General features: G+C 26.7%; 57 protein-coding genes and 2 pseudogenes. 43 read left to right on the top strand and 16 right to left on the bottom strand.

Annotated elements, in window-relative coordinates; all coding sequences use genetic code 11:
- The first annotated feature begins 225 nt into the window (after positions 1–225).
- The 8 genes from ACRCYC_RS09160 to ACRCYC_RS09125 all read left to right on the top strand — a co-directional run bounded on the left by ACRCYC_RS09160 (position 226) and on the right by ACRCYC_RS09125 (position 8,932).
- Positions 226–666 carry a GNAT family N-acetyltransferase gene (locus tag ACRCYC_RS09160; protein WP_438618815.1) on the top strand — a complete coding sequence of 147 codons (441 nt, stop codon included), beginning with the start codon at positions 226–228 and terminating at the stop codon, positions 664–666.
- 237 nt (positions 667–903) lie between these two features.
- Positions 904–2,133 (top strand): ChaN family lipoprotein, encoded by a 1,230-nt coding sequence (locus ACRCYC_RS09155; protein WP_438618814.1) that lies wholly within the window; start codon positions 904–906, stop codon positions 2,131–2,133.
- A 175-nt stretch (positions 2,134–2,308) separates the two neighbouring features.
- Positions 2,309–3,010, top strand: coding sequence for a response regulator transcription factor (locus tag ACRCYC_RS09150; RefSeq protein WP_438618812.1), 702 nt, complete (start codon positions 2,309–2,311; stop codon positions 3,008–3,010).
- On the top strand, positions 2,988–4,238 hold the full coding sequence (locus ACRCYC_RS09145) for a sensor histidine kinase (RefSeq protein WP_438618817.1): 1,251 nt from the start codon (positions 2,988–2,990) through the stop codon (positions 4,236–4,238). Before ACRCYC_RS09150 ends, ACRCYC_RS09145 begins: the two co-directional genes overlap by 23 nt.
- Positions 4,239–4,346: 108 nt before the next feature.
- Positions 4,347–5,024 (top strand): ABC transporter ATP-binding protein, encoded by a 678-nt coding sequence (locus tag ACRCYC_RS09140; RefSeq protein WP_438618811.1) that lies wholly within the window; start codon positions 4,347–4,349, stop codon positions 5,022–5,024.
- A complete protein-coding gene (locus ACRCYC_RS09135) occupies positions 5,025–7,637 on the top strand; it encodes an ABC transporter permease (RefSeq protein ID WP_438618810.1) in 2,613 nt (870 codons plus the stop codon).
- A 342-nt stretch (positions 7,638–7,979) separates the two neighbouring features.
- Positions 7,980–8,495 (top strand): ClbS/DfsB family four-helix bundle protein, encoded by a 516-nt coding sequence (locus tag ACRCYC_RS09130; RefSeq protein WP_438618809.1) that lies wholly within the window; start codon positions 7,980–7,982, stop codon positions 8,493–8,495.
- Positions 8,496–8,536: 41 nt separating this feature from the next.
- Positions 8,537–8,932, top strand: coding sequence for a hypothetical protein (locus ACRCYC_RS09125; protein WP_438618808.1), 396 nt, complete (start codon positions 8,537–8,539; stop codon positions 8,930–8,932).
- 79 nt (positions 8,933–9,011) lie between these two features.
- On the opposite strand, the gene ACRCYC_RS09120 is transcribed toward ACRCYC_RS09125, so the two are convergent.
- The gene (locus tag ACRCYC_RS09120; protein WP_438618807.1) at positions 9,012–9,902 is read right to left on the bottom strand and encodes a TraB/GumN family protein; all 891 of its coding nucleotides are present in this window, start codon (positions 9,900–9,902) and stop codon (positions 9,012–9,014) included.
- A 231-nt stretch (positions 9,903–10,133) separates the two neighbouring features.
- Here ACRCYC_RS09120 and ACRCYC_RS09115 point away from each other — a divergent pair, with 231 nt between their 5' ends.
- Positions 10,134–11,456 carry a S41 family peptidase gene (locus ACRCYC_RS09115; RefSeq protein ID WP_438618806.1) on the top strand — a complete coding sequence of 441 codons (1,323 nt, stop codon included), beginning with the start codon at positions 10,134–10,136 and terminating at the stop codon, positions 11,454–11,456.
- Between the two features lie 66 nt (positions 11,457–11,522).
- Here ACRCYC_RS09115 and ACRCYC_RS09110 read toward each other — a convergent pair whose 3' ends face one another.
- Both ACRCYC_RS09110 and ACRCYC_RS09105 read right to left on the bottom strand, forming a co-directional pair.
- The gene (locus tag ACRCYC_RS09110; RefSeq protein ID WP_438618805.1) at positions 11,523–11,921 is read right to left on the bottom strand and encodes a DUF2752 domain-containing protein; all 399 of its coding nucleotides are present in this window, start codon (positions 11,919–11,921) and stop codon (positions 11,523–11,525) included.
- Between the two features lie 96 nt (positions 11,922–12,017).
- The gene (locus ACRCYC_RS09105) at positions 12,018–12,365 is read right to left on the bottom strand and encodes a DUF4234 domain-containing protein (protein WP_438618804.1); all 348 of its coding nucleotides are present in this window, start codon (positions 12,363–12,365) and stop codon (positions 12,018–12,020) included.
- Positions 12,366–12,691: 326 nt separating this feature from the next.
- On the opposite strand from ACRCYC_RS09105, the gene ACRCYC_RS09100 reads away from it, so the two are divergent.
- From ACRCYC_RS09100 to ACRCYC_RS09075, 6 genes and pseudogenes are all read left to right on the top strand, one after another.
- A complete protein-coding gene (locus ACRCYC_RS09100) occupies positions 12,692–13,834 on the top strand; it encodes a site-2 protease family protein (RefSeq protein WP_438618803.1) in 1,143 nt (380 codons plus the stop codon).
- Between the two features lie 25 nt (positions 13,835–13,859).
- The gene (locus ACRCYC_RS09095) at positions 13,860–14,510 is read left to right on the top strand and encodes a lysostaphin resistance A-like protein (protein ID WP_438618802.1); all 651 of its coding nucleotides are present in this window, start codon (positions 13,860–13,862) and stop codon (positions 14,508–14,510) included.
- Between the two features lie 63 nt (positions 14,511–14,573).
- Positions 14,574–15,341, top strand: a complete 768-nt coding sequence (locus tag ACRCYC_RS09090) for a DUF3298 and DUF4163 domain-containing protein (RefSeq protein ID WP_438618801.1) — start codon at positions 14,574–14,576, stop codon at positions 15,339–15,341.
- Between the two features lie 285 nt (positions 15,342–15,626).
- A complete protein-coding gene (locus ACRCYC_RS09085; RefSeq protein WP_438618800.1) occupies positions 15,627–15,902 on the top strand; it encodes a hypothetical protein in 276 nt (91 codons plus the stop codon).
- Between the two features lie 76 nt (positions 15,903–15,978).
- Positions 15,979–16,119 (top strand): annotated as a pseudogene (locus tag ACRCYC_RS09080) (IS1595 family transposase); the annotation flags it as partial.
- A 16-nt stretch (positions 16,120–16,135) separates the two neighbouring features.
- Entirely contained in the window at positions 16,136–16,339 is a 204-nt protein-coding gene (locus tag ACRCYC_RS09075; protein ID WP_438618799.1) for a hypothetical protein, read from the top strand.
- 111 nt (positions 16,340–16,450) lie between these two features.
- Here the strand turns inward: ACRCYC_RS09075 and ACRCYC_RS09070 are convergent, their stop codons facing one another.
- Entirely contained in the window at positions 16,451–16,804 is a 354-nt protein-coding gene (locus ACRCYC_RS09070; RefSeq protein WP_438618798.1) for a hypothetical protein, read from the bottom strand.
- A 187-nt stretch (positions 16,805–16,991) separates the two neighbouring features.
- Here ACRCYC_RS09070 and ACRCYC_RS09065 point away from each other — a divergent pair, with 187 nt between their 5' ends.
- The 3 genes from ACRCYC_RS09065 to ACRCYC_RS09055 all read left to right on the top strand — a co-directional run bounded on the left by ACRCYC_RS09065 (position 16,992) and on the right by ACRCYC_RS09055 (position 18,611).
- On the top strand, positions 16,992–17,204 hold the full coding sequence (locus tag ACRCYC_RS09065; RefSeq protein ID WP_438618797.1) for a hypothetical protein: 213 nt from the start codon (positions 16,992–16,994) through the stop codon (positions 17,202–17,204).
- 51 nt (positions 17,205–17,255) lie between these two features.
- Entirely contained in the window at positions 17,256–17,576 is a 321-nt protein-coding gene (locus tag ACRCYC_RS09060) for a hypothetical protein (protein ID WP_438618796.1), read from the top strand.
- Between the two features lie 177 nt (positions 17,577–17,753).
- Positions 17,754–18,611, top strand: coding sequence for a GNAT family N-acetyltransferase (locus tag ACRCYC_RS09055; RefSeq protein WP_438618795.1), 858 nt, complete (start codon positions 17,754–17,756; stop codon positions 18,609–18,611).
- Between the two features lie 218 nt (positions 18,612–18,829).
- Here ACRCYC_RS09055 and ACRCYC_RS09050 read toward each other — a convergent pair whose 3' ends face one another.
- Complete coding sequence (locus ACRCYC_RS09050) at positions 18,830–19,150, bottom strand: hypothetical protein (protein WP_438618794.1); 321 nt, start codon at positions 19,148–19,150, stop codon at positions 18,830–18,832.
- Between the two features lie 75 nt (positions 19,151–19,225).
- Positions 19,226–19,396 (bottom strand): annotated as a pseudogene (locus tag ACRCYC_RS09045) (IS1595 family transposase); the annotation flags it as partial.
- Positions 19,397–19,532: 136 nt separating this feature from the next.
- Between ACRCYC_RS09045 and ACRCYC_RS09040 the strand changes: the two are divergent.
- Entirely contained in the window at positions 19,533–19,850 is a 318-nt protein-coding gene (locus tag ACRCYC_RS09040; protein ID WP_438618793.1) for a hypothetical protein, read from the top strand.
- A 150-nt stretch (positions 19,851–20,000) separates the two neighbouring features.
- Here ACRCYC_RS09040 and ACRCYC_RS09035 read toward each other — a convergent pair whose 3' ends face one another.
- A complete protein-coding gene (locus ACRCYC_RS09035; protein WP_438618792.1) occupies positions 20,001–20,585 on the bottom strand; it encodes a sugar O-acetyltransferase in 585 nt (194 codons plus the stop codon).
- Between the two features lie 374 nt (positions 20,586–20,959).
- Here ACRCYC_RS09035 and ACRCYC_RS09030 point away from each other — a divergent pair, with 374 nt between their 5' ends.
- From ACRCYC_RS09030 to ACRCYC_RS09020, 3 genes are all read left to right on the top strand, one after another.
- Positions 20,960–23,293 (top strand): UvrD-helicase domain-containing protein, encoded by a 2,334-nt coding sequence (locus ACRCYC_RS09030; protein WP_438618791.1) that lies wholly within the window; start codon positions 20,960–20,962, stop codon positions 23,291–23,293.
- 40 nt (positions 23,294–23,333) lie between these two features.
- Positions 23,334–23,720, top strand: coding sequence for a CGGC domain-containing protein (locus tag ACRCYC_RS09025; RefSeq protein WP_438618789.1), 387 nt, complete (start codon positions 23,334–23,336; stop codon positions 23,718–23,720).
- Positions 23,721–23,858: 138 nt separating this feature from the next.
- Positions 23,859–24,356, top strand: coding sequence for an HdeD family acid-resistance protein (locus ACRCYC_RS09020; RefSeq protein ID WP_438618787.1), 498 nt, complete (start codon positions 23,859–23,861; stop codon positions 24,354–24,356).
- Positions 24,357–24,538: 182 nt separating this feature from the next.
- On the opposite strand, the gene ACRCYC_RS09015 is transcribed toward ACRCYC_RS09020, so the two are convergent.
- On the bottom strand, positions 24,539–25,810 hold the full coding sequence (locus ACRCYC_RS09015; protein ID WP_438618786.1) for a sensor histidine kinase: 1,272 nt from the start codon (positions 25,808–25,810) through the stop codon (positions 24,539–24,541).
- A gap of 8 nt (positions 25,811–25,818) precedes the next feature.
- Positions 25,819–26,520, bottom strand: a complete 702-nt coding sequence (locus ACRCYC_RS09010) for a LytR/AlgR family response regulator transcription factor (RefSeq protein WP_438618785.1) — start codon at positions 26,518–26,520, stop codon at positions 25,819–25,821.
- A 137-nt stretch (positions 26,521–26,657) separates the two neighbouring features.
- Between ACRCYC_RS09010 and ACRCYC_RS09005 the strand changes: the two genes are divergently transcribed.
- The gene (locus ACRCYC_RS09005) at positions 26,658–27,413 is read left to right on the top strand and encodes an ABC transporter ATP-binding protein (protein WP_438618784.1); all 756 of its coding nucleotides are present in this window, start codon (positions 26,658–26,660) and stop codon (positions 27,411–27,413) included.
- Complete coding sequence (locus ACRCYC_RS09000; RefSeq protein WP_438618783.1) at positions 27,400–29,499, top strand: FtsX-like permease family protein; 2,100 nt, start codon at positions 27,400–27,402, stop codon at positions 29,497–29,499. Before ACRCYC_RS09005 ends, ACRCYC_RS09000 begins: the two co-directional genes overlap by 14 nt.
- 83 nt (positions 29,500–29,582) lie before the next feature.
- Here the strand turns inward: ACRCYC_RS09000 and ACRCYC_RS08995 are convergent, their stop codons facing one another.
- Positions 29,583–30,446, bottom strand: coding sequence for a YitT family protein (locus ACRCYC_RS08995; RefSeq protein WP_438618782.1), 864 nt, complete (start codon positions 30,444–30,446; stop codon positions 29,583–29,585).
- A 396-nt stretch (positions 30,447–30,842) separates the two neighbouring features.
- Between ACRCYC_RS08995 and ACRCYC_RS08990 the strand changes: the two genes are divergently transcribed.
- A complete protein-coding gene (locus tag ACRCYC_RS08990; protein WP_438618781.1) occupies positions 30,843–32,000 on the top strand; it encodes a hypothetical protein in 1,158 nt (385 codons plus the stop codon).
- Positions 32,001–32,127: 127 nt separating this feature from the next.
- On the opposite strand, the gene ACRCYC_RS08985 is transcribed toward ACRCYC_RS08990, so the two are convergent.
- Complete coding sequence (locus ACRCYC_RS08985) at positions 32,128–32,676, bottom strand: DUF6143 family protein (RefSeq protein ID WP_438618780.1); 549 nt, start codon at positions 32,674–32,676, stop codon at positions 32,128–32,130.
- A 155-nt stretch (positions 32,677–32,831) separates the two neighbouring features.
- A complete protein-coding gene (locus ACRCYC_RS08980) occupies positions 32,832–32,969 on the bottom strand; it encodes a hypothetical protein (RefSeq protein ID WP_438618779.1) in 138 nt (45 codons plus the stop codon).
- A gap of 222 nt (positions 32,970–33,191) precedes the next feature.
- Here ACRCYC_RS08980 and ACRCYC_RS08975 point away from each other — a divergent pair, with 222 nt between their 5' ends.
- The 3 genes from ACRCYC_RS08975 (at position 33,192) to ACRCYC_RS08965 (ending at position 35,371) form a co-directional block, all read left to right on the top strand.
- Positions 33,192–33,749, top strand: coding sequence for a helix-turn-helix domain-containing protein (locus ACRCYC_RS08975; RefSeq protein ID WP_438618778.1), 558 nt, complete (start codon positions 33,192–33,194; stop codon positions 33,747–33,749).
- Between the two features lie 207 nt (positions 33,750–33,956).
- Entirely contained in the window at positions 33,957–34,964 is a 1,008-nt protein-coding gene (locus ACRCYC_RS08970; protein WP_438618777.1) for an NERD domain-containing protein, read from the top strand.
- A gap of 140 nt (positions 34,965–35,104) precedes the next feature.
- Positions 35,105–35,371 carry a Mor transcription activator family protein gene (locus ACRCYC_RS08965; protein WP_438618776.1) on the top strand — a complete coding sequence of 89 codons (267 nt, stop codon included), beginning with the start codon at positions 35,105–35,107 and terminating at the stop codon, positions 35,369–35,371.
- A 33-nt stretch (positions 35,372–35,404) separates the two neighbouring features.
- On the opposite strand, the gene ACRCYC_RS08960 is transcribed toward ACRCYC_RS08965, so the two are convergent.
- Together ACRCYC_RS08960 and ACRCYC_RS08955 are read right to left on the bottom strand one after the other, a co-directional pair.
- Positions 35,405–35,863: an ImmA/IrrE family metallo-endopeptidase gene (locus ACRCYC_RS08960; RefSeq protein ID WP_438618775.1), complete on the bottom strand. Its 459-nt coding sequence runs from the start codon at positions 35,861–35,863 to the stop codon at positions 35,405–35,407.
- Positions 35,864–35,881: 18 nt separating this feature from the next.
- On the bottom strand, positions 35,882–36,283 hold the full coding sequence (locus ACRCYC_RS08955) for a helix-turn-helix domain-containing protein (RefSeq protein ID WP_438618774.1): 402 nt from the start codon (positions 36,281–36,283) through the stop codon (positions 35,882–35,884).
- Positions 36,284–36,431: 148 nt separating this feature from the next.
- Between ACRCYC_RS08955 and ACRCYC_RS08950 the strand changes: the two genes are divergently transcribed.
- From ACRCYC_RS08950 to ACRCYC_RS08880, 15 genes are all read left to right on the top strand, one after another.
- Positions 36,432–36,659, top strand: a complete 228-nt coding sequence (locus ACRCYC_RS08950) for a helix-turn-helix transcriptional regulator (RefSeq protein ID WP_438618773.1) — start codon at positions 36,432–36,434, stop codon at positions 36,657–36,659.
- A 17-nt stretch (positions 36,660–36,676) separates the two neighbouring features.
- Positions 36,677–37,489: a phage antirepressor KilAC domain-containing protein gene (locus ACRCYC_RS08945; RefSeq protein WP_438618772.1), complete on the top strand. Its 813-nt coding sequence runs from the start codon at positions 36,677–36,679 to the stop codon at positions 37,487–37,489.
- Between the two features lie 34 nt (positions 37,490–37,523).
- Complete coding sequence (locus tag ACRCYC_RS08940; RefSeq protein ID WP_438618771.1) at positions 37,524–38,504, top strand: YqaJ viral recombinase family protein; 981 nt, start codon at positions 37,524–37,526, stop codon at positions 38,502–38,504.
- 161 nt (positions 38,505–38,665) lie between these two features.
- A complete protein-coding gene (locus ACRCYC_RS08935) occupies positions 38,666–39,409 on the top strand; it encodes a recombinase RecT (RefSeq protein ID WP_438618770.1) in 744 nt (247 codons plus the stop codon).
- 134 nt (positions 39,410–39,543) lie between these two features.
- Positions 39,544–40,413, top strand: coding sequence for a DnaD domain protein (locus ACRCYC_RS08930; protein WP_438618769.1), 870 nt, complete (start codon positions 39,544–39,546; stop codon positions 40,411–40,413).
- Complete coding sequence (locus ACRCYC_RS08925; protein ID WP_438618768.1) at positions 40,391–41,077, top strand: ATP-binding protein; 687 nt, start codon at positions 40,391–40,393, stop codon at positions 41,075–41,077. Before ACRCYC_RS08930 ends, ACRCYC_RS08925 begins: the two co-directional genes overlap by 23 nt.
- Positions 41,078–41,621: 544 nt before the next feature.
- Entirely contained in the window at positions 41,622–42,263 is a 642-nt protein-coding gene (locus ACRCYC_RS08920) for a lysozyme inhibitor LprI family protein (RefSeq protein ID WP_438618767.1), read from the top strand.
- A 170-nt stretch (positions 42,264–42,433) separates the two neighbouring features.
- Positions 42,434–42,919 carry a hypothetical protein gene (locus tag ACRCYC_RS08915; protein WP_438618765.1) on the top strand — a complete coding sequence of 162 codons (486 nt, stop codon included), beginning with the start codon at positions 42,434–42,436 and terminating at the stop codon, positions 42,917–42,919.
- A 133-nt stretch (positions 42,920–43,052) separates the two neighbouring features.
- Positions 43,053–43,811, top strand: a complete 759-nt coding sequence (locus ACRCYC_RS08910) for a toll/interleukin-1 receptor domain-containing protein (RefSeq protein WP_438618764.1) — start codon at positions 43,053–43,055, stop codon at positions 43,809–43,811.
- A 140-nt stretch (positions 43,812–43,951) separates the two neighbouring features.
- Complete coding sequence (locus ACRCYC_RS08905) at positions 43,952–44,557, top strand: hypothetical protein (RefSeq protein WP_438618763.1); 606 nt, start codon at positions 43,952–43,954, stop codon at positions 44,555–44,557.
- 113 nt (positions 44,558–44,670) lie between these two features.
- Positions 44,671–45,465 (top strand): MerR family transcriptional regulator, encoded by a 795-nt coding sequence (locus ACRCYC_RS08900; protein WP_438618762.1) that lies wholly within the window; start codon positions 44,671–44,673, stop codon positions 45,463–45,465.
- A gap of 108 nt (positions 45,466–45,573) precedes the next feature.
- Positions 45,574–46,392: a lysostaphin resistance A-like protein gene (locus ACRCYC_RS08895; protein ID WP_438618761.1), complete on the top strand. Its 819-nt coding sequence runs from the start codon at positions 45,574–45,576 to the stop codon at positions 46,390–46,392.
- 253 nt (positions 46,393–46,645) lie between these two features.
- Positions 46,646–47,791, top strand: a complete 1,146-nt coding sequence (locus tag ACRCYC_RS08890; RefSeq protein ID WP_438618760.1) for a 5-bromo-4-chloroindolyl phosphate hydrolysis family protein — start codon at positions 46,646–46,648, stop codon at positions 47,789–47,791.
- 28 nt (positions 47,792–47,819) lie between these two features.
- Entirely contained in the window at positions 47,820–48,965 is a 1,146-nt protein-coding gene (locus tag ACRCYC_RS08885; RefSeq protein ID WP_438618759.1) for a toxic anion resistance protein, read from the top strand.
- A 69-nt stretch (positions 48,966–49,034) separates the two neighbouring features.
- Positions 49,035–49,736: an MBL fold metallo-hydrolase gene (locus ACRCYC_RS08880; RefSeq protein WP_438618758.1), complete on the top strand. Its 702-nt coding sequence runs from the start codon at positions 49,035–49,037 to the stop codon at positions 49,734–49,736.
- 87 nt (positions 49,737–49,823) lie between these two features.
- Here ACRCYC_RS08880 and ACRCYC_RS08875 read toward each other — a convergent pair whose 3' ends face one another.
- The gene (locus ACRCYC_RS08875) at positions 49,824–49,976 is read right to left on the bottom strand and encodes a YvrJ family protein (RefSeq protein WP_438618757.1); all 153 of its coding nucleotides are present in this window, start codon (positions 49,974–49,976) and stop codon (positions 49,824–49,826) included.
- Between the two features lie 160 nt (positions 49,977–50,136).
- Positions 50,137–50,262 carry a DUF2922 family protein gene (locus tag ACRCYC_RS08870; RefSeq protein WP_438618816.1) on the bottom strand — a complete coding sequence of 42 codons (126 nt, stop codon included), beginning with the start codon at positions 50,260–50,262 and terminating at the stop codon, positions 50,137–50,139.
- Positions 50,263–50,268: the final 6 nt, after the last annotated feature.

Below are 50,268 nucleotides of genomic sequence, written 5' to 3'. Positions count from 1 at the left end.
ATATCAAAATTAATTATATTAATTTTTTCTGTTTTACTAAGTATTTACAATGTACATTCTCTTAATAAAAATGAAAAAAGATAGATTATACTTAGGGAGAAGATAATACTTAAAAACCTTTTAATTGAATTTATTTAAGTGGATAAATGTAACAATATCTACTATGATATAATTAAATAGAGAATTAACATATATTGTGTTGTAAAATCTTAAGGGGGATTTGAGTTGGAGATTAAAATAATAAAATATGGAGATGAATTATGGAACTCAGTTATTGATTACGCAAGTAACTGTTCATGGCGTGCTGGGGCATCTCTTGCGAGAAAAATGAAAGAAAGAATATTTACTGACTGGGAAAGCGTAATTATAGCAACTGATGGGGAAAAAATTTGTGGGTATTGTACACTTACTAAAACCGATTGTATACCAGAATTAGCGTATACTCCATATATTGGATATATGTTTGTGGATGAAAAATATCGTGGGCATAGACTAAGTGAAAAATTAATAAATAAAGCATTGGAGTATGCAAAAACATTAGAGTTTGAAAAAGTGTATCTTGTAAGTGGGGAAAAAGGACTATATGAAAAATATGGGTTTGTAAAAATTGAGGAAGATAAATCTTATTGTAGAGATGATGAGCATATATTTGAACTTTGTATATAAACAAAATCTTTTCTATTGGTAATTAAAAATAATTAGTAAATTAGAGAGCATTGAAAATAATGCTCTCTTTTTAGTGTTTTAAAAATTAGTTTTAATATTTTTTTATTAGTTAAATTAGATTAATTTAGTAAATCATTATTAATACCTTTTTTTAATATAATTTTAAAGAAAGGTATTAATACAGCTAAAAGGAATTTAAATATAAAATAGCTGATACTATAAAAAGGAGGGAGAATAGTGTTGAAAAAATATAAACTATTAATAGCAATAATAATAATTTTAATAGCATCAATGCTAATTTTTGCAATTAAGCCGTATAAAAGTACAGATGAATATTTAAAAAGAAATTATTCAGATTTAAATTTGCAAGATGAAGAAGACTTTTCAGGATTAGAAATAATGGCTAAAGATATAAAAGGCAAAAAAATAATTCTTTCAGGTGAAATGCATGGTTTAGCTAAAAATCATATAGTAGCTTTAAAACTTTTAAAATATCTTCAAAAAGAAATTGGAGTCAGCTATTACTTAGAAGAGGTAGGATATGCTGATTCATATTTTTTAAACAAATATCTAGAAAGTGGCGATGAAGATATATTAAAAAACTATTTTAACATTTACAAAAATCAAAAATATTATACTGAAGAAAGATACAATTATTATATAGAGGTTTATAAATTTAACCAAACGTTACCCAAGGATAAACAAATAAAGGTGGTAGGTATTGATATTGAATCTAAGGCTACATATGATTACTTAATTGATATTTTAAAAGAGAAAGAAAATATTCCGAGTGAACTAAAGTCTTTAATAGATGAATTGAAGAGATTTAACTATAATTCAAGAACTAGTTATGAGAATATATTAGATAATTTAAACAAAGTTAATAGAGATATAGAGGGTAATGAAGAAAAATACAAAAATATATTTAATGAAGAGTTTAAAGGATTTAAACTTGCAATGAAAAATTTAACAGATTTTAATAAGTCATATACGGGTGATATAAATTATGATACCTCAAGGGATAGATATATATATGAAAATTTTAAAGTAACAGATTCAAGTCTTGAAAATGCAGTTTATTTTGGGCAATGGGGAAGTTTTCATGTATTACAAGATAGCTTTTATAGTAATGTTAACGCATGTGATATGGATTATTTTTCATCATTATTAAATAAAGATGAAAAATATAAAGGAAAGTTATTATCAATAAACTATGGTTATTATTTTGAAGAACCTAAATTCGGTCATTGGAATTCGCATATAGATGAGGATTTATTTAAAGATTATTTAAAGTCTAAGTCGCAAGCTACTATATTTAAATTAAATAATAGAAAATCACCATTTAACGAAAATACTATTAATCCATTTTCATCAAATATAGCTGATTATAAAGATAATCCTATTACAAACTATTTTCAATATTTAATTTTAATAAGAAATAGTGATAAATCAAAAATTGTAATGTAAATTACAATTTTTGATTTTATAAATTTATCTATTCTTTAGTTATTTATTTTTTACCTATATACTCGCTAAGCAAGTCAAACAAATGTGACTAATAAGTCATTTTATTTAAATGCCTATATTGATCGACCTAATGTATAATAATTATAGGAATATAATAGTAAAATTGGAGGAAACCATGATAAACATTCTTATGATAGAAGATGATAGCACAATAGCCTTTGGAGTAAAATACGCCCTAGAGCAAGAAGGTTTTAACATTGATATATGCAAAAACTTAGAAAGCGGTAGACAAAATATTAATAACAAAGAGTACAACATTATTTTATTAGACGTAATGCTACCAGATGGAAATGGATACGAATTTTGCAAAGAAATTAGACAAACAATAGACACACCAATAATATTTTTAACAGCTTGTGATGAAGAAGTAAACATAGTTACAGGACTAGACATTGGGGCAGACGACTATATAACAAAACCTTTTAGAGTTAGAGAACTTATATCTAGAATAAACGCAGTACTTAGAAGAAGAGGTAATGGAAATGAAAACAAAAAGGTAATAAAATTTGGAGATTTAAGCATGCACACACTAGAAGCTAGAGTATATAAAAATGGAGAAGAAATTTTCTTAACTTCTGTTGAATACAAGCTACTATTAATCTTAACACAAAACAAAAATATAGTTTTAAGCAGAGCGAAAATTCTAGAAAAATTATGGGACGTTACTTATGACTTTGTAAACGATAATACCCTTACAGTTTATATAAAAAGACTTAGAGAAAAAATAGAAGATGACTCAACAGACCCGAAATACATACTTACAGTAAGAGGGATTGGGTATAAGTGGGATGGAAGTGAAAAAAATGTTTCTATCTAATATTGATATAAAAAGTTTTATAAGAAACTACATAGGCTTGTTTATAATCACTATAATGGTATCAATAGGAATTAGCTTTATAAGTGTAAATATTATAAAGGACAAAGTAGTAGAAAATAATCAAGCTATAGTAGGGGCCATAGTTTCTAAAAATCCTAATGCAGAAAATGACATAGTAGATATAATAACTCAAGGAAACTCAAAGGATAATATAAGCTTGGGAAAAAAAGTATTAAGTAAATACAACTACGATGAAAATATAAGTCTTAAAAATGAACCAATTATAAAAGATAGTACAAAAGAACTATTTAGCATAAACGTATTATTTACAGCTATTATATTTATTTTGATTTTTATCTTGGTTATGTATTGTTTTAAAAAAATATATAGTGATATAAAAGATATGACAAATTATGTATACAACAGTTCAGAAGGCAGAAATTTTGAAATGAAAAATAAAAATCAAGAAGGACAAATAGGACTTCTTAAAACTGAACTTTTGAAAATGACTAACATACTTAAAGAAAAAGTAGAATTATTAAACGATGAAAAAGTATTTTTAAATAACACTATTTCTGATATATCACATCAACTAAAAACTCCTATGACTTCATTAATAATACTCAACGACTTAATGTATGGGGATATACCAAAAGAAACTAAGATAGAATTTTTAGATAAAATAAAGTCCCAACTAAATAGGATGGAGTGGCTAATAAAAAGTATGTTAAAACTTTCTAAAGTAGAAGCCAAGGTTATTGATTTCAAGTGTGAAAAAGTAAACATAAAAGAATTAGTAAGAAGAGCACTTCAACCAAGTTTAATTCCAATTGAACTTAAAAATATAGACCTTAGCATAATTGGTGATGATAGTATTACCTATGATGGGGATATAGATTGGTCTAGTGAAGCTTTAGTTAATATAATTAAAAATTGTGTGGAGCATACTCCTCAAGATGGAGCTTTAAAAATTAACTATGAAGAAAATCCCCTTTACTGCGAAATAATTATAAAAGATAGTGGAGAAGGAATAGATAAAAAAGATTTACCTCATATATTTAAAAGATTTTATAAAGGAAAAAGTAGCTCAAAAGAAGATAGTGTGGGAATTGGACTAGCTATGGCAAAGTCTATAATAGAAAGCCAAAATGGGGATGTGTATGTTAAAAGTGAAAAAGGAAAGGGAGCAGAGTTTCATATTATATTCCATAAAACCTATAGTGACTAATCTGTAATATTTAATTCACCAGAGCGTAATGAGCAGTCTATAAACTATAAAGTATAAGCTAGAAAAATGAAGCTAAACTTTTATAAAAAGGAATATATGGAGGGTAATATGGAAATTTTAAAAGTTGAAAATTTAACTAAAAGTTATGGTAAGGGAGAGGCAAAGGTAGATGCCTTGAAAAATATAAATTTATCGATAAACAAAGGTGAATTTGTTGCAATAGTAGGGCCAAGTGGTAGTGGGAAAAGTACTTTGCTACATCTGATAGGTGGAGTTGATAGACCAACTAGTGGAAAGGTATTTATAAATGATATAGATATATATAATTTAAAAGAAAAGGATTTATCTATATTTAGAAGAAGAAATGTAGGACTTATATACCAGTTTTATAATTTAATACCTGTGCTTAGTGCAAAGGAGAATATATTATTACCAGCAGAACTTGATAATAGAAAAATAGATAAAGAATATCTAGATGATTTGTTAAAAACTTTAGGATTAAAAGAAAGAGAAAATCATCTTCCAAATGAGTTAAGTGGGGGTCAACAACAAAGAACTTCTATAGGTAGAGCTCTTATAAATAGACCATCTATAGTTCTTGCAGATGAGCCAACAGGAAACTTAGATAGCAAAAATTCAAAGGAAGTATTAGAGTTACTGAAGTTATCGGTAAAGAAATATAATCAAACTTTAATAATGATAACTCATGATACGAATATTGCTCTTCAAGCTGATAGGGTTATAACTATTGAAGATGGAATGATTAAAGATGACGAGGTGATATAAATGAATTTATACACTTCTTTAACTTTAAGATATTTAAAAGAAAATAAGAAAAGAACAATAGTTACTATAATAGGTGTAATATTATCTACTGCATTAATTTGCGGAATAGGAAATATATTTGAAAGTTTTATGGATTATCAAATTAGAGAAACTATAGATAGAAAAGGAGCTTTCCATGCAACTTTTAATGATATAAAAAAAGAGGATGTAGATAAAATAACAAAGAGTGCGGGAATAGCTAAAAGTTCTATTAGTGACAATTTGGGTTATTCAAAGCTAAGTAATGAAAAAAGAAATTTAGTTCAAGTTAAAGCTTTTGATAAAAATGGTTTTGAAGGCTATCAAATAAAGTTAAAAGAAGGTAAATTTCCAACTAATAGTAATGAAATTGTATTAAGTGAAAGAGCTATGCCTTTAATTGATAAAAAGGTAGGGGATAGCATAAACCTAAACATTGGAAAAAGAGTAGATAAAAATGGAAAAGAAATAGAAATACCAATAGTAGAAGAAAATGAAACTATAGTAGATGGGAAAAGTGGAAATTTTAAAATTGTTGGGGTTATGAATAAGCTAGAAAATGATATTGATAATGATGTTGTAAGTGGAATAACTTATTTAGATATAAAAGAACAATCTAAAGGTGATACAGTAAATGTTGCTATATGTGCTAATGAGCCTAGTGAAATTTATGAAATTGCACCAGCTATATCTAAAAATTTAGGTTTAAAAGTAGCAAGTAGTGATGATGATAGCGATTCTATGATTTATAATAATAAAAATGGTGTAGCTTATGAAAACTTATCATTTAATGAACACTTATTAAGGCTAGAAGGCGCAAGTGCTTATGCTAATATAAATAGAAGTGTTAATGCAGCCATGTTTATAGTTACTACTTTAGTGGTTGTATGTACAGTAGCTACAATATATAATGCTTTTAGCATTTCTATAAATGATCGTAGAAAACAGTTTGGAATATTAAATTCTATAGGAGCAACAAAATATCAGGTTATGAAGATAGTATTTATAGAAGCTATGGTAGTAAGTGTAATAGGAATACCTTTAGGATTAATAACTGGGACTGTTGCAATAGATTTGATATTTAAGTTAATAAAATCTATGTTTAGTAGTTCAATTATTGCAGAGCTTAATTTAAGGGTAGTGTATAATCCTTATATAATTATATTAAGTGCGTTAATAGTATTGTTAACAATATTAGTTTCAGCAATACTTCCAGCACTTAATGCAGCAAAAACTCCACCTCTTGAAGCTATAAAAAATAGTTCTAGTCTTAAATTAGGAAAAGTAAAAGATTCTAAGTTAGTTAGATTATTATTTAAAACTGAAGGAGTTTTGGCGTATAAGAATTTAAGAAGAAATAAAAAGAAGTTTAGAATAACTTTGTTTTCGTTGATAGTTAGTGTGGTAATATTTATATCTTTTAGTGGCTTTGTAGAGTTATTTATGAAAGCTAATGAGGCTAGTGTTGGAAAAGTGAATTATGATGTAAGATTGTGGAAAGGTGGACTTTTAGAAGGAGATAAAATAATAGATGATTTAAATAAGGTAAAGGGAATTAAAAAAATTAGTGTTAGTAATGCATATGGGGTAGCTTTTGATGTTAAGGAAAGTAATATAAATAAAGAGTATCAGGAGTTAATAGATAAGAATTTTTCTAAGAAGAATAAAGATGGTGAAACTATATATGATTTTAATTTTGAACAAAATACTTTCCAGTTTACAGGGGATAAAGATATACATAATTTAAAATTAATAAATGGTAGCTTCGATAAGAAAACTGCTATAAAAGAAAATGGGATAATACTTAGAAATAAAAGTTATTATAGTGAGCCTGGCAAAAAGTATGATGTTTCATTAATTAATTATAAGGTAGGAGATACGATAAATGCTTATAAGTTTTCTAGGGATGAAAATGGTAAGGAAGTAAATGAGCCAATTAAATTAAAGGTTTTAGCTACTACTGAGGATTTGCTTCCAGGAAATCAGACATCTACTTATATGGGCGTTGATTTTATAACTTATAATGAGGTAGGGTCAAAGTTAGGTTATGATATTAATAGTGGCAATATACACATAAATTCGGATAAAAGCAAAGATACTAGAAATGATTTAAAGAAAATTGGAGAAAAGTATGGATATAATGTATATGATGAAGTAGATGCTGCTTTAAGAATGGAGCAGTCTGCTACGGCAATAAAAATATTTGTGTATGGTTTTGTATTAGTTATATCTTTGGTGAGTATAACAAATATTGTAAATACTATAAGTACGAATATAAATTTAAGAAAAAGAGAGTTTGCCATAATTAAATCAATAGGTGTAACTCAACAAGGATTTAATAAGATGATATATCTTGAGAGTTTGTTATATGGAGCTTTGGCTTTAGCTTATGGAGTTCCTATAGGTCTTTTGATTGATGTTGTTATGAATAAAATTATGGGAGATGTTATTCAGTTGGGGATGGTACTTCCTTGGAATGCTGTTTTAATATCTATTGTAGGGATATTTGTGATTACTTTTATTGCTTCTTATATACCTATGAGGAAGATAAATAAGGAAAATATAATAGAAAATATTAGGCAAGAGAGTATATAGTTAGTATTTAAAAGCAGTAGCAATTTAGGTTAGTAGAGCCTGGTTGCTACTATTTTTTTTATTACGTGGAACACGAGGGGGGGTTAGTAAAGTAAATAATAGCGCTTTCACCATTTGAAAAAGAGTTTATATGGCCGTTAAAATCAGATATAGAAGTAATTGAAGGGGGCTCGACTACTGATTATATTCAATATTTATTATTAATAAAAAATCCAAATCAATCTAAGTACTTAAACGTAGAATAAAAAATTATGAAGTTTGCGCGGGAAATTAGGTATGGTTATTTCAGTAACTACTTGATAATATAAAATAATAGGATAAATTTAAATGAGGGGTTTAAAGATGGTAGAATATCAAAATAGAGAAGAATTAATTTTAGAGATTTATAATCGTGGAAAATTATTTATTAAGGAATTTGACGATGTTGATGAAAAGGATAAAGATAGGTTGATTGAGGGAGTTGATAGAACACCCTCTCAAATGATTTCTTATCAGTTGGGATGGATGAATCTTATACTTGATTGGGAGAATCAAGAACAGCAAGGATATAAAGTTGTAACTCCAACGAAAGATTATAAATGGAATAAGCTCGGTGGTTTATATGAAAGCTTTTATAAAGAGTATGATAAATATACTCTTAAAGAGTTACGTAATATGTTTATAAAGAAACAAGAAGAAATTATTGAATTGATTAACAGCTACACAGATATTGAATTATTTAAGCAAGGAGGAAGAAAGTGGGCATCATCAACTCCTTCTAATTGGCCGATTTGGAAATGGATTCACATTAATACGGTTGCACCATTTAAGTCTTTTAGAAGTAAAATACGAAAGTGGAAAAAATTACAATTACAATAGAGGTATTAAGCTAGATATAGATAAAATGGGAGAGGAGTATTATGAATAAAAAGTTTATAATTGCTGTTTTATTAGTTATGGGATTAGTGGGGGCATTTATTTATAATCAGAATTATAAAGATAAACATCCAAATATGGGCTTATTCAGATATGAAAAAGATTATGTAGTTATGTTTGAGGTTTATGAAGGGAAAAATACGGATTTAAAAGAGTTGGGAGAAATAAATGAAAGATTAGACAGATGGGATTTTAAAAAAGATTTTCAAGGTTATAAAATACCTAAGGGAAGTAAAGTATTTAAAAGTACAAATAATAAATTTAATGAATATATGGGAGATGTTTTAGTAGTTAAATTTAGTGAGGATGTGCATTTAAAAGATGGGAAATATAAAAAAGGTATTGAGTATATATCAAGATATGTTACTGGTCAAATTTAAATAGAATTATACAAAACGTGAAAGAAGACTATGATTAGGCGTAGTATAAAAATATGGCTAGTCATAGTCTTTGAATTATTTATTTTTTTAGTTTAGTTACTGTATATCCATTATTTTCTAACTGTTTTATAATGCCATCTTTTCCAGCGAAATGCATGGCTCCAACAGCTATTGCATATCTTTTATTGCTATTTGCTAGTTTTAATATTTTATTAGTCATTTGTATATTTCTATTTTTTAATAAGCTATTATAAGCATTTATATCTTTTTCATACAAGCGTTTTGCTTCATTCTCAAGTGAATCTGTATTTCCTTCATCAAAGTTTTTTATAACTTCATTAGCATTTGTTGTATTTCCTTCATCATCAAAATTATTTATTAAATTTTTCAAATCTTTATCTGTGCATTTCAATAAATCCAATTGAGTTTGAGGAGTTTCCAGTGAAACTATATTTCTCTTAGCTTTCATATACATACTAGCTAGTTTGGAGTCTAGTCCGATGTTTGAAAATCCAGATTGGTAAGCTAAAGTAGTATCTACTAAATTCTTAAATCCATAAGGTGTTAAGTTTTTAACATCTTGATATTTTAAGTCAAGTTCAGCTAATATACTATCTAGTTTTATTTTTTCTTTTTCATTTAATGAGTCTTTTAATTCTCCTTTATTTAAGTAAGTAAGCTCTTCATCTAACTTATTAAAGGTGTTTATTAATTTTTCATCACTGAATAAATTAATTTCTAAAGCCAATGCATCAGTATTATCAAATACAAATTTTAAATTATTATTTAAAAAATTTGTATCAGTATTATATACATGTAGTGTACCTATTAAATAGATAGTTGTATTATTTTTTTTAGCTTGCCAATAGTAACCTTCTTGTTTTTTATGAATTGAAGGTGATATAGCAACAAATAAAATGACTATAAATATAACAGGAATAATTATAAATTTTAATTTTTTTAGGTTCATAGTTAATTTTATAAAAAACCTTCCTTTTATTTTATATCTACATTGTATACATTTACATATTATCATTCAATGCATATGGAAATATATGTAATTTTAAAATAATTTTGATTTCACAAATTTTTACATATATTAAGAGTTTATCTAATTTTATATCAAAAAAAAGGGATACTAACAAGTTATATATAATAATATCTATGAAAGTAATGTTTAAAATTTGGTGGAGGTATGAATTTGAAGAAGCTAAGGCAATTAATAACTATATTTTTAGCACTGTCAATAACTATGTTAGTAGGCTGTAGTTCAAGCATTGTTGGAATAAAGAGATTGAGTAATGAAAAATGGATAGAGGATATAGATTATCTAGATACTACTATGAAATTGAGGCATCCAGATTTATTTAGAAATATATCAGAAGAAGAATGGGATCAAAGTGTAAGTAAACTAAAAGAAGATGTAAGTGAATTATCAGATATAGATATAGGGTTGAGAATTTCACAGATAATTTCATTAATACAAGATGATCATACAAGAATAGATATGTATAGCTTAATGAGCCCTATAGGAAAAGATACAATATCTTATGAAGATGTAGTAGCATTTCCCTTGAGATATGATTGGTTTGAAGATGGATTAAGGGTTACTTCATGTTTGGATGATTACAAAGAACTTTTAGGATGTAAATTGATTTCAATCAATAATATTAGTACAGATGAAATAATAAAAAAATTATGTAGTGTTGTGTCTTATGACAATGAGCAATCGGCAAAATATCAAGCTATAAGATACATTAGCATATATGAAATTTTAAGGTTTTTAGATGTAGTTGATAAAGAAGAAGCTACATTTGTATTTGAAGATGATAATAAAGAAGAAGTAACTTTAAAATTAAAGCCAAAGATAACTAAAGATATTAAATTAGTTTCACTAGAAAACAAGTCATTAAAAACAGATGAAAAGCCAAAGGGTGCAAGGGATGAGTACTGGTTCAAACCTATTGAAGAAGATAATACTTTATATTTTCAATATAATTCTTGTATTTCAAATAATGCAATGTTTTTAAATGAAAAAGAGAGAAATAAATACCCTAATTTTAATGAGTTTGAAAAAGAGTTAATAGATTGTATAAATAGTAATGATTTTAATAAATTTGTTATAGATTTAAGAAAAAATTTAGGTGGAAGTGTAGAGTTAACAAGTGATTTGATAATGAAGCTGAAACAATATACTGATCTTGAAAAATTAAGAATATATGTTATTACAGGTAAAAGTACTTTATCAGCGGGTGCTATATCTGCATTGCATTTAAAAAATAACTTAGATGTTACAATAGTAGGTGAGGAAACAGGGGGTAATGTTAATTTATTTAATACATTTCCTGGAAATGACATTATAGAACTTGAAAATTCAAAGCTAATTATTAGACATGCTTCTGATTATATTAACTTTAAGCCAGGATATAAAGGTGGAGTTAAGCCTGATGTGGAGATAAAGCAAAATTATGATGATTATATAAAGGGAATAGATAATTGTTATGAGTATATTATTAATAATTAGTTAGATTCAAATACTACACTTTCTTTAAATTATTTGGAAATTAAGAAAGTGTAGTTTTAAAATTGATTAGAAAAAACTTAGCCATATAGGTTGGACATAATCCATAGGTGCTGTATCTGGAAACATTAAAATCATGCGAATAACGTATACAAGTAATGTAAGTATGGCTAAGAAAATCCATATGTTTTTGTTTTTAATAAGTTTTGAAAAAAAGGTATTATTGCTAAATAAAAATACTATTGCAATAAAAATCGGAATTATAAATAGTGGATGATAATAAAAAGCTTTTTTTATATCTCCATGTAGAAAACTTTCTAAAGCTCTAGTCATACCACATCCAGGACAAGGGATTCCAATTTTATTTTTTAGTAAACATCTTGTATCGCTACCTAAAATACGGAAAATAGAGAATCCAAATACTAATAGTATTATTTTGATAAATAAGTTCTTAATTTTAAGTTTCATATTTAAATTTCCTTGATTGTTTTTTATTTATTATAACTGTATTAATTAATCATTATAATATAAAAATACTCTATTTTAAAATAGAGTATTTTTATATTAAGCAAATTTATTTATATCAGATTGCATTATGATATAGTTAACTATACCAAATCCAAATATAGCAAGTATTACGTATAAAAGAGAATTGTCTGATATTTTAATATTTCTTTCTTCACCAGCAGAAGCTAATACTTTTGCTATCTTGTAGTTTAAATATATTCCATATAAACCACATGTTACTATAGTTAATAAAAGAGATATACCAGGATTTATATTTTCTTCTGGTGCTAATGCAGAAGTATCTTCTAGTATTTTATAAAACCAAACTATACTCCATATTCCGCATGTAAAGATAGATAATAATAGTTGTATTACTGGGTTTTTGTTTTCAATAGTGTTATTCATATTTTTAATATTCCCCTTTGTGTTTTATTATAAAAATGCCATAGACAAATATACTATATTTACCATAAAAGTGCAATAAGAAGTTTATATAAAATTTATGCAAGAAATGGGAAAAGTATGCGTATAATTATTATTTTTATTTTAGTAAAGGTATAAAGAGATGATTTTTAATAGATGTAGGTTTTTAAATTTAATAATAATAGGATAATAGTTTAAATGGGTAATTATGTAAATTAATAGGGTATATATGATATAATTTACTTGAGCTATTTGTGTGAAAATTCAAATAAATAAGATGTTACTATATATAAAATTAGGGAGGCATTATGGGTAAAAAAAAGAATAAGAATAATAAAAATTATAGAATAGGGGATATATTTTCGACTATTCTAATGTTTGCATTTGGGTCTATGGCTGGGTTTATTAGTGTAGAAAATATATCGGTAGAAGATAGTGTTTTTAGTGTATTTATACTTTTGTTTATTTTTATAATAGCATTTACAGTTCAAATTATTTTACATGAAGCAGGGCATTTAGTAGGTGGGCTGTTATCAGGTTATGATTTTGTATCATTTCGTGTTGGGAGTTTAACTTTGATAAAAGAAGATGGGAAGTTTGCTATAAAGAAGTTTAACATCAAAGGGACTGGGGGACAGTGTCTTATGATGCCAAAGGAAGAAGATTATGAAAAATGCCATTATATTTTATATAATTTAGGTGGCGTATTAATGAATTTTTTAGTAGTGGTTATATGTTTTGTTATATATTTGAAGTTTGATAAAAATAAATATATTAATGAAGCTTTGATTGCTATGATGGCAAGCGGATTAGTTATAGTCATCAACAATGCTATACCTATGAAAATAAGTGGGATTGTAAATGATGGATATAATACAATGTCTATTATAAAAAATAAACTTAATAAATATGGTTTATATATGCAATTAAAGGTAAATGGACTTAATAGCAGGGGAATTAGAATAAAGGATATGCCTTTGAATTGGTTTGAAATTGATTCAAGTTCTGATTTTAGCAATCCTTTAATAACTGGAATTAAATGTATTGAAGCTAATTATTATCACGATAATCTAGAATTTGATAAAGCAAAGTTATGCTATGAGTTTTTATTAAGTGATGATATAAATATATGTAAATTATATGAAAATGAAATAAAATGTGAATTGATTTTTTATGAGATAGTAGGAAAAAGAGATGAAAGTAAAATAAATGAGTTATATACAAAACAGTTGAAAACTTATGTAAAAGCAAGTAAATGTCAGATAAATAAACTTCGATTAATGTATGCTTATGCTTTAATTATAGAAAAGGATAAGAAAAAAGTTAAAAAAATATTAGAAAAAATTGAAGTAGTAAAGAAAAAATATCCTAATAAAGGAGAGCTTGAAAGTGAACTTGAAATAATTGAGTATGTTAAAAATAATTTTGATAGCTCAAATATTATGATATAAAATCTAAAATTATAGGGGGTAATAAATGAGAGTAAATAGGAAAGCTATAAATCCAATATTTTTTATAGGAATATACATGGTATATTTCTTTTTTCTAACTAAATACTTTTATAGTGATGGTATGTTTATAAAGCTGAACAGTATCAATCAATCAAATATTTCTATAAAGTTATTAGATGACTTTTTATCAAGTTCACTTATGGTGATTATTATTATATTTATGACCTTGATAAAAAAGCGACCATTAAGTAGGATAGGTCTGACAAAAAATAGTAGCAAACTTGCTGTTATATTGTTATGCATCTATTTTGGAATGTTTTTTATTAAGGGAGATTATTCATTAGTAGGTATATATAAATGTTTTTTCTATTTAATTATTGTATCTTTAACTGAAGAACTTATTTTTAGGGGGTATTTATTCACAGAATTAGAAAGAGAACTGCCTACATACTCAGCTATTATAATTAGTGGGATGATGTGGGGTGCTATGCATGCTTTCATGCCGATTATTATGAACAATTATTCTTTTATTCAATCTGTTAATGCTATATTATCAGAACTGGGTGGCGGAATTTTAGGTGCGGTGATTTATGTTTATATATATAAAAAGAGCAAATCATTAACAATACCAATTATGATACATGCAATTCTAGATTTCTCGAGCATATTTTTATAAGATGTTAATAAAAATTCAAAAATAGTAGAAAATAATATTAAACTTACAAAAGGAGCATCAAAGATGATAAATACATTGAAAGTAATTTGTGCCAGTTTAATAATATGCGGTTTAACTATGTTTTTTGGATATGCAGATTATAGTAAAGTGATAAGTTTTAAGGATAAGCAAAAGGGTGTAAGTAATGAATTACTTATAGAAGAAAAGAAATTAGAAGAAGAAAGTGAATTTTTAAAAACAGAGCTGAAGTACCCTTTTTTTAAAACAAATGAGCAAAGTAAAAACAAAGGTATTGATAATAAGGTTATTAATCAAATTAATAAAGATATAGAGGATGTAGTTTTTAAGTTTAGAAATGATATTAAATCTGCTTCAAAGGAGTATGCAAAAGGTTATAAAGAAGGGGATATGAAGTATCAGTATGAAGCTTTTAGTGAATATAAGGTTGCTTATAACAAAGATAATATTTTGAGTATACCTTTTACTATGTACGAGTTTACCGGTGGGGCACATGGTATGACTAATATAAAGTCTTTTAACTACGATCTATCAACTGGAAAAGAGATTTTGTTAAAGGATATGTTTAAAGATGGTGTAGATTATAAGTCTGTTTTGAACGGTTATATAAAAGATGATATAGATAATACTGAGGATAAAAATATTTACTTTACTGGGGATATGGGATTTAAGGGGATAAGTGATAATCAAAGTTTTTATATAAGTGAAGATGGGATTGTTGTTTATTTTTCTCTTTATGAAATTGCTCCATATAGTAGTGGAATCCCTATGTTTACAATTAGTTGGGATAAGTTAAATAAATATCTTCGTTAATTAATAAGTTTAATAATGATCTTTTTAAAGCTCACTCTCTATATTTTAGAAATGCATTAGTATTGTCTAATTATTCTGATGTAAATAGAGGGCTAAGACCTAATTTTATATACTTAGAGTCATTTTTTGAGAAATTATTGATAGATAGTGAGATAGATTTAGAGAATATGTAGTATATTATTTTATTTATATTTATAATATGGTGATGGTAGGTATTTTGAGAAATACACCTACCATCACCATATTTATTTTAGGATTAATTATAAAAGCAAAAGGTGGTGAAATATGGGACTGTTTAGTTTTGGAGTTATTATGGTTATAATGTCTATTTTAATGCCTAGGAAAATTGCAATGGAGTTTACTAAAGATTTAAGAAAATATAGCTTAGATGATAAATTGAAGGTCAAGATAAGTAAAATAAGGTTTGTAATAATTGGACTGTTTTTTATAATATACTCACAAGTATTTACTTATACGAGAGATAGTAATATTTATTTGTTTTTAATTGCAATTTTTATATTTAATTTTCTTCCTAATATACTAGTATTTTGGAAATTATAGTATGCTAAGTATGTGAAAAAGTTAAAAAATTCATATTTGGTAGGGGAACATTATGGATTCATTGGAATTTAAAATCAATTTTAAAAAATTTTTGGGCAGATTTAATGCTGTTGCAAGGAAATTTATATCAAACTATAGGTAATGGGTTAAGTGGTTAAGAATATATGAAATAGATAAAGATTCTGTAAAAACTAAGAACTATATTCTTAATGCATGATAAAAAAGGAGGTATTATGATGGAACAATTCGAGTACAAATTTTTAAAATTATCGGGGGTAGCTATAAAAGAAGGTCTTTTTAGCAAAGGAAAAGATATTAATGATATTAGAATTCCTAGGTTAGAAAATGAATTCAACATTATTGGAAAAGATGGATGGAAATTAATCGAAATAAGTTGGATAGAAGGCATAGCGATATTTATTAGAAAAATAAAATAGACGGTGATTTTTTAGTTATAAAAATTATATATAGTAAAAATAGAGGATAGATATAATATATCCTCTGTAATTATGAATAATTTTAACACTATATTAAAACATAGTCTAAATTTATTTTGTCAGTTTTTCTAATAATTTAAATAAGTCTTCATTAGTTTTAAAACTATTTATATATTTTATAAAATCAATTTCAAATTCTTCTAAACTAATTTTAAATACTTTATAAAAGCAATTCTCAAAATTAGCATCTAAAAGTTTATACAATTTTAAATATTTATCTATTCCATATACAGATATAATATAATCGGTGAATACACCTGCTATTGGATAAGTTATATTCCAAGGGTTTTTATAAAACTCATCATTTAAAATTAAACTAGATATATTTATATATTTATTGTTATTGATGAAATAAGAAACCCAGTTTAAGTTATTAATGCCAAAGAGTTGTTTATCAAAATACATAGCTAAACCTTCTCTTATAAAAACTTGAGGAGGTGTGGAGAGTTTATAATAAAGTATAAGACATTAAAAATTAAGTCGCAATGTAGAATTAAAATATAAATTAATATAGATGAAGTGTTGATATGGCTAAGTTTAATAGATACACTAATAGTATAGATAAATTTACAAGATTTAAAGGGGATGGAATATGGAAGCTTTGATTACAACGGTTGCAAAAGTTAGTACTTTTGTTGGGGGAGGATTAATGTTTTTAAGTTTTCCGGCTAAAGATGAGGGGCTAGAAAATAAGTATGAAGATTTAAGTAAGACAGAGAAAAATTTCAGAAAAATAGGTGCTATATTATTACTAATTGCTATAATTATATATGCTATAGAGCTATTAACAGATATGCAATGGTAGAAGATTATAATTTTAAGATGCAATTATATTAAATTTATGGAGGACTTTTTTATGGCATTATTTTTAATGACGGTAATGGCAATTTGCTTTATAGTATTTTCAGTTATTACAGCTATATTATCATTTTATAAAGATGGAAAAGCATTAAAGAAAAAGTGGGTATTTATAATATTGACGGTGTTAACTTTGGGAGAGTTATTTATATCTCTAACAAGTTTACCTTCTAACTACCTTATTAAAAAAATCATAGACATAATATTAATGATAGCCTTGATTGGAAACTTATTTGTATATGAAAAAAAATTCAATACTAGTAGATTAATATTAGGAGTTACATCTATATTAGCATTATTTGCTTTATTTGAGTTTTAACTTCTCTTTTTAGTTTTGATGAAATTAAGGATAACATAAAAGAAAGAAGGTTTTCTAAAGGATATGACTTTTTTAAGTAATAATTTAGGATTAGATAAATAGCTAAAATAATGATAGAACCAAAGTTATCAATTGTTATATAATGCAAAATAATTTATTAGTTGGAGGAGATTATTAATGATTAATTACAGTACACTTGAAAATGTAAGTGTTGATAAATTACACAACACATTTGTAGAAGCTTTTTCAGATTATGAAGTAAAAATAGATATACCTATTTTAAAGCTCCAGCAAAACCTTAAGAAAATAGGTTATGTTGAAAAAGCTTCAATATGTGCAGTTGATAAGGATAAGTTAGTTGGATTATTATTAAATGGAATTAGGCAATGGGATGGGAAATTAACTGCTTATGATGCTGGAACTGGTGTTATAAAGGAATATAGAAATAAGAGCATATCAAGTAATATGTTTCTAAATGCCGTACAATTGTTGAAAGAAATGGAAGTAGAACAATGTTTACTTGAAGTAATTCAATCAAATGCATCTGCGGTTCATTTATATAAAAAACAAGGATTTGAAGTTTCAAGAGAGTTTGAATGTTTCAATTTAGATAAAAAACTATTCACTTATACACCAAAACATAAAGTCCAACATATTGATTTAATTGATGATAGTGATTGGATAGAATTAACAAAATTTTGGGATTTCAAACCGTCATGGCAAAATTCAATTGACTCAATTAATGCTTTATCAGATACATTTATATATTCTATTGTAAGTATTAATGATATTATTGTTGGATATGGAATCATAGACAAAAAAACAGGAGTTATTCCACAAATAGCAGTGGATAAAAAATATAGAGGCAGAGGGATTGGAACTAGTATATTTGCAGACTTATTAATAAGAACAGAATCAGATAATATTAGTATTGTTAATGTAGATAGTCAGTGTATACATATGAAGGATTTACTACTTAATTTAGGATTTAAACAAATACTAAAGCAATATGAAATGGTTTTTAAATTATTATAAATTTAATTTATAATTTTAATATATTGTTAAGTAAATAAATGATATGTATGAAGATAAGTATAGGCAATACAATTTTAAAGTTGTAATATAGGTGTATCGGGAATCTCGAGGGGGGGATATGAGTTTTGCTTTATACAATAAAATGATGATTGTAAATGGCGCTGCAACTCATATACCTACCCTCGCTGTTTTTGATAGTATACTTAATTAAATACTATTTACTCACTAAATATTTCATATATTCCCATAAAACCTTCAGATACTAATAGTTCACTTTCATTATCTTTTTTTAGTTGAAACCCTCTTCCCATTTGTTCAACAGTATAACCTTTTGTTTCCATATAGCTTGTAAAATCTTCATATGATTTGCTTATATATCTTAATGGGTTATCTGAAATTTTTTCTCCACCAATAGATATTTGTAATAAGCCTTTTAGTCCAATAAATGGATTTGATATTTTAGAAGAATAAGATATAGATCCTAAAGTTACAGCAATTACAATTAATATAGAACCCCCAATAATAATTTTTTTATTCAAATTAATTTTCCCCTTTTAATTGTTTAATTTTATATATTATACACAATCTACTATATTTATTGCAAATTACATGAATTATGGTGTTCTTAATTTGAAATCTTTTATTTTAGTATAAGAATATTCTATATTGATTTGAATTATAAAATTCTTAGTCTTTATAGAATTTATATCTGTTTCAAATATTTTAAACTACTTAAACTATTGCATATAGTTTGAGATATACTTATTTGTAACAATACTAAATCTATAGATACGAAAATTTGATACTTAGGCAAATATATCAATAATTATTTATCTTGGAATTAATGAAACTATTTTGTAATTGGAAGAGAATTGAATATTATATATAATTTAATTAATGTTCAAAATAAGGGGGGTATATATGGAGTTTAGTATAATAACTTTAATCGTAGGTATTTTAGGTGCTGTATTAGGGGGAATGGTTAGAAAATATAAAATGGGATCTGTTGTACAATGGGTAGATTTGAAGAAATACGATAATGACAAGGTTTCTGATATTATGGGTTCTCATACAATGGTATTAGGAATATGTCTAATAGCAATTGCTGGCATTAATTATGCATTACAAAATACTTACCAAAACATAATTGTAATTACAATGATATTAATTTGCATTGCAACGGAATTAGGTGGATACTATAAAATTTATAAATATGCAAAAATAGAAGATAAAAAATAGTTTTTATATAATAAATATAGTAGACTATAAATTTTAATTAGATAAATAAACACACCTCAGAATATTTAACATACTGAAGTGTGTTTATTTTTATAACTTACTTATAACTAAGCAGGCTAATATAGCCTAAATTTAACATAGACTTATAAATTAAATATTATCTCTAATAATTTTACATGGATTTCCATAGGCTATTTTATTTGATGGGATGTCTTTTATTACAACACTACCTGCTCCAATAACCACATTATCACCAATGTTAACACCAGGCATTATAATTGCCCCACCACCAATCCAAACGTTATCACCGATATGAACAGGAGCTGTTTTAGTTTTGCAAAACTCAAATGATCCATCGTTTTTTATTTTTCCAAATCTATCTTTTGCATTTGTTGGATGAAATGCAGTGTATATTTGAACATTAGGAGCAATAAGTGCATTATTTCCAATTACTATTTTATTATCATCTAAAAATGTACAATTCATATTTACTTCACAGTTATTCCCAAAGTAAATGTTATTCCCATAGTCTACAAAAAAAGGTGATGTAATCCATAAATTTGTTCCACGACCGCCTAAGAGTTGTGTTAATATTTTATTTTTTTCATCTAAATTCTCAGAGTCTGTATTATTATAGTTGCGTATTAAGTTTTTAGCTTTGTGCCATTGTGTTATTAATTCCTTATCTCCACAATCATAAAGTTGACCGGCTAACATTTTTTCTCTTTCTGTCATATGATTACCTCCATGAATTTAATTTTTATAAAATCAAAAGTACCGTTATTTAGCATTATATAACAATTGCTAATTAAACAATTATAATGTAATTATATTACAATTGCTAATTAAACAATTATAATGTAATTATATTACAATTGCTTATATATCTCAGCATATTGTTTTCATTACTAAATTTATGAGAATTATCAATTGAAAATATTTAATCAAGTTCAACTATATTGCGTTTTATTTTAGGTAATTAGGATACTCATATCCTTTAAGAATCTTTTAAGGAATTAGCTATGATATAATAATTAGTGTAGAACAGTTATACATCGTGTTTTTTAATAGTCTAAATGATAAATAAAGGGTGAATAAGGGGAGTCAAAATGAAGCGACATGAAAAATTAGATATTATACAGTTAGAAGTAAAGGGGATAGAAGATGAGAGCAATAAAATTGTAAATCATATCAAGAGTTCTAACAAATATTTAGATAAAAGAGATAGGGAAAAGATAGAAGAAAATTCAAAACAGAATATAGATAAGCTAATAGATTATAAAAAAAGCATTTCATTTATAGATAAAATTATGGATAAGTTCATAGTAAGGGGAAATATTAGTGGTAAAATAAATGATTTGATAAATTTAAATAAATGTAATACGGAAGAAAAATTACATGGTGTTAATAAAAAATTTGTAAATAAAAGAAAAGAAGAATTAAAAAGTTTCCTAGATAATGTAGAAGGAAAAGTTCTAGATGAAAATCAAAGGGATATAATTCTTAAAGATGAGATAAATAATTTGGTTGTAGCAGGAGCAGGGTCTGGGAAAACTACGGTGATTGTTGGTAAGGTTGAATATTTAATAAAGCACTGTGGTTATGATGAGAAAGATATATTGGTACTTTCTTTTACAAATAAATCAGCTAGTGAAATGAATGAAAGAATAGTAAAAAGTTCTAACTGCCAAGTAGATGCAATGACTTTTCATAAGCTTGGGTTAAAAATAATTGAAGCTGTAGATGGTAAAATACCAGAGATAAGAGAAGAAAGTATAAATTATTCTATACAAACTATATTAAAGGAAATGTTTAAGGATAATAATTTTTTAACATTGTTTAATAATTTTTATTCTCAATATATGCATGAATATAAAAGTAAGTTTGACTTTGATAATTTAGATGAGTATGCACAGTATTTAAAAAGTTCAAATATTAAAAGTATAAAGGGCGAGAAGTTAAAAAGTTTAGAAGAAGTATATATAGCTAATTTCTTATATATGAATGATATTAAATATATATATGAAAAGCAATATCCATATACAAAAGATAAATATAGACCAGATTTTTATCTTCCAGAATATGATATATATTTAGAGCATTTTGGTATAGATAAAAATGGAAATGTTCCTAAGTTTTTTGAAAGTAAAAATGGGAAAAGTGCAAAGGAAATATATAATGAAGGTATTAAGTGGAAACGAGCTTTGCATAAAGAAAAACATACAAAACTTATAGAAACTTATTCTTATGAGCAAAGAAATGGAGAGCTATTAAGCAAGTTAAAGGTAAAACTACATAATCAGGGAGTAAAGTTTAATTTAAAAGATGAAAAACAAGTATTTAGTCAAATTGAAAAAGAAAATAGAAAAGAAATAAATTCCCTAGTCAAGCTAATTGGTGGGTTTATTAGTTATATGAGGGCAAATAACTTAGAGTTAGCCACTATTCGTAAAAAAGCTAAGGATGAAAACAATAAATATAAAAAAGAGAGAAAATCAGCTTTTGTAGAAGTTTTAATACCAATATTAGGAAAATATGAAGAGCTTTTAAGAAATAATAATAAAATAGATTTTTCAGATATGATAAATATGGCTTTGAAATATGTTAAAAGAGGAAATTACATTTCACATTATAAATATATAATTGTAGATGAATATCAAGATATATCTTTAAATAGGTTAGAGTTAATAAAAGCATTAAGAAATCAAAATGAAGCTAAGCTATTTTGTGTAGGGGACGATTGGCAAAGTATATACAAGTTTACGGGAAGTGAGGTATCCTTGTTTACTGATTTTGAAAAATATGTTGGGTATAGTGAAATTAGTAAAATTGAGAGAACTTATAGATATAATCAAAGTATAGTAGATGTTAGTAGTAAGTTTATACAAAAGAATCCGGAACAAATAAGAAAGAATATAAAAGGTAGAGAATGTAGGAAACCAGCTTTGTTTTTAAAATATGGAACTGATAATAATTCGTTAAAACAGGTGTTGTTAGATACGCTTATAAGTTTGGATAAAGATAGTAGTGTGCTTTTAATTGGTAGGTACAATTTTGATATTAGGAATTTTGTTGATGAAGATGTTTTAAGACAAGTTGGGGAAAAAATAATATTTAAAGATAGGAAAGATTTAGATATTAGATTTATGACAGTACATAAGTCTAAGGGGTTAGAGTGTGATAATGTTATTGTAATAAATACTAGAAATGGACAACTAGGGTTCCCAAGTAAGATGGAAGATGATTTTATGTATGAACTTTTAACAAGTAATAAAAACTTTTATGAGTATGCAGAGGAAAGACGATTGTTTTATGTAGCACTTACTAGAACGAAAAATGATGTGTATTTACTTGTAAATGAGTTTGATAAATCAAAGTTTGTTTTAGAGCTAGAAAAAGAGTATGGATTTAGAAATTATAAATCGCAATTAGCTGTAAATTAATGATATAATTGAAATTATTAAAATTTATAGGAGAACAATAATGAAAAAAATTGCGATATATGTGTGTGGAGATGTTTCTAAAAGATGTACGGCTAATGGATGTATGAGAACTTTTAATGATAGTGAAGATTCTTTTGAGAGATATAAGGAAGATGGAAGTAAGTTGGTTGCTTTTAATACTTGTAATGGGTGTGATGAGAGTCCTGTTGAGAGTTTAGATGTGAAAATTGAAAAGCTTAAAAAGGCAGATGTAGAGGTGATTCATTTATCTACTTGTATAAGAGGTAGATGTAGTCATTATGAGGAGTTTGCTGAGAAGTTTGCGAAACATTTTGATGTTGTAGGATATACACATGGTTCGGCAGAAGGAAAAAAGAATAATACTGTTAATATTAATTATATGGGTGTGCCTAAATTAGGAATGTAAGTAGAACTGTTGATTTATATATCAACAGTTTTTTTGCTTTTATATTTTACAATTAAATGATTATAAAGTAAAAAAATTATGTTTTTATGTTTATTTGATTATTTTTGGGGAATATATTTATATGAGGAGATGAGGATCATGAATGAATCAAGATTAGAAAAAACATTAATTTTAGAAGGAATTCTATTTGGGATTATTGGTATTTTATTTTTTACAAATCCTATAGAATCATATTTTAACTTTACCACTATAGCAGGTATTTTAATGGTTATAATAGGGATATTCGATATAGTTAGAGCTTTTAAATCTACGGATAAAGGATATTACATATTTAGTGGGATTATAAACATAGTATTTGGGTTAATTGTTTGGTTAACACCTATAGCAACAACTGAAACATTAATATTATTATATGGAATATGGGCAGTAATAAGAGGTATTTACTTATTCATAGTTTCTATTAAAAGAAAAGAGATTGGATTTAATCTTAGAACTCTATATTATGTAATACTTGTTTTATTAGGATTATTTATTTTAGCAAATCCTATATTAACTTTACTTGCATCACCATATATCATAGGTATATACTTTATAGTTTCTGCTATATTTGAAATATATTTAGGATTTCAAGTGTAATTTTTAATAAAAAGAAATTTTATGAAATTAAAAGATTTAATTTTATAAAATTTCTTTTTTATTATTTTGAAGTGTAGTTTATTAGTTTATATTCTTTATTTTCATTTAAGTGATTCTTGATAAATAACAAGAAAGCATTTAATTCTAATATTCTGTTATTTATATAGTTGTAAAGTGAGCTTTTAGATTTTTATAATTGCCAATATATTAAATTCAAACTCAGAATAATTGATATCAAGAGTTCCACTATATTTATTTGTAATTTCGGATACGTTTTCAAGACCATAACCATGCATACTTGAATCTAACTTAGTAGAGCTATATTTTCCCTTATTAAATTTGATAATACCATTGTAATTATTACAGATAGAGAAGCTAAAATAACCTTTATCACAGCGAGCTTTTAAAGATATTTTTCTTTTAGAAATATCATCTAATTTCAAAGAAGCCTCAATTGCATTATCAAGTGTATTTGAAAAAATAGAACAAAGGTCAATATCTTCTAAAGGAAGAATCTCATCTATATCAATATTAAAGAAACAATCAATTTGATTTTTAATTGCTAAATTATACTTTGAATTTATAACTGCATTTACGATACTGTTTTTACAAAAGACCCTATTACTTACATTAAATTTATCTGAGAGCTCATTAAAATATTCTTTTGCACCTTCTAAATTATCATACTCTAAAAAAGAATATATTACAGATAAGTGATTATTCATATCGTGATTTAGCTTTCTTACATTTTTTTGATTTTCTTCAAGTTCTCTATAGTAGCTATATTCAAGTTTTAGGTTTTGATTTTCAAGACGATTTTTAACGCTTTTAACTATGTATTCAATAAGAAATATCATACTCAAGCTAGTAACTATACATGCAATTGCTATAGGATATGCCTGATATTCTTTTCCTATAGGTGTATTTATAGTTGTTGATATTATAGAAATAAAAGGTGCCAAGCATATAATATCTATCATAATCCATGTTTTTATATCAACATATCTGCCTATATTACTTAGCTTGTCTTTAGAAAAATGATAAATTAAAAACCAAGAGAATGAAATAATACACATTTCTAGTGTTTGAGCGAAATAATTTATCCATAAAGTTTCACCTAAATAAAAATAAACTTTAGCACAAAAGTCATTAGCCATTAAATTTATAGATACTACAACAGGATAAAAAATCATTACAGCAGAAATATTTTTAATATAGCTAGATTTATAAAAAACAACCATTATTAAAATAAAACCAATCATAGTATAGAAAACATTAACAATATCTGAAGTATATATAATTACATTTGGAACAAGAAAAAGTCCAAGTATAGAAGTAAATTTAGCATATTTATTATCTTTAACTGATGTGAAATTTGCTATAACCTTATAAAAATAGTAACTTGTTACTGTATAAAGTATTACAGTTGTAAGATTGTAAATTATATCATACATAAAAGCACCTACCTTAACATTGTTTTTGCAAACTCAATCATAAATGAATTATACCTACCACGACTTATAGGTAAGACTTCTTTATTTATAACTAAACTACTAGATTCTACTGAAGATACATGGTTGATATTAACAAGATAACGTTGATGAATTCTTACGAAAAACGAAGGTAGATTTTTTTCAAGGTTATCTAGTTTATCATAAAAATCTATTGTTTCTGTAAAGGTAACTGCATTTATTTTACGTTTATCGCTAGTAAAATAATAGGTATTACTTAAATTTATCTTTTCAGTTTTAGATTTGGATTCTACAACATAAAACTTATCTTGAATTTCATTTAATTCTTCAAGTGCTGAGTCTAAAACTTGACCAATTTTTTCTGATGTATAAGGCTTTAATATATAGTTAAATGCCTTAACTTCATATCCCTGGAAAACAAAATCAGGATAGGATGTAACAAATATAATTACAGATTTTTTGTTATGTAATCTAATGTTTTTAGCAGTATCTATTCCATTTAGGACTTTCATTTCTATATCTGAAAATATAATATCATAATTTTCTTTAGTAATTGAATCAACAAGACTTTCCCCACAATCAAATTCATAGATTCTATAATCTAACCCCTTCAAATCTAAATGTATTGATAATATGTTTTTTAGTAAATTAATTTGAGATTTTTCATCATCACATATTGCAATTTTAAGCATAAAAATTATCCCCCCCTATTTTTTTATTATAGCATACCAAAAATTACAATATCACTGCAAAAGATTACATTTGGTACAGTTTTTAATTGTGCCCTAAAAATATACAATTAAATTATAAAATATTAGGAGGGAACATTATGCTTAAAGTTAACAATTTATATAAAACTTATAAAACAGGAAATGTAAATTATGAGGTATTAAAAGATATATCTTTTGATGTGAAAAAGGGGGAGTTTGTAGCTGTTATGGGTCCATCAGGAAGTGGAAAGACTACACTTTTAAACTGTATATCTTGCTTTGTACCTTTTGAAAATGGAGAAATATTGCTTGGAGGAGAAAATATATCGGGATTAAATGAAGAAAGTTTAGCAGATATAAGAAATCAAAAATTAGGATTTGTTTTTCAAGATTTTATGTTATTAGATGGGTTAAGTGTAGTAGAAAATATTTGTCTACCACAGATTATAGCAGATAAAGATGTTACTAAAATGGAGATATTAGCAAACAAGCTTTGTGATACTTTTGGTATTTCACATATAAAAGATAAATATCCAGCAGAAATATCAGGAGGAGAAAAACAACGTAGTGCTGTTGCAAGAGCTCTTATTAATAAACCATATGTTATTTTAGCAGATGAACCAACTGGAAACTTAGATAGTAAATCATGTAGAGCAGTTATAGATTCATTTGTTCAAGCAAAAAAGGAATTAGGTGCAACTGTATTTATGGTAACTCACGATAGTTTTGCAGCATCATTTTGTGATAGAGTTATAGTTCTTAAAGATGGAGAAGTATATACAGAACTTACTAAAACTACAAGCCGTGTTGAATTTATGGATAAACTTCTAGATACATTAAAAAAACTAGGAGGTGATGATTATGACAATGAATAATGTTATATCAAAGCTTAGAAAAAACAGCATAAAAAATTATTATATGCTAGCCTTTTGTATAACCTTATCAGTTTTATTAGTTACTTCATATGCCTTAATGTTTTTTAGTCCAACAGTTATGAATGTTCTACCATCAGGAGGAGATAGTAGAAAGCAAGGTTATATGATATTTTCTATAGCAATTATTGGATGTGCAGTATTTACAACTTATGCATCTTCCTTATTCTATAAATATAAAAGTCGTGAGTTTGGAATTTTAATGGCATTAGGAGAAAGAAAGTCAAAGCTTAAGCAAGTCTTATTAAATGAACTTTTATTTATTATACCTATATGTTTAATAGTTGGATTGGTTCTTAGTGTTCCTGTTTCTTATATAATATGGAAAGTTTTTCAGATATTTATTATAGATACAAAAGAAATGGCATACCAATTTGGAGCTACAGGACTTATATTTGGACTTGGGTTTTGTATTTTTGTAACAATATGTATATTCATAAACGGTGCTAAGTTTATAAAAAGAAGTAATATTATGGATGTTATTTATGAACAAAGAAAGTCTGAGGTCGTAAAAAATATTAAACCTTGGACTGGGATAGTTGGATGGATATTAGTTATAAGTGGATTGTTTTTAGGGTATGGGGTTCCTAATATAGTAGTAGAGTTAATAGGATATGATATGCCATCTATATGGAATGTTGTGTATTTATTATCATTTGTAGGGCTTTATATGGTATTAACTCATGCAATAATCTATAGTAAAAAAGGAAAGAATCCTAAAAAATATTATAAAAATATTATATCAACAAATATGATGAGATTTTCAGGAAAACAGACAGTTAAGAACATGTGTGTAATAACCTTTTTAATTGCAGGAGGATTATTTGCAGCATTTTATACACCTACAGCAATAGCTAGTATGTTAGTAGATATAAAAACCAATCCTATAGATTATGCTTTTTACTACAAAGGAAATGAAAATCAAATAAATAAAGAAGAAATATATTCTCTTGCTAAGGATCATAGTGTTGATATAGAAGATTACTATGAAGTAGATGCTATTTCACTTATTACAAATGGATATTATAGAGATTATGATGAAAATAATATGCTTATAAATGAGTATGTAAAAAAAATGCAATATGATGAGTTTTTTAAAGAAAGTGATTTTAATAAAGTATCAGGACAAAATATTGATGTAGCTAAAGGTGAGTATTATAGAATTATAGCTAATGGAGAATCTGAAATGATTTGGAATAAATTTAATGATTTAGATACAATAACTCATCCAGTAACAGAAAAATCTGAGAAAATAAAATTCAAAGGAACAGTTTCTTTTAGACCTTTTACAAAAGAACATCAAGGAAAGTATGTAATATCAGATGAAGATTATTTAAGACTTTCAAAAGGATTACCAAAAGAACAATATGATAATTTTGTGTTATTTAATGTTTTAAATCCTGATGAAACTTATGGATTTGCTAAAGCTTTAAAAGAAGAAATTATAAATAGAAGTTCAAAAGATGTGGCAGTATCAACTTCTTTCGATGAGTATGAAAAAATGTTGGCACAGAAAAAAGGAGAAGAGTATTTTTATGATACTAAGTTAGAACTTTCTCCAGATGATACTCAACTTTTTAATGAGTGGAAGTATTATCCTATGTTTAAGCCTTTAGATAAGCAAGATGCATTTAAGAATATGGCTGTATTTTTTATGTTATTCACTTATATAGCAATAATATGTTTAGCAGCAACAGCAATAATAGCTTATACTAGAGCAATAACTATTGGACTTGATAATAAGCAGTTATTTTCAGATATTAAAAAGCTTGGAGCAAATAAAAAATATATTGAAAAAAATATTAAAAAGCAGTTAGCTAAAATATTTATATATCCAACAGTTATAGGTAGTATTTTTACTTATATGATATATATTACTATATTCTTTGGAAATAGTAGAGATAATATATCGCAAGGCGAGTTTTTAGCTCTTGTTGTAGGGTTATTAATTATTTTATTAGTAATATTATTTATGTTTATAATATATAAGTTTTCTCTTAAAAAAGTTAAAAGGATAGCAAAAATTTAGGTAAAGAATATTTATGGATTGGAAGATAGCATTTTAATAACAAAAAAGTATGGGTATATCGATTAATTGATATACCCATTATTTTAATTTTTTCTAGTAAATCCTTCTCCAAGCACTTCATAAGCATTATTTATTATAACAAATGCTAGAGGGTCTATTTCATTAACAAGTTTTCTCAAAAGAACTTCCTCACGTCTAGAAACTACTACTAATATAACATCTTTTTTTTGCTTTGAATATCCTCCACGACCTTCCAAAAAAGTTACTCCTCTTTCTAAGTTTTTCATAATTGAATCAGAAATCTCATCAGGATGATCAGTTACAATTATAAAAGATTTAGAAAAATCAAATCCTTCAACAATGGTATCGCAAATCTTTACTGAAACGTATAAAGAAATAATAGCATAGAAAGCTATTTGCATATTTTTAGAAACAAGACCTGCTAAAGCTATTACTGCACCATCTATTATAAACATAAACACAGAAATAGATATAAAAGGAAATATCTTATTTAAGATAAGACAAGCAAGTTCTGTTCCACCAGTAGATGCATCTATTCTAAATAACATTCCAAGACTTATACCAATAACTATACCACCTGCAATTGCAGATAATAATACATCATCAGTTTGAAAAGCTGAAGTTAGCGGTTCTGTAACTTTTAAGAAAAGCGTAAGTAATAAAATACCTATTAAAGTCTTTATAGCATCTTTTTTACCCAGTATTTTAACACCAAATATAAATAAAGGTATATTAAAAACTAAATTTATAAGCCACAAAGGAGTATTAAAAAGATTTTTAAGGACTATTGCAAGACCAGTAAGTCCACCTGATGCTATCATATATGGTTCTAAGAACATATTAAGCCCAACGGACATTATAAAACATCCCAGAGCTAAAATTATAAGTTCAAAAAAGTATTTATATTGTTTGTTTTTTAAAATCAATTTCCATCACCATCCTTTTACAATTGGAAGCGTTTTCAATGATTATTATACCATTTTTGTAATATCTTAGTCAAAGTTGCTCAGTAACTTACATTTTGGTAACTCCTTAGGGTTTTTAAAAGGTAGATTTTTTATATTTTAATTTAATTTATAAATACAAAAATTTACAAAATACGACAAAATAAAGATGTATAATATATCTTGCTGTTAATATTTCAAACAATCAAAAAAGAATTATAGTAAGAAAGTATGAAAATGAGGATAGCGAGCATATAGGATAGCGTGTATATGTAGTAGACTTAAATAATGTTTGAGGAAAACATGATTGCAACTGTATAAAATACTAAATCAAAATCCACGACACTAATAATAACTATCAAAATGGAGGGTTTAAAATTGAAAAAGACTAAAATATTAAAAACATTATCAATAGTAATAATGTTAACTGTAGTAATAATAGGTATAAGCAGTAATAAAAAAGGCGTTGTATTTGCACAAGATAGTTCAAAATCTACAAAAATTGAAAAGAAAGTAAATAAAAAAGTAAACAAAATAATGAAAAAAATTGTAAGTAAAAAGGATTCATACAATATTAAATATACAGAAAAAGACAAAGAAGGCAATTTGAACATTGATATTAAATTAGATAAATACAGTGAAGAAAAGGCTTATGAACTTGCTAAAAAATCTATAGAGAAAATAGATAAAAAATATTCATCTAAGATAGATACATATAAATTTCATATTTCATCAAAGAATAAAAAAAATGCAATACAGTTTGATATTACAAGAAGTAAATTAAAAAAAGTAAAGTTAAAGAAGATAGATATAAAACAATTTAAGGGATTGGTTGAAAATACATTTATATATAATGACTCAGTAAAATATAAAGTAGAATCAGTTGATGATATAAGCATTGGAAGTGCAAAGCGAAAAGTTATGAATGTAGTTGTTGAAGGAAAATATACATTAGATAAATTATATAATATAGCTAAAAAAGAAGCTTTACAATACACAAAAGAAAATAAAATCAATGCATTAGTTATAGATTTTTACACAGATAAAAAACACATAGGTAAAGGAAATGATATGGGATCCGTTTTATATGCTCCTAATGGTAAAATAGAAAATGCTACAAAGACTAAATCGGGGGATTACAGTGATTTTAAATTTGTTAATGAATTAGAAGAAGCAATAGTGTTTCAAAAAGGAAAAGAACTAAAGGAAACTAAGGGTAGTACAAATATAGATACAGTTAAAAAAGATATATTAAAAGTAGAAAGTAGCTCAACTGTTAGTGTAAAAAAACAAGGATCAAAACTGATAATAAATATAAAAGAAACTAAAGATCATCCATATGTTGATGCAGAAGAAAATGCAATAGGTTCATATACAGACTGGTGCTTAGATAATATAAAATCAGATATATCTACAATGGATATAACAGTAGAAAGACCAGGATCAAGTGTTCATGCTATATTAGATATGAAAAATATATCAACAGATAATGGAAGATATTTTAATACCAACTATATAAGAGAAAATATTGAATAACATAGATAAAATAGAAAATTGGTCAATAGTAAAAAAATTGAATATAAATAAAAATGACTATGAAAATAAATTCATAGTCTTTTTTATTTAATATCTATATTTTTAGAATTTCTTCATCTGTGTTTAGTTAACAGCAAGAATTAGTACAAGTTTGGGTTTTTTCCTCCCACCATCCAAAAGCAAATCTTACACTATTGAATGAAACAGGTAAAAAGCCACCAATATAAACGCTGATAGATTCTCCAGGAGCAAGTATAATTTGTCCACCATCAACAACTAAAGTAGAATATGGAGATACTATTCTACTGAAAATAGAAACTCCATTAGTTGGAGGTGAAGTAGGTTCATTTAAATATCTAATTTGACCTCTAGGATTTGGTTCTGGACAAATAGTTGTATTAACACAACTAACTAAATCACTAATTATTCCTTTACTAATACTTGATCTTAAATAAAATTCAGCTGATAAATTCAGAGATGAAATATTTGTTATAGTTATAGCATTTAAATATATAATACGATTTGAGTTATGTGGATTTTTTAATATAGCTAATGCATGTTCAGTTTGGCCACTTAAAGATGGTGTTTGACCAATAAAATAATTACCTTTTTTTGATTGGTATAATGGATACTCCATAGATACTTCTGTTGAAGTTTTACTATTACAACATGTCATTAAAATCACCTACATATAAAATTAATAAGAAGATATAACTTCGTATATTTTATAGTATTCATTATATATACATAATGCTCCACATAAATTTAAAAAATATTCAAGAAAATATCAATAATACTATTTTTTTGTAGAAATATATAGGTATTATACGATTATATTTTTCTAACTTTTTTTTGAGAATACTGGTATTTTTTAGGACTTTCTTTTAAAGAACCAGGTATTGCTGATATAGCTGCATTTCCTACAAATAGGATAATAAAGCCTATTATTATGCTTTTTATTACTTTCATTTGACTCCTCCTAAAGATGATTATTATTTTTAATATTAAGATTTTACCCAAATGGAAAAAATTTTACACAATAAGTTTATTGAATAAGAATAGTTATTGAATCAGTAGTAAAAGAACTAGTATATATAGCTATTTAATATGAAAATAATCATAGAATAGAATTTGAAAAGATTATTTACAAAGTAACCCAAAGTGGGTTATAGTATTTAAGGAGGTGGATATATGGAAAATATAGGAATTAAGATAAAAGAAGCTAGAAAGAAAAAAGGATTAACTCAAAGTGAATTAGCAGAAAAAATAGGGTTAACTAAACATGCTATTGCAAAGTATGAACAAGGGCAAAGAGAGCCTAACTTAAATATACTTACTAAAATAATAGATGAGCTAGAACTAGATTTTTGGACTGTATGTCCTAATATAAATGCAGAGATAGAAGCAGCTGAGCCTTATGAAGAAGGTATTAAGTTTGCAAATGAAGTATGTCATAGAGTGAATAGGAAAAAGATGGTTCAAGAATGGTTAGAAGTAACACCAAAGGAAGAAGTTCTTTATGAAGTTATAAAAGAGTGTGTAGATTTAGATATTAGCAAAAGGCTAATGAAAATAGAGGATAAAGCATACGCTAAGAAATTTGGGATATTAGATCAAGATGAACTTTTTAAACAGTATTTTTATTTCAATGGATTGAGAGAAAGTATATATAAAAAAATGGTGAAATCATTGATTGATAATATTGATGCTAATATGGAAATAGCTGAAAGTATAATAAAGAAATATTAGGGAGTTTAAGCCTTATAAAAATATAGATATAGTAAAAAAAATTTAATGAATTAACTTCATCTTCAAATCAGGAAAGTAAGTAGAACTGTTGATTTATATATCGACAGTTCTTTTTTTGTATAAAAGTGGTAAAATTTAGGATATAAATAAATATTTAAAAAGTATGTTAAAAGCAACATAGACAATATATCTAAAAAGGAGTAAATTATGCTAAATAGATTTGTAAAAGTACTAACTAACAGACCAACCACAATAACCAAACCTGTATTTACAAAGGAATTTAATAAAAACAATAAACAAATAGAAGAGTTAGAAAACTTATTACAAAAAGCTAGTGGAAAGCCTAGAGTGTTTATAGAAAATGATATAAATAAGTTAAAGTATGGATCAATAGGGGAGAATAACATTTACTATGAACTTAAAAATAGTTTCATGCCAATTGTGTGTTTACATGATGTTAGAATTGAGTATGATGCTTTAGTAGCACAAATAGACTTTGTAGTAATAACTACTAAAAATATATTTGTAATAGAATGCAAGAACTTAATAGGAGATATATCTGTAAATAATAAGGGCGAGTTTATAAGATATAAGAAAAATACATATGGAAAAGTAGTTTCAAAAGAAGGAATGTATAGTCCTATAGTTCAAAATGAAAGACATATAAATGTGTTAAAAGAATTATTAAAAGATAAGCTAGGTTATAAACAAAAATTAAAGAGAATAGAATCTTTAGTTGTTATTGCAAATCCAAAGACTGTTATTAATAAAAAATATGCACCTAAGGATATAAGTAATAAAATAATAAGATATGATCAGTTAATAAATTATATATCAGATATAGAGCAAAATAAAAAGATAGATTGGTTGTTTATAGAAGAAGATATGATGAATATATCTGATTGTTTGAAAAAATATCATAAGGATGTGGAAATTGATTATATAAGTAAATATTCACTAGACAATGAAATAGAAGATGATAAGTATGTAAAAGTTAATAATGATGATGAAATAAGATGTAGTTTAAAAGAATATAGGCTAAAGAAAAGTAATGAAGAAAATATAAAGGCCTATATGGTATTTAATAATGATACTATGGAAGAATTAATAAACTTAAAGCCAAAAAATATTCAAGAATTAGAAAAGGTAAAAGGTTTTGGACCTGTTAAGAGTAGTAAATATGGAGCAGATTTAATAAATATTATAACAAATTAAATAAATAACCATTAACGGTCATTTTTCACTAAAAAGCACTGTATATGTTGGAATAACTTGTACTCTTATGCTAAAAACTTATAAAAATAAATAGTATAATATATATAAGATTTTAAAAAAGCAGTTACAAGGGGGATTTTATGATTGAAAACTTAAAAATAGAAGACTTACCAGATTCATACAAAGACATTGCAGAAGAAATAGGAATAGACACTTTTAAAAAATTAGTAAAACTATTAGGAGGCAACTCCTTATACGTTCCAAAAGAAGCTTCTCTAACAAGACCAATTCGAGATAGAATAATAAAACAAGATTTTAATGGAGACTACAAAATTCTAGCGAGAAGATACAATATAAGCCAATCTCAAATAAGAAATATATTAGATAAACAAACAAAAGGTGTCTAAATACTAGACACCTTTTTAATATGCAAAATAAAATTATTCACTTAAATATTTAACTTTATAATCAACAAGCTCATAAGACACACACTCACATTGACTTACATACTCTAGAGTACAATTTTCTATGTGCTTATACTTTTCAAAAAAATCATCCTCAAGCAAGAGTTCTGCAGCAAACAAGTTAGCTTCTCTTTCAAAAGTCCCCCTAGTATAATAAGTATTATTACTCAAATATAAAATATTTCGACCTCTATGAAGTATGGCATGGCCAAGTTCATGTGCTGCTACCATAAGCCTTTTTTCATATGGCAAATCGCTGTTTATGTATATAAATTGAAATCCAGATCTTTCATGATAACATCCATTTAGACCACCTTTTAAAGGTGCTTCAACCAATATTATTCCCAAATCCTCAGCCAATTCAAATGGGTTTCTCGTTTTGTTTTTATCAACTAAATCTTTTATACTATATTTTATTTTATCTAAAATCCCCATATAACCCACAAATCCTTTTTATTTATTTTTCATTTCTTCTTGTTTTTTCTTGGCAATAGATAATCCTACTTCCATAGCTGAAAGCAAGCTTGAAATTGCATCCTCACTTAAACATTCCCCATCAAACATTAAAGAATTACTATTTTCAAGTTCATCTTTTATTTCTTCAATTGCTTTTTTTACATCTATAATTTCATCCTTAGTTTTAGGATCTCTTTTATCAGTTTTTCCAAATAAATAATCTATTGATACGTTAAAGTAATTTGATAATTGGTTAAGAGTATCACTTTTCGGCTCTCTTGTACCATTTTCATATCTAGAAAGTGTAACCTTAGTGGTATTTAAATCTTTTGACATTTGTTCTAATGTATAGCCTTTTTCTTTTCTTAACTCTTTTAATCTAGTAGCTAAAGTTTCCATTTGTTCACCTCTTTCAAGTATAAGTATAGTTTAAGTTACCTAAAAGTAAACTAAAGTTACCGAAAATAATAAAATATTATTGACAAGTAACCAATATGGTAATACAATTTAAATTGTAATAAGTTACCAAATTGGAAAATAAAGTGGGGTGATTTGTATTATTTATAAAAATAATTTAAAAGGTATTAGGGTAAGTAGGGGATTGACTCAAGGAGATTTAGCAAAATTAATAAATATGCCTAGGTCTACTTATATAAAAAAAGAAAATGAACAATCTTACTTTAATATAAAAGAAGCTATGAAAATATCTAATGTTTTAAATTTAAGTATTGATTATATTTTTTTAAGTGATAGTTACCAGATAGGTAAAAAGTAAATAAAGGGGGATTAAAAATGGAAATTTTCAAAAATAAAGAGTTTGGGGATTTGAGGATAATATATGTGCATGATAAGAAATATTTTGATGCTATACCAATTGCAAAAACTTTGGGATATTTAAATCCATATGATGCAGTAAATAGACATTGTAAAAAAGAGGGCGTCGTGTTTTACGAGGTAGGGGTAGAAACTGGAAAATATAGAAATGGTGATTCTACTGTACAGTTTGTAAGTAAGAAGTTTATAGATGAGGGTAATTTGTATAGGTTGATTATTAAGTCTAAGTTAAAAAAAGCAAAGAAGTTTGAAAAATGGGTTTTTGAAGAGGTAATACCTAGTATCAGAAGTCATGGGGCATATGTTGATGAAGATACGATTGAAAAAGTTTTGAATAATCCAAATTTTTTAAGTAAGTTGGTTGAAAATTTATCAAGTGAAAAGTCTAAGAGATTTGAAGCTGAGAGGAAAGTAAATTTATTAAAGGAAAATATAGTGGAGAATAAAGCTTATGTAGATTTTTCAAAAACTGTAAGTAATGTTAATGGAGCAATTAGTATCGGTTCTTTTGCTAAGCTTCTTAACAATAATGATATAAATATTGGAAGAAATAGATTGTACCATTGGTTTAGGGAAAATGGATATTTAATTAAAAGTGGTAAAGAAAAAAATAATCCAAAGCAAAAGTATATTGATAGGGGTCTTTTTAAGGTGGAGGAAAGAGTTGTTCAAACTGAGAATGGAGATAAATTAGTTATTACACCACTTATAACTGGTAAGGGTCAATTATATTTTATGGAAATTGTAGAAGAAGATTTTATACTTAATTAAGATTTTAGATTAAAAATTGTAAGGGGGAAGGTTTATGAGAAAATATTTAGATTCTAATGTGGTACATGAAACGAAGGATATGACAAGGGGTGAATGGTTAGAGGCTAGAGGTAGGGGAATTGGTGGAAGTGATGCTAGTAGTGTGCTTGGTTTTAGTCCATATAAAAGTTCAATGAGTTTGTATCTTGAAAAAGTTCGTTATGTTTCTCAAAGGATGGGTTGTGTTAATGAGATAGGGTTGAATTTAAGTGAGGATAAGGAAGAAGTTAGTTATGGGATGGAGCTTGGGAATAAGTTGGAAGAGTTTGTGGCTCGTGAGTTTAGTTTGATGACTGGGAAGAAGGTTAGAAATGTAAATGGGATTCTTAAAAATGATAAGTATCCATTTGCTTTAGCTAATATTGATAGGTCTGTTGTTGGGGAGAGAGCTTTTTTAGAGTGTAAGGTTACTAATAGTTATGGGAAGAAGAATTGGAGGAAGGAGGTTCCTATTCATTATCAGATTCAGATGGTTCATTATATGGCTGTAACTGGTGCTAGTCATTGTTATGTTGCTGCTCTTATTGGGAATGAGGAGTTGGTTATTCATAAAATTGATAGGGATGAGGAGATGGTGAGAAAGGTTATGGATTTGGAAAGATTGTTTTGGGAGGATTGTGTGATGGGTGGGAATTTGCCTGCGCCAGATGGTAGTGGTGATTATTCTAAGGTTCTTCAGGGGCTTTATAAGGAGGTTAAAAGTGAAGAACTTATTTTGTTTGAGAAGGAGTCTTTTATGGATAGGTATGATGAGCTTTGTGAGGTTTTAAAGGATTGTGAGAGGGAGAAAAAGACTATTGAACAGTATATTCAAGGTCAGATGAAGGAGTATGAGATAGCTTATCTTGGGGATAGGAGGATTACTTGGAAAACTCAAACTAGGAGCAGTTTAGATTCTAAGAGATTAAAAAAAGATTATCCAGAGATTGCACAAAAATATATGAAAACTACTACTTCAAGAGTTTTTAGGGTTTAGTTTGGGGGGGGCTTCGGTGAAGCTCGGGGGTTATGTGTTGTTTCCTTCACACGAAGTACGATGAGGCTGTACTTTAAGTGTTTCGTCAACATCACATAAACCCCTTCGCTTTCACCTTCGCCTGTTTTATATAAGACTAATTTTGGGGATGGGGTGTAAGTATGAGTAAGTTAAAAGATGAGTTAATGAAGAAGGAAGCTAAGGGTGATGGTTTGGTTGTGAGTAGGAGTTATGCTATGAAGCAGTTGTTGGTAAAGTTGAAAAGTGATATTTTGGAGGTTCTTCCAAGTAATGTTTGTTTTGAGAGTTTTCAAAAGAGTGCTTTGAGTTTGTATGGTTTGGATGAGGCTTTGCAAAGTTGTGAGTGTGGGACTTTTATTTCTGCTATGATTGAGTGCGCTAGGTTAGGGCTTGAGCCTAATAGTATTTTAGGGCAGGCTTATTTGGTTCCTGTTACTGTTGATGGTGTTAGTAAGGTTGAGTTCCAAGTTGGGTATAAGGGGCTTATTGAGTTGGCTTATAGAAGTGGTAAGTTGAGGAGTTTGTATGCTCATGAGGTTAGGGCAAATGATGAGTTTTATATTGATTATGGTTTGGAGCATAAGCTTATTCATAAGCCTTTTTTAGGTGGTGATAGGGGGGATGTTATTGGTTATTATGCGGTTTGTAAAATGGATAATATGGGATCTAGTTTTGTGTTTATGACTCGTGATGAAGTTGTAGGTCATTCTAAAAAATATAGTAGGAGTTTTGGGTGCGATTTGTGGGAGCGTGAGTTTGATGCTATGGCTAAGAAGACTGTTATAAAGAGGTTGCTTAAATATGCTCCTCTTAGTGTTGAGTTTCAAAAGTCAGTTTCGGTGGATGAGAGTGTTGGAGGTGACAGTTGTATTGGAGTTATATAGCATCTTCCTTGACTGTAAAGCCTAAAGAGATCGGCTTTAACGTTTTGTCAGATTGCTATATAACTCCAATGCAAGTTTACACATAGGTTGATAAAAATATAAAAATATAAATAAAAGAAAAGAGGAATATATTTATGGCAGTTTACAGACATATACACATAGATTTTTGGCAAGATGGTTTTGTACTTGATTTAACTCCTGAGGAGAAGTATTTTTATATGTATTTAATGACTAATAGTAAGACTAGCCAGTGTGGTATTTATGAGCTTCCTAAGAGGATTATGGAAACGGAGACCGGTTATAATAGGGAAACTGTTGAGAAGTTGATTGCTAGGTTTAAGGAGTATGGAAAGATTGTTTATTCGGAAGATACTAAGGAGATTTTTCTTTTAAATTGGATGAAGCATAATAAGGCTAATAGTCCTAAGGTTAAGAAGTGTATAGAAAAAGAATTGAGTAAGATTAAGAATAAAGAGTTTGTTGGTGTATTTTTAGATGTATGTAAAGAGATTGAATATTGTATAGATACACTATCTATAGACTATGGGGAAAAAGAAAAAGAAAAAGAAAAAGAAAAACAAAAACAAAAAGAAAAACAAAAAGAAAAATATAAAGAAAAAGATGAAAAAAATAATATAGGTATGTATGCTAAGCTTTATGAAGAGAATATAGGTCTTATTAATGGGATTGCTAGTGAGTGGCTAGTTGAAGTTAGTGAAGATATAGATGTTAGATTGTTTAAAAGAGCTTTAGATATAGCTATTGGTAATAGGTGTTGTAATCAAGGTTATGTTAATGGGATTATTAAGCAGTGGAGGAGTAATAATATTAAAAGTTTGGAGGATTTAAGTTTATATAAGTTAAGCAAGGATAAAAAGGGGGGTGTTAATTATGATAACTGTGAAAGATCAGTTGATGAAGAGGAACAAGGATTTTATAGAAAGCCAACAGAAAAGGAGCTTGAAGAGTTTAGAAAGTTCCTTGAAGAAAACACAAAGTTATAAGTGTGATAGGTGTCGTGATTTAACTTTTATATTAGATGGGGATGTTGCTGTTTCTTGTGGTTGTAGGAGTTTAAGGCAAGCTGAGCGTGTTTTGAAGTTGAGTGGGATAAGTGAGGAGTTTAGGAATAAGACTTTTGATAGTTTTAATTATGCTTATGATATGCAAACTATTGATGCTTATAGTAAGGCTTGTGGGTATTATAGTAGTTTTTTAGATATTAAGGGTAGTAGGAAAAATTCTATTATGTTTTTAGGTCAGGTGGGTTCTGGGAAAACTCATTTGTCATTAGCTATAGCTAATAAGCTTATGGATGATGGGGTTGGTGTTTTGTATATGTCGTATAGGGATGTTATAACTAGGATTAAGCAAAATATTATGGATGGGGAGGAGTATGAAAGGATTGTTGATAGGTATAAGAATGCTAAGGTTCTTTTGATTGATGATTTGTTTAAAGGGAGTGTTACGAAAAGTGATGTTAATATTGTGTTTGAGGTTGTGAATTTTAGGTATTTTAATAATTTGCCTATGATTGTAAGTTCTGAAAAGGGGGCGAGGGAGTTGTTGGATATTGATGAGGCTATTGGTAGTAGGTTAATTGAGATGAGTCGTGATTATTTGGTTGAGTTGAAGGGGAAGAAGCTTAATTTTAGGATTTATGGATAGAAGGTATGTAAGTTGATTATTTAGAATAAATAGTAGTCAAGTAAGGGAGCTTGTTTTAAAATAATTAGTATTTGATTTAATAAAAAATAATGTTAAATATAGTATAACTATGATAAAAAGCTAGATGAGTTACCAAAATTAAATGGAGACTCATCCTTTTTATATTTATTAGGAATAAATCGGGTAGATTTAAAAATATTGATTTGATTGATGAGTAAATATTTAATGATTTTACAATAAATGACAAAATACAACAAAAATAAGGTATATAATGGAAATGATAAATCATGATGATTGATAGAAATGAGTATAAGAAAGCGTAATCATATGAGTCTTTGTTTAATAGGACAAAATCAGTTTTTTATAGGTCTGGAGTAAATGTTATATATGGAGTATGGCTATTGTTTTACTCTCTTAAAGATAAATCAGTTCCTATGAAAGGGAAAGTCACTATAATAGGTGTATTGGAAATTTTTATAGTATGTATAGATTTAACAGCATAGAAAATAAATTATAAACATATTTAAACAAAGGGGATGAAGCAATGAAAAAATATATAGTTTTGACAATGTTAATGTGTTCTATATTGATGATTGGATGTACTAGTAATGATAAAACTTCTAATAAAGAAGAAAAGGCTAGTAAAATTGTATATTGTGACAAATGTGGAGGCGAAGCAAAAGAGGCAACTAAATTTTGTTCAAATTGTGGAAAAGAAGCAAAATGGTTAGCTGAAAAACCTGAAACATTAAATGTTAAGAAGGAAGATATAGAGAATAAAGATGAAAATAAAGATACAACTAAGGATGTAGAAACAGTAAAACATAGTTATAAGGATGAATATATAAATAAGCTTAACTCAACAGAAGATGGAATGAGTGACTTAGATTATCTATATGAAAATGGTACAACTGGAGAGATGGTAGAAGCAGAAGGTACAAAACTTAAGAGATGGGATAATATGTTAAATGAGATTTATAGTTTATTGAAGACTCAACTTACAGAAAGTGAAATGAATGAGCTAAAAAGTAAACAACGTAGTTGGATAGAATATAGAGATAAAACAGCAGAAAATGAAGCAAGTGAAAATATTGGAGGTACATTGTATAATGTAGTTTATAATGGTTCACTAGCTAGACTTACGAAAGAAAGATGTTATGAATTGGTTAATACATATATGAAGTAAAAATAATGCTTTGTAAAGTAATATATAATACAATTTCCAGTAAATAATAATAAAATTAAACAAGAGGATATAAATTTTGATAAAGATATTTTTACATTCCAATATACTTTATTCAGATTAATTAATGGAAATAGGATATATAAACAAAAATAATAGAAGGGGGTATCTATATGGATATAACGACACTTAATCTTATTGCTAAAATGGGTACAAGCTTAACAGAACTTGCAGTAAAAGGAACTGCCACTGCTATTCATGGAAAAATTCAATCAGTAAAATCTGAGAAGAATATAGAGACAGTTAGAAATACATATGATGAGATAATAAATCAACTTTTAGCTGAGAGGGAAGAAGCTATAACAATAGCACAAGCTTACAAAGAAGAGTTTGATAAAGTAGTGATTAGTGATGAAGATATTGAACATTTACATAATACAGTAACTAAGATAATAGAGATACTGAAATTAATGTCTCCTAATAATGGAAATATAGAAAGTTTTGAGCAGCTTAAGGAGTTAATTAGTATTGATACGTTGAAGACTATGCAACTATTAGGATTTAATTATAAATCAGCAATAGGAGAACCTTTGACAGATCTATGTGCCAATGCTATTTCTAATATAGGAAATAAGGGAAAGCAAAATAAAAGAAAGTAAAAACTACGCTCCGTTGGATGTGTAACGGAGAACAGTACCATAAGTAGGGGATAGTGATTGTATCATTAAGTATAAAAAATTGTAATAATATGGTATTATATCTATAATTAAAATTATATAGGGGTGTATTGATGTGAGTAAACCAATAGTATTTATTTCTCATATAACTGAGGAAAAAGATATTGCATTAGAATTAAAATCATTATTAGAAGATAGTTTTTTAGGTATGATGGATATATTTGTATCATCGGATGATGCTTCAATATCTGTAGGTACAAGATGGCTAGATAATATATCTAACTCTTTAGGAAACTGCTCAATAGAGTTAATATTATGTAGTCCTAAGTCAGTTCAGAGACCATGGATAAATTTTGAAGCAGGAGCAGGTTGGGTTAGAAATATACCTGTTGTACCTTTATGCCATTCAGGAATGGAACCATCAAATTTACCAGTACCGTTAAACTTGTTACAAGCAGTAAAACTTTCAGAAATTTCAGGACTAAAATTATTGTTACCTCTTCTTTCAAATGCAATAGGATCTAAAGAACCTAAAGTAGATTTCAGTGATTTTGTAAATAAGGTTAAAGAATTCGAAGAAAACTATACATTTTGGGATGAGTGTAATAACTACTTTGAAAAGCTATTAAAAATTAATCCTAACTTAGTTAATGCATTAAAGCAAGGACAAAATATACAAATTGAGTTAATGGAAAGTCAAATTAACTATTTGGAACAGCTTGTATCAGAATTTTTTGGGCCACATGATTTAATTAAATTTAAAAGGACAGGAAATACATCCATTACAAGTAGCGGCATGTTTTTTACATGTCTAATAGAGCAAACGGTCAAATTAAATAAAATATTAAATAATCCGAAATTTAAAATTAAATAATAATAAAAATAGATTTAATAAGGGTGGGATTCCTAAACTACAAGGGAACCTGTCATTTTTGTATTTGCTTGGAATGAATTGTGTAAATTTAAAGATAGTAATGTAATAAGTATAGTTGTTAAATAAAGGGGATTTTAAAATTGAAAATAGAAGAATTAGTGAAAGTAATACAAGAAAGTAGAGGGTTATTTGGGGAAAATGAGTTAGCATATCTTTCATTAACCAGTAAGAACGAATCAGCAATAAGAGATAGAATAGCATATAAGTTACACTTAGAGTTAAAGAATTCAATTGTTGCAAGGGAATACAGTATAAAAGGTATAAATTCTAGAATTGATTTAGCAGTATTAGAAGATAATGATATAAAAGATATAATTGAGCTAAAATCAATGTATACATTTGATGCAGTAGATGTATTAGATAAATTCATAGATTCAGTAAATAGAGATTTTGATAAAAATAGTATCCTAAAAAGTAACACTACAAGTCAGTTTGCTATAATAATAGGTACACATCCAAGGTCTATACCAAATGAACAGTATAAAAATTTTGTAAAATATTATAACTCAATAAAAAGATACATGAAAAAAATAAATAATAATACAGATCTAATTGATAAGATGGACAATAAAGTAAGAAATGCATTCAAACAAGATAAGTATGAAGTAAAAAATTTTACAATGTATGTAGGAAATGCATTTGAAGTAGATGTTGATATTTGTTTTTGGATAGTAGAGAAGAAATAAAAAATAAAACCGTGCTCCGTAGGGTACGGTATGGAGAACCGTATCACAAGTAAGGGATACGGTTCATTATTATTTATTAACATAAAAATTTATATAATAGTAGGTGGAATAGAATGTATAGTGTTGGACAAGTAGCTAAATTTCTAGGGGTATCTAGGGATACGTTGAAATTTTATGAGGACAAGGGATTAGTAAACCCTAAAAAAAATGCTGAAAATGGATATAGAGAATACAATCAGTTTGATATATATGATATTACAACAATAAACTTTTATAGAGAAATTGATATTGAAATTAAAAAAATTCAAGAAATAAGAAAAAATAAAAGTATAGACGATTTAGAACTTTTACTAGAAGAGAAAGAACAAGATATACTAGATGAAATAGAATATAAAAAGCTTCTTTTAAAAAAGATTCGCTTAATTAAAGAGGATTGTGAGAAAGTTAAACAATATTTGGGAAAATACACAATAAAAGAAATGAAGCCTTTAGAAGTAAAGGGTGAAATAAAAAGTGTTACTGATTATGATGAATACGAAACTTTAAGAAAGAATACACATAGCTTAAAAAATGCAGTTACATTAACCTCTTTAAGAAGAGTAATAAGCTTTAATGAAAAAGGCATGATAGGAGATAAGTTTATAATTGTAAAAGAAGTAGAAGACTTTAACAAAAACATAGAAGGTGAAGTTATTACTCATCAAAACTGTATATACACTATTATTGAAGATGGAAGATATTCAACTGATGGAGAAAATATTGATAACAAAGTGGAAGCTAGTTTAAGAAAAATAGCTATACAAAATGGATATGAACCACTTGGAGTAGTTTATGTTAACATATTGCTTACAACTTATGAAGAAGGACTTGAACGTGTATTTTTAGAAATTTATGCACCTATAAAATAATATGAAAAATCATTGACCTGGGAGTTACTCATAGGTTTAAACTCATAATATAAACAGTTACAACTTATATTATAGAAATTAAATATTAATTTGAAATGAGGAATACTTATGAGAGCATATAAAGAATTGAAAAGACCTATAGCAAGTTTTATTATTCTAACAAATATAATTTTTTTACCACTTTTTTTATTAGTAGGAGCAACTATAATGTTAGGACTCCCAACAGTAGTATTTGATATTGCTTTATGTATAGCATCTTGGTCATCAACATTTGCATTTATGATATTATTTAAAAGAATTTATCCAGGTCAAAGTTTTATAGCATATGTAAAAGATAGGTTTAAAAATAAAATTAAATTTTCAATAGTAACTGTAGTTATTAGTATACAAGTTTTAATAGCTGTAGCAGTTATATTTATAATAACATCTAAAAATAATGGAATGATACCTAGCTTTACAATTTCATCATTAGGGATGTTTATATACTTATTCTTTAAAAATTTATTTGCAGGACCATTAGGTGAAGAATTAGGTTGGAGAGGATTTGCTCAAAATGAACTTCAAAAGAAGCATTCTCCTTTAAAAGCATCAATAATAATAGGTTTTTGGTGGGGGATATGGCATTTACCAATATGGTTTACAACAGGATTTACGGGAATTAATTTGATAAAATATATTACATTTTTTATGATTGCGGTTATATCAATTAGTATTATGATTACAGTTTTTTATAATTTAAATAAGAATTTGTTAGTTCCTATTATGATACATCAACTATTTAACTTTTTAATTGGGATAATTAGCGGGGACTTAATAGAACTTATAAAATACTATGCAATATTATATTTAGTAGTGGCAATTGTACTAATCGTTATAAATCCAAGAAAGGCACTCTATGGAAATATTCGAGACCCGTTTGAGGTGTAACGGAGAAACTTGTCACAAGTAAGGTTGACTTTTAGCCCTAGGCATTAATACATATTGCATAGGGCTATTTTTTATATACTAATTGACCTAAACACCAAAGCAAATTTCAAACTTAATCCCCAAACACATTTTTCAGTTACCAGTTACAATTAGCTAAATTATAATGTATAATAAACTTAAAATATTAACATAAATGCATAGTATATATAGATAGGTATGTTAAATATAAGAAAAATAATCTGGAGGCAAAAAAATGGATAAAAAAGATTTTTCTAATTTAGAAGATCAAATTATGTCTACAGTTAGCAATGCACTTAAAGCAATAGATTTTGCTAATTTGAAAAAAGATATTAACCACAAAAAAGAGGACACCATAAACCAATTTAAATCAAAGTTTAATGGATATAGTGAAAAATATATGAGCTTAAATAAAAAATCTAAAAATCATGTATCAACATATATTAGCAAAAAACCAGCTGGAAATGTATCATCAATACTTTATATAGTATTTGGCTTGGGTGGGAGTTTAATCTATGGTTCTTCATTATTGATATTTCTAATATTTAAAATGTTATTTAATGGTGTTGCTATAATAGGTAGCAGTATTATGTTTGGAGTGGCACTTTTATTATTTGTAGTAAGTATAGGCTTATTATTAAGAGGAATAACTTTAAGAAAAAGAGTAAAGCGTTTTAAAAAATACGTAAGATTTATTGACGACAATAATTATTTCTTAATTAATGACCTAGCGAAATTTTCTAAAGAAAAACAAAGTTTTGTTGTCAAAGACCTAAGCAAAATGATTGACTTAGGCATGTTTTTAGAAGGTCATATAGATGAAGAAAAAACTTATTTCATGTTAAATGATGAAGTCTATAATGATTACGTAAACTTAAAAAAACAACAAATAGCTAAAGAAATCAACAATGAAAAATTAAATGAAGAAATATATGACTCAGAAAAAGATGAAATAGAATCAACAATTAAAATAGGAAGAAATTATATTCAACAAATAAAAAATATAAGAAATGATCTTTATAAAGAAGAAATAGCTGTAAAGTTAGATAAATTAGGAAACATTGCAAACCAAATCCTTACTCAGGTTGAAAAGAATCCTAAAAAAATACAAGAAGTTAATAAATTTATAAATCATTATCTTCCTATTACTATAAAATTAATTAGTTCATACAAAGATATGAACAATCAATCAGTTAAGGGCGATAACATAGAAAATGCTAAAATTGAAATTGAAAAAAGTATAGATCTTATTAACAGCGCTTTTGAAAATTTATTAGATGATTTATTTGAAGATGTTGTTTTAGATATTTCTACAGATATTTCTGTTCTTAAAACATTATTTAAACAAGAGGGATTAGCAGAAGAAGATTTTAAAAAGTAAGTTTCAAACAAAAGGGAGGCATAAAAAAATGAGTGATGAATTCAAAGAAGAGTTTACTGACATAAAACCAGAATTAACTTTTGAACCATTTAAAGAAGAACTTGATGTAAAAATAAAAGAAGAAAAAGTAGAAGAAAAAATAATTGATGAAATCCAACTTACAGAAGAAGAGAAAAAAATAGTTGATCAATTTGTAGATAAAATAGAGATAAATAACTCAAATTCCATTTTACAATATGGAGTAGGTGCTCAAAAGAAAATTTCTGATTTTTCACAATCAGCACTAAACAATGTAAAAACTAAAGATTTAGGTGAAATTGGGGAAATACTATCTAGTGTAGTTCATGAATTAAAGAACTTTGAAGAATCGGAAGAGAAAAAAGGAATTTTAGGTTTCTTTAAAAAAAGCAAAGACAAGATTTCACAAATGAAAATAAAATATGAAGATGTAGATAGCAATATTGGGAAAATGTGTAATATACTTGAAACACATCAAATACAGCTTTTAAAAGATATTGCTATGCTAGATAAGATGTATGAAATAAATAAAGCATATTTTAAAGAGCTTTCTATGTATATCTTAGCTGGAAAAAAGAAACTTCAAAAATTAGAAAAGGAAGAACTTCCTAAACTACAAGAAAAAGCAAAAAATAGCGGGAATCCTCAAGATGCTCAAGAATTAAATGATTTTATTGCTCTTTGTAATCGCTTTGAAAAGAAAATTCATGATTTAGAATTAACTAAAATGATTTCATTACAAATGGCTCCTCAAATTCGTTTAATTCAAAATAATGATTCATTAATGTCTGAAAAAATACAATCTACAATTATAAACACTATTCCACTTTGGAAAAGTCAAATAGTATTAGCACTTGGAGTTGCACATGCTGCTGATGCTGCAAGAGTTCAAAGAGAAGTAACAGACATGACAAATGAACTTTTACGTAAAAATGCAGAAATATTAAAAACATCAACTATAGAAACTGCAAAAGAGTCTGAAAGAGGAATTGTTGATATTGAAACACTTAGAACTACTAATGAGTCATTAATTTCAACTCTTGACGAAATACTTAATATACAAACAGAAGGACGTCAAAAACGTAGAGAAGCTGAAGCAGAATTAATAAATATTGAAAATCAATTAAAAAATAAGCTTTTAGATTTTAAATATTAGTATAAAATTTCATTTAAGAAGCACTATTCTTAGAGGATAGTGCTTTTTATTTTAAGTGAGGGTTAATTTATGAATAAATTAATGTTTTTAGGAAGAGGATCTGGTTACCATTGTAAAGAAGCTAACACATCAGCATATATTAAAGAAAACGAAACATTATTATTAATTGATTGTGGAGAAACAGTATTTAAGCAAATTTTACAAAAAAACTTAATGAATGGAGTTAAACAAGTGCATATATTAATAACACATATGCACTCAGACCATATAGGATCACTTGGTGGATTTATTGGGTTTTGCTTTTGGAAATATAAAATAACATCAAAAGTATATTTTAATGAAAAAGATAAAATTAAATTGTTTTTAGAGTTATTAGGATTAAGGGAAAATAAAGAATTTGAAGTACTAGATCCAAATAATAAAAGAATTGAAAATTTGAGATTAAATATAAAATGCAAATTAACTAAACATGTTAGTACACTTAATTCTTACTCATATATTTTAAAATTTGACACAAGTAATGATATTTTTTACAGTGGAGACTCTTGTGAAATCAATATTAATATAGTTAAATATTTAAATGAAGGTAATATAATATATCATGATGCATGTGTAAATGACTCAAAAGACAATGTTCACACATCATTAAAAAAGTTAAGTGAATTAGTACCTAAAGAACATAGAAAACAAGTTTACTGCATTCACATTGATGGAGAAAATTTCATTGACCAAGCACAGAAACTAGGATTTAATGTAGTAGATATAATATAAGTGCAAATATAGAGTATATAACAAAATACAAAAAAGACAGGTTATTAAAACCTGTCTTTTAAATATTAGGATTATACTAAAAAACATCTATTTAACCCTCATAACATTAATATTTTTACTCAAATCATTAATACTATCAGATAAAGTCTGAAGCTTACCCTCTATACGAATTAGCAAATACATACTAAGAGCAATAGGGAAACCAACAGAAGCTATAAGTGTTTGGATTTCTGAATTCATAAAAATACCTCCTCTCTCACAATATCCACAAAAAAAGTAGTACAGAAAAAGGCGAAGGTATGGAATTTAGAGATTGTTGAAGAAGCACTTAAAGACCGTTTCTTGGTCTTTGTGCGGATGAAACAACTCTAAATCCCATACCGAAGCCAACTCTGTACTACTACACAACTAAATCAAATTCAGTAGTATCTGTTACAACTATTTTAGCTTCAACAGCTTCCACTATATCAGCATCATTAGGAGCAAATATATTTTTCTCAACTATCATACTCATAACAGCCTTTATCTCAGC

It is taken from the genome of Paraclostridium sp. (assembly GCF_051657365.1).
Taxonomy (GTDB): domain Bacteria; phylum Bacillota; class Clostridia; order Peptostreptococcales; family Peptostreptococcaceae; genus Paraclostridium.
The sequence above is the reverse complement of the archived record's forward strand: the minus strand, read 5'-3'. Positions and strand labels throughout refer to the sequence as shown.

Excerpts from the sequence above, each read along its gene's own strand:
- ACRCYC_RS08920 (WP_438618767.1), top strand. The coding sequence starts at position 41,622 with ATGAAAAAATATATAGTTTTGACAATGTTAATGTGTTCTATATTGATG.
- ACRCYC_RS09040 (WP_438618793.1), top strand. The coding sequence starts at position 19,533 with ATGGAGTTTAGTATAATAACTTTAATCGTAGGTATTTTAGGTGCTGTA.
- ACRCYC_RS09025 (WP_438618789.1), top strand. The coding sequence starts at position 23,334 with ATGAAAAAAATTGCGATATATGTGTGTGGAGATGTTTCTAAAAGATGT.
- ACRCYC_RS08980 (WP_438618779.1), bottom strand. The coding sequence starts at position 32,969 with ATGAAAGTAATAAAAAGCATAATAATAGGCTTTATTATCCTATTTGTA.
- ACRCYC_RS09015 (WP_438618786.1), bottom strand. The coding sequence starts at position 25,810 with ATGTATGATATAATTTACAATCTTACAACTGTAATACTTTATACAGTA.
- ACRCYC_RS08955 (WP_438618774.1), bottom strand. The coding sequence starts at position 36,283 with ATGGAAACTTTAGCTACTAGATTAAAAGAGTTAAGAAAAGAAAAAGGC.
- ACRCYC_RS08900 (WP_438618762.1), top strand. The coding sequence starts at position 44,671 with ATGTATAGTGTTGGACAAGTAGCTAAATTTCTAGGGGTATCTAGGGAT.
- ACRCYC_RS09020 (WP_438618787.1), top strand. The coding sequence starts at position 23,859 with ATGAATGAATCAAGATTAGAAAAAACATTAATTTTAGAAGGAATTCTA.
- ACRCYC_RS09085 (WP_438618800.1), top strand. The coding sequence starts at position 15,627 with ATGGGACTGTTTAGTTTTGGAGTTATTATGGTTATAATGTCTATTTTA.
- ACRCYC_RS09095 (WP_438618802.1), top strand. The coding sequence starts at position 13,860 with ATGAGAGTAAATAGGAAAGCTATAAATCCAATATTTTTTATAGGAATA.
- ACRCYC_RS08915 (WP_438618765.1), top strand. The coding sequence starts at position 42,434 with ATGGATATAACGACACTTAATCTTATTGCTAAAATGGGTACAAGCTTA.
- ACRCYC_RS08890 (WP_438618760.1), top strand. The coding sequence starts at position 46,646 with ATGGATAAAAAAGATTTTTCTAATTTAGAAGATCAAATTATGTCTACA.
- ACRCYC_RS09055 (WP_438618795.1), top strand. The coding sequence starts at position 17,754 with ATGATTAATTACAGTACACTTGAAAATGTAAGTGTTGATAAATTACAC.
- ACRCYC_RS09125 (WP_438618808.1), top strand. The coding sequence starts at position 8,537 with ATGAATAAAAAGTTTATAATTGCTGTTTTATTAGTTATGGGATTAGTG.
- ACRCYC_RS08960 (WP_438618775.1), bottom strand. The coding sequence starts at position 35,863 with ATGGGGATTTTAGATAAAATAAAATATAGTATAAAAGATTTAGTTGAT.
- ACRCYC_RS08885 (WP_438618759.1), top strand. The coding sequence starts at position 47,820 with ATGAGTGATGAATTCAAAGAAGAGTTTACTGACATAAAACCAGAATTA.
- ACRCYC_RS09070 (WP_438618798.1), bottom strand. The coding sequence starts at position 16,804 with ATGTATTTTGATAAACAACTCTTTGGCATTAATAACTTAAACTGGGTT.
- ACRCYC_RS08970 (WP_438618777.1), top strand. The coding sequence starts at position 33,957 with ATGCTAAATAGATTTGTAAAAGTACTAACTAACAGACCAACCACAATA.
- ACRCYC_RS09010 (WP_438618785.1), bottom strand. The coding sequence starts at position 26,520 with ATGCTTAAAATTGCAATATGTGATGATGAAAAATCTCAAATTAATTTA.
- ACRCYC_RS08945 (WP_438618772.1), top strand. The coding sequence starts at position 36,677 with ATGGAAATTTTCAAAAATAAAGAGTTTGGGGATTTGAGGATAATATAT.
- ACRCYC_RS09005 (WP_438618784.1), top strand. The coding sequence starts at position 26,658 with ATGCTTAAAGTTAACAATTTATATAAAACTTATAAAACAGGAAATGTA.
- ACRCYC_RS08940 (WP_438618771.1), top strand. The coding sequence starts at position 37,524 with ATGAGAAAATATTTAGATTCTAATGTGGTACATGAAACGAAGGATATG.
- ACRCYC_RS09150 (WP_438618812.1), top strand. The coding sequence starts at position 2,309 with ATGATAAACATTCTTATGATAGAAGATGATAGCACAATAGCCTTTGGA.
- ACRCYC_RS09110 (WP_438618805.1), bottom strand. The coding sequence starts at position 11,921 with ATGAAACTTAAAATTAAGAACTTATTTATCAAAATAATACTATTAGTA.
- ACRCYC_RS09120 (WP_438618807.1), bottom strand. The coding sequence starts at position 9,902 with ATGAACCTAAAAAAATTAAAATTTATAATTATTCCTGTTATATTTATA.
- ACRCYC_RS08965 (WP_438618776.1), top strand. The coding sequence starts at position 35,105 with ATGATTGAAAACTTAAAAATAGAAGACTTACCAGATTCATACAAAGAC.
- ACRCYC_RS09000 (WP_438618783.1), top strand. The coding sequence starts at position 27,400 with ATGACAATGAATAATGTTATATCAAAGCTTAGAAAAAACAGCATAAAA.
- ACRCYC_RS08975 (WP_438618778.1), top strand. The coding sequence starts at position 33,192 with ATGGAAAATATAGGAATTAAGATAAAAGAAGCTAGAAAGAAAAAAGGA.
- ACRCYC_RS09105 (WP_438618804.1), bottom strand. The coding sequence starts at position 12,365 with ATGAATAACACTATTGAAAACAAAAACCCAGTAATACAACTATTATTA.
- ACRCYC_RS09065 (WP_438618797.1), top strand. The coding sequence starts at position 16,992 with ATGGAAGCTTTGATTACAACGGTTGCAAAAGTTAGTACTTTTGTTGGG.
- ACRCYC_RS09135 (WP_438618810.1), top strand. The coding sequence starts at position 5,025 with ATGAATTTATACACTTCTTTAACTTTAAGATATTTAAAAGAAAATAAG.
- ACRCYC_RS09060 (WP_438618796.1), top strand. The coding sequence starts at position 17,256 with ATGGCATTATTTTTAATGACGGTAATGGCAATTTGCTTTATAGTATTT.
- ACRCYC_RS08930 (WP_438618769.1), top strand. The coding sequence starts at position 39,544 with ATGGCAGTTTACAGACATATACACATAGATTTTTGGCAAGATGGTTTT.
- ACRCYC_RS09030 (WP_438618791.1), top strand. The coding sequence starts at position 20,960 with ATGAAGCGACATGAAAAATTAGATATTATACAGTTAGAAGTAAAGGGG.
- ACRCYC_RS08935 (WP_438618770.1), top strand. The coding sequence starts at position 38,666 with ATGAGTAAGTTAAAAGATGAGTTAATGAAGAAGGAAGCTAAGGGTGAT.
- ACRCYC_RS09090 (WP_438618801.1), top strand. The coding sequence starts at position 14,574 with ATGATAAATACATTGAAAGTAATTTGTGCCAGTTTAATAATATGCGGT.
- ACRCYC_RS08880 (WP_438618758.1), top strand. The coding sequence starts at position 49,035 with ATGAATAAATTAATGTTTTTAGGAAGAGGATCTGGTTACCATTGTAAA.
- ACRCYC_RS09035 (WP_438618792.1), bottom strand. The coding sequence starts at position 20,585 with ATGACAGAAAGAGAAAAAATGTTAGCCGGTCAACTTTATGATTGTGGA.
- ACRCYC_RS09100 (WP_438618803.1), top strand. The coding sequence starts at position 12,692 with ATGGGTAAAAAAAAGAATAAGAATAATAAAAATTATAGAATAGGGGAT.
- ACRCYC_RS09140 (WP_438618811.1), top strand. The coding sequence starts at position 4,347 with ATGGAAATTTTAAAAGTTGAAAATTTAACTAAAAGTTATGGTAAGGGA.
- ACRCYC_RS08985 (WP_438618780.1), bottom strand. The coding sequence starts at position 32,676 with ATGACATGTTGTAATAGTAAAACTTCAACAGAAGTATCTATGGAGTAT.
- ACRCYC_RS08875 (WP_438618757.1), bottom strand. The coding sequence starts at position 49,976 with ATGAATTCAGAAATCCAAACACTTATAGCTTCTGTTGGTTTCCCTATT.
- ACRCYC_RS08895 (WP_438618761.1), top strand. The coding sequence starts at position 45,574 with ATGAGAGCATATAAAGAATTGAAAAGACCTATAGCAAGTTTTATTATT.
- ACRCYC_RS09075 (WP_438618799.1), top strand. The coding sequence starts at position 16,136 with ATGATGGAACAATTCGAGTACAAATTTTTAAAATTATCGGGGGTAGCT.
- ACRCYC_RS09130 (WP_438618809.1), top strand. The coding sequence starts at position 7,980 with ATGGTAGAATATCAAAATAGAGAAGAATTAATTTTAGAGATTTATAAT.